Origin of the sequence: Streptomyces sp. NPDC046716, from assembly GCF_040645755.1 — a bacterium.
Classification (GTDB): domain Bacteria; phylum Actinomycetota; class Actinomycetes; order Streptomycetales; family Streptomycetaceae; genus Streptomyces.
This window is the reverse complement of sequence record NZ_JBEYYU010000024.1, coordinates 57,672-113,346: the sequence shown is the minus strand read 5'-3', so window position 1 is coordinate 113,346 and position 55,675 is coordinate 57,672. Positions and strand designations below refer to the sequence as shown.

Sequence of the window (55,675 nt, the reverse complement as noted above, 5' to 3'; positions counted from 1 at the left end):
CCGCAGGACTCGGCGCGGTGCAGCGCGTCGAGGCACATCAGCTCGGCCAGCTCCAGGTAGTCGACGATGCGGTTCGCCTTCTCCAGGGACTGGTTGAACTCCTCGCCGACGCCGGGCACCTTGATGCGGCGCCAGAACTCCTCACGGATCTGCGGGATCCGGTCGAGGGCCTTGCGCAGGCCCTCCTCGGTGCGGGCCATGCCGCAGAACTCCCACATGAGTTCGCCGAGTTCGCGGTGGAAGGAGTCGGGGGTGCGGTCGCCGTCGACGGACAGGAGCAGATGCAGCCGGTCCTCGGTCTCCGCGACGACCTCCTGCACGACAGGGTGGTCGGCGGTCACCTCGTCGTGGTGCGGGTTCTTCGCCAGGTAGTCGTTGATCGTGGCCGGGAGCACGAAGTAGCCGTCGGCCAGGCCCTGCATCAGCGCGGAGGCGCCGAGGCGGTTGGCGCCGTGGTCGGAGAAGTTGGCCTCGCCGATCGCGAACAGGCCGGGGACCGTGGTCGACAGGTCGTAGTCGACCCAGAGCCCGCCCATCGTGTAGTGCACGGCCGGGTAGATCCGCATGGGCACCTGGTACGGATCCTCGTCGGTGATCCGCTGGTACATGTCGAAGAGGTTGCCGTACTTGGCCTCGACGGCCTTGCGGCCCATCCGCTGGATGGCGTCGGCGAAGTCCAGGTAGACGCCCTGCCCGCCGGGCCCGACGCCCCTGCCCTCGTCGCACACGTTCTTCGCGGCGCGCGAGGCGATGTCGCGGGGCACGAGGTTGCCGAACGAGGGGTAGATGCGCTCCAGGTAGTAGTCGCGCTCGTCCTCGGGGATCTGGTTCGCGGGCCGGTCGTCGCCCTTGGCCTTCGGCACCCAGATGCGGCCGTCGTTGCGCAGCGACTCGCTCATCAGGGTCAGCTTCGACTGGTGGTCGCCGGTGCGCGGGATGCAGGTGGGGTGGATCTGGGTGAAGCACGGGTTGGCGAAGTAGGCGCCGCGCCGGTGGGCCCGCCAGATCGCCGTGGCGTTGGAGTTCATGGCGTTCGTCGACAGGTAGAAGACGTTGCCGTAGCCGCCGGAGGCGAGGACGACGGCGTCCGCGAAGTACGTGTCGATCTTCCCGGTGACGAGGTCCCGCGCGACGATGCCGCGCGCCTTCCCGTCGACGATCACGAGGTCGAGCATCTCGGTACGGGGATGCAGCTCGATGTTGCCCGCGGCGACCTGGCGGCTGAGCGCCTGGTAGGCGCCGAGCAGCAGCTGCTGCCCCGTCTGGCCACGGGCGTAGAAGGTCCGCGACACCTGCACGCCGCCGAAGGAGCGGTTGTCGAGCAGCCCGCCGTACTCGCGGGCGAACGGCACGCCCTGCGCCACGCACTGGTCGATGATCTCGACGGAGATCTGCGCGAGGCGGTGCACGTTCGACTCGCGGGCGCGGAAGTCGCCGCCCTTGACCGTGTCGTAGAAGAGGCGGTGCACGGAGTCGCCGTCGTTGCGGTAGTTCTTCGCGGCGTTGATGCCGCCCTGCGCGGCGACCGAGTGGGCGCGGCGCGGCGAGTCCTGGAAGCAGAACTGCACGACGTGGTAGCCCTGCTCGGCGAGCGTCGCGCCGGCCGAGCCGCCCGCGAGGCCGGTGCCGACGACGATGACGGTGTGCTTGCGGCGGTTGGCGGGGTTGACCAGCTTCGCCTCGAAGCGCCGGGTGTCCCAGCGCTCGTGCACGGGCCCGGTGGGCGCCTTGCTGTCGACGACGGGCTCACCGGTCGAGTAGGCGGTGTACTCGCTGGACGTGGTCATGTTCTTCAGCTCACCAATCCGGTCATGACGCCCACGGGCACGGCGATGAAGCCGAGCGTGAGCAGTACGGCGAGGGCATTGCCGACGGTCTTCAGGACCCGGTCACGGGTGCGGCTGCCGACGCCGAGGGTCTGCGCGGCGCTCCAGAAGCCGTGCTGGACGTGCAGTCCGAGGGCGAGCATCGCGACGATGTAGATGACGTTCCCGTACCACGTCGAGAACGTGTCGATGATGTTCTGGTACGGGTGCAGGTGCTGGTATCCGCCGGTGTGCACCGTGCCGGTCGTCAGGTCGAGGATGTGCCAGACGATGAAGAGGCCGAGGATGATGCCGCCCCAGCGCATGGTGCGGGTGGCGTAGCTGGCGCTCGGCTTCTTGTGCACGTACTTGGTGGGGCGCGCCTTGATGTCGCGGCGGCTGAGCTGGTACGCGGAGGTGGCGTGGGCCACGACGGCGACGACGAGCACGACGCGCGCGATCCACAGGCCCCACTCGTAGTGCAGGACCGGGCCGCCCATGGTGCGCAGCCAGCGCGCGTAGTGGTTGATCTCCTCGGGGCCGAAGAAGATCTTGAGGTTTCCGATCATGTGGGCGACCAGGTAGAGCAGCATCACGATGCCGCTGACCGCCATCACGGTCTTCTTCCCGACGGAGCTGTCCCACACCGTGCGTGCCATGGACGGTCGTCGGTCCGTCCGCGTTGCCAGAGCCATGTCAGAGACGGTAGGGCCCGAAGACCCGATCGGTCCAAGACATGGTCCAGCTCATTTCCATAGGCCCTGACTATCGTGGCGGTACAGTGGCCCATATGCAGTTCCAGCAGCTCCAGTACTTCGTCGCGGTCGCGGAGACCCGGCACTTCACCCGCGCCGCCGAGCTGGTCCATGTCGCCCAGCCGTCACTGTCCCAGCAGATCAGGGCCCTGGAGCGGGAGCTGGGGGTCGATCTCTTCCAGCGGGCGCGGGGCAACATCACGCTCACGGACGCCGGTGAGGCGCTGCTGCCGCTGGCCCGGCGGATCCTGGCCGACGCGGACACGGCCCGGCACGAGGTGCAGGAGCTGGCGCAGCTGCGGCGGGGTCGGGTGCGGCTCGGGGCGACGCCGTCCCTGTGCACGGGTCTGCTCCCGGACGTGCTGCGCGCCTTCCACGACCGCTATCCGGGGATCCAGCTGCTGATCGAGGAGGGCGGCTCGCACGATCTCGTACGGGAGCTGGCCCGCGGGGCGCTCGACCTGGCCCTGGTCGTGCTGCCGCTTCCGGCGCCGGCGCCGGCGCTGACCTCCGTGGAGCTGCTGCGTGAGGAGCTGGTCGTGGTGTCGTCGCCGAGCGCGCCGCGGCCGGGGCACGGCCGGTCCGTGCGCATCGCCGATCTGGAGGGTGAGCGGCTCGTCATGTTCCGGCACGGGTACGACCTGCGGGAGCTGACCGTGGCGGCCTGCCGGGCGGAGGGGTTCGAGCCGGACTTCGCGGTCGAGGGCGGGGAGATGGACGCGGTGCTGGGGTTCGTGCGGGCGGGGCTCGGGGTCGCCGTGGTGCCGTCGATGGTGGCGATGCGGGCCGGGTCCGATCTCCGGGTGACCCCGCTGGCCCGTCCCGGGTTGCGCCGGACCATCGCCCTGGCCCACCGCTCGGACGTGGCACCCCCACGGGCCGCGCGGGAGCTTCAGCGGATGCTGGTGGAGCAGGGTGGATGAGGTGTGCCCCGGCGGATGGGTTGTCGTCCGGCTGCGGGCCGGTGGCCGCTTCTCGCGCAGTTCCCCGCGCCCCTGGAAGCGAGCTCCGCTCGCCCAGGGGAAGCGCGCGAAGCACAGCCCCAGCGGAGGCGCGCGAAGCGCAGCCTCAGGGCAGGCGCGCGAAGCGCAGCCTCAGGGGAGGCGGCGCGGAGCGCCTGCCTCAGGGGCGCGGGGAACTGCGCGACCAGCCCCCACCGGCCCGCGGACGAACGACAGCCCCCTACGGCATGCGGTCCGTCAAGCAGTACAGGCCCCCGGAGGGATCCCGCATCACGGACCAGAACCGCCCCACCCGCACCAGCTCGGCCCCCGCCGCGAGATGCCACTCCCGGACCCGGGACGGCTCCGCGCAGGCGAGATCCAGGTGGGCCGACGGCGGGCCCTCGGTGTCGAGGCGTTGCAGGAGGAGCTGAACAGGGGACGCCTTCAGGAGCCGGAACTCCGGGCTGACGCACGGCTCTTCGGGCCACCCGGTCAGCGCCGCCCAGAAGTCGACCTCCGCCGCGTACACCCCCGGCGCCGTGTCCAGGCACACCTGGTCGAGCCGCCCGGCCCGCTCGGTCCCGGCGGGTACCACCCGCTCCCCCAGCCACGACACCAGGCAGAACAGATGGCCGCCGGGCGAGCGGAGCACCGCCAGCCCGTCCTCGGAGAAGACCGGTCGGGCACCCAGCGCGCACGCGCGCGCCGACTCCCCCGGCACGTCGTCCACCGCGAGATCGAGGTGCGCGCCACCCGGCCCGTCCGCGACGCCCTGCACCTTGACGCACGGATCGCCCTCACCCGCGTACGGCACCAGCGTCGCGAACTGCCCGCGGTCGCCGCGCAGTTCGGAGCGGCGCGTCCCGGTCACCCGCGCCCAGAAGTCGCACGCGGCGCCGAATCTCCCGTACGGCCGGTCGATGAACGCGTATGCCCAGCGGACGGTCACCGGGTCACCCCGTGGCGTCGGCGAGCGCCAGCTCGTGCAGGCGGTCCGGCGGGCCCGGACGGGCGTAGTACCAGCCCTGGGCGGTGTCGCAGCCCAGCTCCCTGAGCTGCTCCGCCTGGGCGCCGGTCTCCACGCCTTCGACCGTGACCGCGAGGTCCAGGCTGTGGGCGAGCGAGACGATGCCCTCGACTATCTTCAGGTCGACCGGGTCCGCGGGGAACTGCTGCATTCCCTGGGTGAAGGAACGGTCCAGTTTGAGCACGTTGACGGGCAGCCGGCGCAGGTTGGCGAGGTTCGAGTAGCCGGTGCCGAAGTCGTCCAGCGCTATGTCGACGCCCATCTCGGAGAGTCTGCGCAGCGGCTTGAGCAGGTCGTCGTCGGCGCCGATCAGGGCCGACTCGGTCACTTCCAGGCAGAGGGCGCCGGGTTCGAGGCCGGAGCGCTCCAGGATGTCGACCGTGTCGGAGACGAGCCCGGGGTGCGTGAGCTGCTTCGGGGAGAGGTTGACGTTGATGCGCAGCGGGCCCGCGTCCTCGTGCCGGTCCTGCCAGACGCAGGCCTGGCGGACCGATTCCTCCAGGACCCAGCGGCCGAGCGGCACGATGAGCCCGGTGTGCTCGGCGAGCGGGATGAAGCGGTCGGGGCCGAGGACGCCGTGCTGCGGGTGCAGCCAGCGGACCAGGGCCTCGGCGCCGCGCACACTGCCGTCGCCGAGGTGGACCAGCGGCTGGTACTCGATGAAGAACTCACCGCGGTCCAGGGCGGCGGGCAGCGCCGTCGTCAGCCCGTGCCGGGTGATGGCGCGGGCGTCGGCCTCCGGGTCGGCCAGCTCGTAGCGGTTGCCGCCGGCGGACTTGGCCCGGTACATCGTGATGTCGGCGCTGCGCAGCACCTCGGCGGGGCTGCGGTCGGCGGCCGGGCCCTCGACGATGCCGATCGAGCCGCGCACCGTGAGTTCGCGGCCGTCTATGCGGATGGGCGTGGCCAGCGCGTTCATGATGCGGCCCGCGAGCTCGTCGACCTCGGTCTGGGTGTCGGGGCCCGTGGTCAGCGCCACGAACTCGTCGCCGCCGAGCCGGGCGACCATCTCGCCGCGGGCGGTGGCGCAGGCCTGGAGCCGGTCGGCGACCTCGACGAGGAGCCGATCGCCGACGGCGTGGCCGAGGCTGTCGTTGATGGTCTTGAAGCCGTCGAGGTCGAGGTAGCACAGGCCGAAGCGGCGGCCCTCGCCCGCGCCGAGGACCTTCTCCAGGCGCTCGAAGAACAGGGTGCGGTTGGGCAGGCCGGTCAGTGCGTCGTGCGTGGCCTCGTAGCGCAGCCGCAGATTGAGCAGCCGGCGCTCCGTCGTGTCCTCCATCAGCGCCAGCTGGTACTGCGGTTCGCCGTCCTTGTCGCGCAGCAGCGACATCGTCAGGTTGGTCCACAGCGCGGTGCCGTCGGGGCGGTAGAACGCCTTCTCCACCCGGTAGTGCTCACGGTCGCCGCGCACCAGCTCCTGGTAGAGGTGCCAGACCTGCGGGGCGTCGTCGGGGTGTGTCCAGTCGCGGAGGTTGCGGCCGCGCAGCGTGCCCTCGCTGCCGCCGAACATGCGTACCAGCGCGTCGTTCACCTCGAGGACCGTGCCGTCGAGGGAGGCGATGGCGATCCCGATCGCGGCGCCGTGGAACACCGCGCGGAACCGGGCCTCGCTCGCGTGCAGGGCTTCGGCGACGGCGCTGCGCGCGTTCAGCGCGGCCCGCGAGATGGCCTCCTGCTCGGCGAGGGTGCGCTCGCGCAGCGCGGCGGCGAAGCCTGCGGCCATGGCGTGCTGGATGCGGGCGCAGCGGGCCCGCAGATCGTCCTCGCGCTCGGGCGTGTCCGCCTCCTCGCCGCAGTACAGGACGAGATAGGAGTCGATCACGCCGAGGGTGCGGCTGAGCGCCTCGGGGTCGGTGCAGTGCGCGTCGACGAGCGCGGCCCCGACGGCCTGTCCCTGCGCCGCGTTCAGCGTCCGCGCCGCCAGCGCCGCCCGCAGCGAGCGCGCCAGCGGGACGAGTTCCTCCTCGAACTCCGGCCTGGTCAGGGAGGTCGCCGTCACCGGGAAGATGGCCCGGCTCCAGATCGTGGCGAACCTGCGCAGTCTGTCTTCCGGTCCGCCCGGCTCTTCGCTCACGCCTTGCGCCCCACTCCCACATAGCCCGCGAATGTGTACGGATCCGCGTCCTCGATGTCCTGCGGCGCGTTCTCCGGCCGCCATTCCGGTATCGGGACGATGCCGGGGTCGACCACCTCGTACCCCTTGAAGAACCGTGCGATCTCCTCACGGTTCCGCATGATCAGCGGATTGCGGACATCGTTCCGGTAGACGTCGACCGCGCCGCCGGCCTCTTCCGTCGATATGGGCATTCCCTCATAGGAGGCATGCGTCACGATCAACAGGCTGCCGGGCGCGAGCGCCTCGCTGAGTTCGGCCACCGCGCCGTACGGGTCGTCGGCGTCCTCGATGAAGTGCAGTACGGCGACCAGCAGCAGCGCCACCGGCCGCTCCAGGTCCAGGAGTTCACCGACCTCGGGGCTGTGCAGGATCTCGCGCGGGCCGCGCAGATCGGCCGCGAGGACGGCCGTGTCGGGGTTGTCCTCCAGGACGGCCTTGCTGTGCGCGACGGCGACGGGGTCGTGGTCGACGTAGACGACCCGGGCGCCCGGCCGGGCCCGCTGGGCCACCTCGTGCACATTGCCGAAGGTGGGGATGCCCGAGCCGATGTCGAGGAACTGGCTCACGCCCTGGTCCGCGGCGTAGCGCACCGCCCGCCGCATGAACGCCCGGTTCGCCTGCATGATCTTGGGCAGGCCCGGCAGGAACTCCATGGCCTTGCGGGCGGCTTCCCGGTCGACCTCGAAGTTGTGCGAACCGCCCAGGTAGTAGTCGTAGATCCGGGACACACTGGGCACCGTGATGTCAATGCCCTGCGGGGCCCAGGCAGGACGCTCCATCAAACTCTCCAAGGCGTAGGCGATCCGGTGTTCGAGGCGAGGCTACTGATCAACCGACAAAGGAGCGAGCCAAAACGGAAATTGACCGTCCGTTCTCGGTCACTACCTGCGGCACGTGCCAATTGGCGGCGATCCGAAACCACCCCGAAACCATCTCTTTCCCAACCGAAAAGAACCGGTCCGTTCCCCCCGCATGACCATCACTTGGCCGCGTGGGAACGGACCGGCGATTCGCCAAATCCTTGACGACTCTACTGTGAGCCGCGCGCCGGACGCACCGGCCCCTCCTGGGTTGTTACTCGCTTCACTGCCCGCCGGTCCGGCGGTGCGTCACTTGGGCGCGCCCACCGGCTTGCCCTCCGGAGAGGCCGCGTACCACGTGCCGCCGACCCCCTGGCCGTTGGTGTCCCCCGGCTTCTTGTCGCCCGAGAACGTATAGACCGGCCAGCAGTTCAGAGTCTGCTGCTTGCTGCCGTCGGGCCTGGTGAAGGTCATGAATCCCTTCAGCGGAATGTTCTTCGTGTCGTTCTTGGCGACCGGTTCGACGGCGGGCCACTTCGTCGCGCACGCGCCCACGCAGTTGGACTTGATGGGCCACGCGGAGTCCTTGAGGAAGCGGTAGACGGTCATGCCGTTCTTGTCGACGACGATCTCGCCCAGCTTCGGATCGTTGCGGGTGGACAGGCCCTTCGGGTCCGCCGGGGCGGCGGCCGCGGCCGGGCTCGCCTTCTTGCCGTCGGGGGCGGCCGCGTACCAGACGCCGCCGACGCCCTGGCCCTTGGCGTCGCCGGGACTCGTGTCCATCGCGTAGCGGTAGACCGGCCAGCCGGCGACGGTGAGCTGCTTCGTGCCGTCGGCCGCGGTCACCGAGCCGAGCAGCGAGGAGTCGACCCCGGTGGCGGCCTTGGCGCCGCTCGCGGGCACCGCGGGCCAGGTCTTCAGGCAGGCCTCGTCACAGTTCGACTTGGGCGGCTTCGCGGTGTCCTTGTCGAAGCGGTAGAGCGTCATCCCGGCGCTGTCGGTGAGGACCTTGCCGAGCTTCTTGCTGTCCCACGCGGCGAGTTGGCCGGCCGACTCGGCCTTCGCGGCGGGGCTCGCGGAGCCGTCGCCCGACGAGCCGTACGCGTCGGAGCCGCTGGATCCGTAACCGCCCTGCGCCTGGGACGCGTTGCCCACGTTCTGCCCGGTCGCGCTCTGGTCGCCCTTGTCCTGACCGCACGCCGTCGTCAGCGCCAGCAAGGCCGCACCTGTCGCTACGAGCGAGGCGCTCCGCCAGGAGGTCTTCATCATCAACTCCCGCTGATTGCTTGGGTGTTGTGCGATCCCGGTCGGGTTCGCACATGGCCCTAGTTACGCGCGGCGGTGCCCCGCGCGTTCAACGCGCCTCAAGATTTCTCCCGAACACCCTCGCGGGGCGCGCAAACCAGAAGTGCTCCCACACCCCTCCTTCGGGGCAATCCGCGCCGATCACGGCGTGCCGGAGCGCGCCGGTGCTCATGCTCTCGGTCGTGCATCGAACCCAGCGGGCCGGACGCCCCTCCTCCGGCCTGGTCCCACGCGTCCTCGCGGTGCTGTTCACGGCCTGGCTGTGCGGCGTGCCCGCCGCGGCGGCGTCCGCCCTCGCCCCGTCCGACAGCTGCGCCTACGCGTCCGTCGACGGCGGCGCGACGGGCGGCGCCGTGGCGGTCGCAGGCGACGGCGGCTTCTGCAGCGCGGGCCCCAGCACGCCCCCGCCGAAGAAGCCCACACCCACGCCCACACCCAAGCCGCCACCGCCGAAGCCCGCGCCGCCACCGCCCCCGCCCCCGCCGACCCCGGCGCCGGAACCGCCGCGCGCGGCCCCGCCGCCTCCGGCCCCCACGCCCACACCGACCCCCACGCCCACTCCCACCCCCACCCCCACGCCGACCGAGAGCCCCCGGCCGAAGCCGACCCCGACACCGACCCCCACGCCCGTGCACTACCCGGCCTACCGCCCCGCGGTCCACCGCGCGCCGCCCCAGAGCGGCCCGTCCCTGGTCACGCTCACCCTGCTCATCACCGCCCCCGCGGTGCTCGCGGTCGCCGCGCTGCGCCCCCGCTGATCTTTTTTTGAGGTAAACGATGTCGGAATGGCTTGTTCTCGCCCTCGCGATGGTCGCCGTGTGCGCCATCGTGCTCGCCGTCCAGGTGCTGCAACAGCGCAGAATCGGCGACGACGACGATCCGTCCGAGACCCCGGACGTGATCGAGTACATGACGATGATGATCGGCGTGGTCTACGCGATCGTCCTGGGTCTGGCCATCGCGGGCGTCTGGGAGGCCCGCAGCGCCGCCCAGGACCACGTCCGCAACGAGGCGCAGGCACTGCACGAGATCCATGAGCGCGTGCGGGTCTATCCGGCCGGGGTCAGGGACCGGATCCGCGCGGATGTCGACGCATATGTCAGCCATGTCGTGACCACGGAGTGGCACACCATGCGCACCAAGGGCGAGCTGACGGACAAGGGCACCCAGCTGCTCGACAAGGTCCGGCACGACGTCACCGACTACGTGCCGAAGGACGACTTCGAGGCCCAGGCGTACCAGCCGCTGCTCGACCAGGTGACGGCCGCCGACGACGCCCGCAACGCCCGCGCCGACTCCACCGGCGCCACGATGCCGGGCGTGGTCTGGTTCGGCCTCGTCGCCGGCGCCCTGGTCACCATCGGCATGATCTTCGCCCTGCAGATCCGCCGCACGCCCCGCGAGCTGATCCTCGCCGGGCTGTTCTCCGCGCTGATCGCCTTCCTGCTCTTCCTCATCTGGGACTTCGACGCGCCCTACAGCCGCGGGGTGGCGGCGACGGCCCAGCCGTTCCTGATGCTGTTCCCCGGCGCCGGGTGACGCCGACGGGCCGTCGTGTCCCCTGTCCGGCCCACACCTGTGCCCCGTTCGTACGACACCGATCGCGCCCATAAGGGGGTGTCCCTAGCGTTTCGGGCATCGAGGTGCTTGTCCCAAGCGCGCGGAACCGGTCCGCAGCTGCTCCTCGTGGACCCGGAGGAACTCCATCATGACCGCGATACGCACCGCTTCGGCAGCCGCGCTCGGCCTCACCGCCCTCATGCTCTCCGCCCCCGCGGCGACGGCGGGTGACAACGACTCGTTCCAGGTCAGCGTCGCGCCCACGACCATCGCGGCGGGCGGCCAGGTCGCGCTGTACGCGAGCGGGTGCAGCAAGATCACCACCGTCTCGGCCGGTATCTTCGACACGGTCACCATCGACAGCGGCAGCGGGCAGAAGACCGCGACCGTCGACTGGGACGCCAAGCAGGCCGCTCTGTACACCGTGAAGTTCAAGTGCGACGGCGGGCCGACCCGCAGCGTCGACCTGACCATCGCGTCGGGCAGACAGGACAACCCGCAGCCGCCGCCCGTGCCGCACGGTGTGAAGGCCGGCGTCGGCGGCAGTCTCGCCGGGTTCGATCTGCACGAGATCGGTCTCGGCGCGGCCCTGATCGTGGGCGCGATGGGCGGCGCGTACTACTTCTCGCGTCGGCGCGCCGGCGAGGGCGACGCCTGACGGACCCCACGAGGGCCGGTGCTCCGCAGACCGCCGGGTCTGCGGAGCACCGGCCCTCGCACGTGCACGGGCCCCGCGAAGGGGGGTCGGGGCCCGCCGTCATGGGGGTGCCCCTACGCCTTGCCCTCCGCGCGTCGGCGCATCCAGAACACGCCGCCGCCGATCAGCGCCGAGGCGACGAGCGCGCCGCCGATCGCCATGTCGGTCGGGGTCGCGCCGGTCTGGGCCGAGCCGCCGAGGCCGCCGCGGACACCGCCGTGGATGACGGTGAAGGCCGCGGGTCTCATCAGCGGGGCGCCCTGGCAGCTGACGCTCACGTCGTGCGCGCCGACGGTGGCGTCGTGCTTGATGGTGGCCGTCCCGCTGGCCTGGCTGCCGCCGGGGACCTGGCTGAGGTTGATCGTGCCGAAGGCGTCCGACGACGCCGTGCTGTTCGACTGGCACTTGGTCCCGTCGACCGACACGGTCACCTCGCCACCGCGCGGGACGACGCTGGGCGAGACGGAGAGGTTGGTCGGGTCCTCCCAGGCCGACGCGGCGGGGGCGGCGAGTCCGACGGCGAGGACCGCGGCGGCGGACACCGCCAGGGCACGGGTGGTACGCATGGAAATCCTCCGCGGAAGGCGCCCCCGGGGAACGTTCCCCGGGACTTTCGGCGAGAACGCCTCCCAGACGAACCCTCAGATGCCGTGTGCGGAGCCGCATTTCGGGAATCGGCCGTCCTGGTGAGTCGACACACCGTCAGAATTCCGTAAAGACGGTTATCACCGCAGGTCACGGACCGTCAGAAAATTCCTGAGAACAGCGACTCGGATGGCTCACCGGGCCTCTGAGCTGCGATGTCGGGGCCACCCGTTCGCCTTTGCCCCGTCGCTGGGCACGCTCCGCCGACTTAGCGTGCTGATACGCGCAACGGATGCGGTCTCGCCGCCGTTTCCAGAGGGGATGAGCGAATGTCCGACGCAATCCTTGAAGAGGAGGAGCAGCCGAGAAAGCGCGCCCCATGGGGCGTGATGGCGCTGGTCCTGCTCACCGGTCTCGCCCTGATCCGCAATGGGTCGGGGGAATTCGACATCGGTCCGCCGCAGCCCGCCTCGGCCGCCGCCGCGGACAGCCGTACGCCGGTCTGGGCCACCTCCAAGGCTCCCGATCCGCTGCCGTTCTCCGCGGTCGACCGGGTGCGCATCCCGGCGATCCAGGTGGACGCACCGGTGATGCCGGTCGGCCTCGACGCGGAGGGCTGGGTGGACGCGCCCCCGCCGCAGGACCCGAACCTGGCGGGCTGGTTCTCGGGCGCGGTCTCCCCCGGTGAGAAGGGCACGGCCGTGGTCGTCGGGCACGTCGACAACATGCAGGGCCCGGCGGTCTTCTACGGTCTCGGCTCCCTCAAGAAGGGAAATCACGTCGAGGTGAAGCGGAAGGACGGGAAGACGGCCGTGTTCAAGATCTACGGAATCGAGGTCTTCGAGAAGTCCGCCTTCCCCGGCAAGAAGGTCTACGGCTCGACCGGCGCCCCGGAGCTGCGGGTCATCACCTGCGGCGGCGGTTTCTCCAAGCAGCACGGCTACGACGGGAACGTCGTGGTCTTCGCCCGCCTGGTGTCCGTGCGCTGAGCGCACGGACCCGGCGGGCGCCCGGCCGCGGCCCGGTCAGACGGAGCGGCGCGGCGGCACGGTGAGGCGGTATCCGTCGTCGAGCAGCGCGGGCAGGTACTCGCGCAGCGCGGCGACGCTCTGCGACCGGTTGCCGCCGGCGTCGTGGTTGAGGACGACGACGCCGGGGGCCGCGCCGGACAGCACCCGGGAGACGATGGTGCCGGTACCGGGCGTGTTCCAGTCCAGGGTGTCGACGGTCCAGGCGAGGGGTTCCATGCCGAGTTCGGCGCCGAGCCGGAAGGCGGACCGGTTCCAGGCGCCGTAGGGGGCGCGGAACCAGGCGGGCGGCTCGCCGACGGCGTCCTCGACGACCTCGCAGGTGCGCTCGATCTCGGGCCGCATCCCCGAGCGGGTCATCCGGGTCAGCAGCGGATGGGTCCACGTGTGGTTTCCGATGATGTGCCCGTCGTCGGCCATCTCGCGCAGCAGGTCCTTGTTGTCCACGGCCATCTCGCCGCAGACGAAGAACATCGCGCGGACGTCGTGCTTGCGCAGGGTGCGCAGGATGTCCGGGGTGTAGCGGGGGTCGGGCCCGTCGTCGAAGGTGAGCACCATGGCCCGCTCGCCGCGGCCGAAGTCCCATTCCAGGATGGGCTGGTGACGTGCTTTCAGCGGCGCGCGGGCGGGGCGCTGCGGGCCGTATCCGGTGATCGGTCTGAGCCGGTACGCGGACGGCTTCAGGGGGCGGGCCGCGGGAGGGCCGCCGGCCGCGGCCGGTGCGCCCGGGCGCGCCGCCGACGGGGCTCCGGCGGGCTCGGCGGCGGCGCAGCCGGTGAGCGCCGCCAGTCCGACGGCGGTGAATCCGCGCAGCAACGCCCGGCGGCCGGGCGCGATCTGATGGTTGGTCATGTCTCATCCGTCGCACGGTGCCGGGGTCACCGCGCACACCACCACCGGATGGGACGTGCGAAAGCACCCGTCCGGCCCCGCTCCCCCGCCCCGCCGCCGCCCCTACCAGCGCTTTCCGTTAGCCTCTGGCCGTGACCGAACAGCAGCCCCATCAGTTCGAGCGCGGCACGGACGGCCCGAAGGTGATCGTCGTCGGTGTCGACGGCTCCGATTCGTCGTTCCGGGCCGCGGCCTACGCAGGCGGCCTGGCCCGGCGGCAGCACGCCCTGCTCGCCGTGGTGTACGTGCAGCCCGTGATGGCCGCCGGGGCCGCCCTCGGGGTGTCCGTGGCGGAGACGACCGACGAGATCGCGGAGAGTCTCGTCGCGGAGATCCGGGCCGCCTCCGAACGGGTCAAGGACATATACGACGTCCGCTGGGAGTTCCACACCTTCCGGGGCGATCCCTTCAACGGCCTGGTGACCGCGGCGGACGAGCTGAAGGCCGACGCCGTGGTCGTCGGCGCGTCGGAGCAGGCCGGGCACCGCATCGTCGGTTCCGTCGCCGTGCGGCTGGTCAAGGCGGGCCGCTGGCCGGTCACCGTCGTGCCGTAGGCCGGGTCCTGGGGCGCGCGCCTTCTTCCTTCGCTGTCGCCTTGGGTGCATCATGATCGGCCATCAGCCGACGTCGCATATGCGAAGAGGTGCGCTCATGACAGCTCCACCGAAACTGCGGATGGGACAGGGCGTACTGCGCCGCAAGCCCATCGACCAGATCGACGACTCGGCGTCCGGCGGGGACGGCCCCGGCCTGACCCGTTCGCTGGGCCTGTGGCAGCTCACCGCGATCGGTGTGGGCGGCATCATCGGGGCCGGCATCTTCACGCTCGCGGGCACGGTGGCCAACGGCACGGCGGGGCCCGCGGTGCTGATCTCGTTCCTGATCGCGGGTGTGGCGAGCGCGGCGGCCGCGCTGTCCTACGCGGAGTTCGCCGGACTCATCCCGAAGGCCGGCTCCGCGTACACGTACGGGTACGCGGTCCTCGGGGAGCTGGTGGGCTGGTTCATCGGCTGGGACCTGCTCCTGGAGTACACGGCGATCGTCGCGGTCGTGGCGATCGGCATCTCCGGCTACTTCAGCTTCCTGCTGGGCGAGATGGGGCTCGATCTGCCGCAGTGGATGCTGGGCGCGCCGGGTACCGGCAGCGGCCACAAGGTGGATCTCTTCGCGGCGGCCCTGTGTCTGCTGATCGCCTATCTGCTGACCCTCGGCATCAAGAACGCGGCCCGCTTCGAGACGGTCGTCGTCGTGCTCAAGGTGCTCGTGGTGCTGCTGGTGATCGGTGTGGGCTTCTTCCACATCAACACGGGCAACTACTCGCCGTTCTTCCCGTTCGGTGTCAGCGGCGCGTTCACGGGTGCGGCGACGGTGTTCTTCGCGGTCTTCGGGTACGACGCCATGTCGACGGCGGCCGAGGAGTCCAAGGACGCGCAGCGCCACATGCCGAAGGCGATCCTGTACTCCCTCGCGATCTCGATGGTGCTGTACGTGCTCGCGTGCCTGGTCCTCACCGGGATGCAGAACTACAAGGACATCGATCCGGAGAGCGGGTTCTCGACCGCGTTCAAGGCGGTCGGGCTGAGCGGGCTCGCGGACGTGATCGCGGTGGGCGCGATCATCGGCATCCTGACCGTGATGTTCACGTTCATGCTGGGCGTGACCCGGGTCTGGTTCTCCATGTCCCGGGACGGGCTGCTGCCGAAGTGGTTCGCGAAGACGCACCCCACCCGGCACGTGCCGACGCGCGTGACGTGGATCGTCGGGTTCGCGTCGGCCGCCATCGCCGGGTTCCTGCCGATCGGCGAGGCGGCCGAGCTGACCAACATCGGCATCCTGCTGGCGTTCGTCGTGGTGTGCGTCGCGGTGATCGTGCTGCGCTACCGGCAGCCGGAGCTGCCGCGTACCTTCCGGACGCCGGGGATGCCCGTGGTGCCCGCGGTCGGGGTCGTCTTCTCCATCTGGCTGATCACGTTCCTCCAGTGGCAGACCTGGGTGCGGTTCGCCGTGTGGTTCGCGATCGGCCTCGTCATCTACTTCGGGTACTCGTACAAGCGCTCCGCGCTCAACCGCGCACCGGAGGAGCAGGACACCGGGGCGGGGCCTAGCGCGCCATGACGAGGCCGTCCTGGGCGGCGCCGCGGCTGAGGACGACCCGGCGGATCCGGTCGCGGACGGACTCCAGGTCCGCGCCGGAGGCGATCGCGCGGGACACGTCCACGACGCGGCCGGAGCCGAGGTCGAACCACTGCGGGACGAACTCGGCCCTCGTCACCCGCCACCGCTCCCCCGCGCGGGCGGGCGGCGCGAAGGTGAAGCGGCCGAGGGTGCTCATGTTGCCGCGGTCGTCCTGCTCGCCGTCGGGGTTGAACATCTCGCCGGCGATCTGGTCGCCCATGCCGTAGATGATCCACGTCCCGTGGACCTTCTCGTAGGCCTGCGGGACGTGGGCGTGGGTGCCGAGGATCAGGTCGATGTCGGGCCGCCCGTGCGTGCGGGACGCGGTGAGCTGCCGGCCGAGGCGCAGTTGCCGGGCGTCGGGCTCGTCCTGCCACTCGGTGCCCCAGTGGAGCGAGACGACGACCACGTCGGCGCCCGCGCGGCGGGCGGCGCGGGCGTCGGCGACGATGCGGCGGCGGTCGATCAGGTTGACGGACCAGGGTTTGCCGTGGGGCGGGCGGTAGCCGTTCGTGCCGTAGGTGTAGGCGAGTTGGGCGATCTCGGCGCCGCCCGCGCGCAGCCGGGCGGGCGCACGGCTCTCCGCGGCGGTGCGGGCCGAGCCCGCGTGGGCGACGCCCGCGCGGTCGAGGGCGCCGAGGGTGCGGGCGATGCCGGGCGCGCCGTCGTCGAGGGTGTGGTTCGAGGCCGTCGAGCAGGAGTCGTAGCCGGTGGCGCGGAGCCCGGCGGCGACCTGGGGCGGGGACTTGAAGTCGGGGTAGCCGCTGTAGTCGCCGGGCGCGCCGTACACGGTCTCCATGTGGCAGATCGCGAGATCGGCCCGGGACACCACGGGCCGCACGCCCGCCAGCATCGGGCGGAAGTCGTAGCCGTCGCCGCCCGCGTCCTCCTCGGCGCGGGCGATGATCGAGGTGTGCGGGAGCACATCGCCGGACGCGACGAGCGTGAAGGCGTGCGGGGCGGCGTGCGCGCCGGGGGCCGACGACGGTGTCGCGGGCCCGCGCCCGGGTGCGTCGCAGGACACCGCGCCGAGGATGGCGAGCAGGGCGGTGAGGGCCGCCGCTCCTCGCCGGGTACCGCGGCGCGCGCTCCGTGCCGTCGTCGGCAGCATCGTCGACTCTCCCTTTTTCGCGGTGATTTTCGTGATACGTATCCATGTGCGAGGACAGAGGGGAGTCAAGGCCCCATACCGGGGCGGTCCCTGAAATGGCGTCAGGCCGCGCTGCCGGACGGCCCGTTCGCCGCACCGTTCGTCGACCGCTTCGACCGCCTGCCGCAGAGGCGCGCGCGTCCCCTGGGCGGGCGCACGGACGTGCGCTGCCATACGCGCATGACGACGGCGCTCATCACACCCACCACCACGGAGGACGACCTCGCCCAGGTTCAGCGCGAGCACGGCAGGCCGCTGTTCTCGTTCCTGCTGCGGCTGTGCGACGGGGACCGGCAGCGCGCGGAGGATCTGGTCCAGGAGACGTACGTACGGGCCTGGCAGCACCCCGAGGCGCTCGACGCGAAGTACGGGTCGGTGCGGCCCTGGCTGTTCACGGTCGGCCGCAGGCTCGCCATCGACGCCCGGCGGGCCCGGCTCGCCCGCCCGGCGGAGGTCGGTGACGCGGTGCTGGAGAACGCCCGGGTCTGCGCCGACCACGCCGACCGGTCCACCGCCGCGCTCGACGTGCGGGACGCGGTGGCGACGCTGAGCCCCGATCACCGGGCGGTGCTCATGGAGGTCTACTTCAAGGGCGCCAGCGTGGCGGAGGCCGCAGCCGTACTCGGGATCCCCCCGGGTACTGTCAAGTCCCGTGCGTATTACGCGTTGCGGGCGTTGCGGAGGGTCCTTCCGGGTTACGCGCCTGACCTGCGTTGAAACCGGACCGTAAGTCAAGCATCAGTAAAGCGCCTTGCTCGGAGTGCTGTTTTCTCGGTTGAGTAATCCGCTGTCCTCCCCGGTGAGTTGGACGGGTGGGACCCGGGGGCCGGCGAAGCGCACGGACCGGAGGAAGGCAGGAAGGGATGTTGCACGGAAACGAGGGCGGCGCGTCGGGTGCCGCCAAGGGGGAACTCACCGTTCCCATGGCCTGGTTGTACGCCGAGTACATCGCGGACGAGCTGCTGCGGACCGGTGATCTGATGCCGCCCACGTCCTTCGAGTTCCGGGCGGGCCGTGACGCGCTGGCCCTGACGATCTTCCTGTCCGACGCGGGTGACGAGCTGTCCGGGATCCGCGTGGTGTCGCAGCTGGAGACCTGGTCGTCGCTGACGGCGTACGACCAGCCGTGGCAGGCCTGGGTGCGGGCGCGGTTCCGGGAGCGGGAGGCGCGCGGCGCGGGGCACCGGTCGCCGGATCTGCGGCTCGCCGCCGCGGCGTGGAGATGGCTGGAGGAGACCGAGCTGCTCGCACCCGATCTCGACGCCGTGCCGGTGCCCGAGGAGGAGGACGGGCCGCAGGTGTGGACGCCCGCGTGGCAGCTCGGGCTGCCGCTGGGGCACCTGGCGATCCATCTGTTCTGATGCGTGCGAGGACTCGGGGCGCGGTCAGGGTGCGTAGACCCCGGCCCGGTACTTCGGGATCCGGACGGTGATCTTCGTGCCCGCGCCCACGGCCGTCTCGATCACCAGGCCGTAGGCGTCGCCGAACACCTGGCGCAGGCGCTCGTCCACGTTGGACAGGCCGATGCCCGTCGAGCGGTCGCCCTCGCCGCGCAGGATCGCCCGCAGCCGGTCCGGGTCCATGCCGACGCCGTCGTCCTCGATGACGACCTCGGCCTCCGCTCCGGCGTCCGTCGCGCCGATGGAGATGCGGCTGCGGGTGACGGTGCCCTCCAGGCCGTGTTTCACCGCGTTCTCCACGAGTGGCTGGAGGCACAGGAACGGGAGCGTGACCGCGAGGACCTCCGGGGCGATCCGCAGGGTGACGGTGAGACGGTCGCCGAACCGGGCCCGGACGAGGGCCAGGTACTGGTCGATGGAGTGCAGTTCGTCGGCGAGGGTCGTGAACTCTCCGTGGCGGCGGAACGAGTAGCGGGTGAAGTCGGCGAACTCCAGGAGGAGTTCACGGGCGCGCTCGGGGTCGGTGCGGACGAAGGACGCGATCGCCGCCAGGGAGTTGAAGATGAAGTGGGGCGAGATCTGCGCGCGCAGGGCCTTGATCTCCGCCTCGATCAGGCGGGTGCGGGAGCGGTCGAGTTCGGCGAGTTCGAGCTGGACCGAGACCCAGCGGGCCACCTCGTCGGTTGCCCGGGCCAGGACGGCGGACTCGCGGGGCGCGTAGGCGACGACGGCTCCCCGTACCCGGCCGTCGGCCACGACCGGGGCGGCGACGGCCCAGCGCAGCGGGCAGTCGAGCGTGTCGCAGCCGCAGTCGAAGGCGATGGTGCGGCCGCCGGCGAGCAGCGGCTCCAGTTGCGGCATGACGTTCTTGACGTGCGGGTGTTCGGAGGTGCCGTCCCAGGTGAGGACCGTGGAGCGGTTGGTCAGGGCCAGGGCCTCCGTGCCGAGGAGGCTGCGCAGCCGGCGGGCCGATTTGCGGGCCGTGTCCTCGGTGAGGCCCGCGCGCAGCGCCGGAGCGGCGAGCGAGGCCGTGTGGAGGGTCTCGAAGGTGGCGCGCTCCACGGGGGTGCCCACGTCGCTGCGGCCCGCGGGGTGGGCCGTGCGGCGGCCCAGCACGAAGCCCGCGCCCAGGAGGACCGGGCAGAGGGCGAGAAGGATCGCCGTGACCGTGCCGGTGGCTGTCACTGGTCGCCGCCTCTCGCCGGGGAGTCCAGGGACTTCAGGGACTCCGGGAGGTGGAGGCGGGTCATGGTGGCCGTCGTGTGCGGGGGGATCGCGCCGGGGGTGGCCAGGGAGACGAGGATCATGGCGAGGAAGCCGACCGGGACCGACCAGACCGCGGGCCAGGCCAGGAGGGTGTGGAGCCAGCCCGAGGTGGCCGCGCCGGAGACCGTGAGGGTGACGGCCAGCAGGGCCGAGCCGCCGCCCAGGAACAGGCCCGCGAGTGCGCCGGGCGGGGTCAGGCGACGCCACCAGATGCCGAGGACCAGGAGGGGGCAGAAGGAGGACGCCGAGACCGCGAAGGCCATGCCCACGGCGTCCGCGACCGGGACGCCGTCGACGAGGAGGGCGCCGCCCAGGGCCACCGCCATGGCCAGGACCACGCCGAGCCGGAAGTGGCGCACGCCCCGGGTGGGCAGCACGTCCTGGCTGACCACTCCGGCCACCGCCATGGTCAGGCCGGACGCGGTGGACAGGAACGCGGCGAAGGCGCCGCCCGCCACCAGCGCGCCCAGCAGGTCCCCCGCGACCCCGTCGATCATCCGCCCCGGCAGCAGCAGCACGGTGGCGTCCGCGTCCTGGGCCGTGGTGAGTTCGGGGACGTAGAGACGGCCGAGCCAGCCGTAGAGCGGCGGCAGGAGGTAGAAGACGCCGATGAGGGCCAGGACCACCACGGTCGTGCGGCGGGCCGCGCGGCCGTGCGGGCTCGTGTAGAAGCGGACCACGACGTGCGGGAGGCCCATGGTGCCGAGGAACGTCGCGACGATCAGGCCGTACGTGGCGTAGAGCGGGTGGTCGGCGCGGCTGGTGGCGAGGGGCTGCCCGGCGCCCGCACCGGCCGTGGGCAGGTCGGCGGCGGGCAGCGCCCCGGGCTGGCCGCCCTGGCCGCGCCAGGCGAGGAGCAGGAAGAAGGCGGGCACCAGCAGTGCCGTCAGCTTCAGCCAGTACTGGAAGGCCTGCACGAAGGTGATGGAGCGCATCCCGCCGGCGGCGACCGCGAGGACCACGACCGCCGCCACTAGTGCGGCGCCGAACCAGCGGGGTGCCCCGGTGAGGATCTGCAGCGTCAGGCCGGCCCCCTGGAGCTGGGGCACGAGATAGAGCCAGCCGGCACCGACGACGAACATGCTCACCACCCGGCGGACCTCGCGGGACTCCAGGCGGCCCTCGGCGAAGTCCGGGAGGGTGTACGCGCCCGAGCGGCGCAGCGGGGCCGCGACGAAGACCAGCAGCACCAGATGGCCCGCCGTGTAGCCGACCGGGTACCAGAGCATGTCCGGGCCGTGGGCCAGGACGAGACCCGCGACGCCGAGGAACGAGGCCGCCGACAGGTACTCGCCGCTGATCGCGGCGGCGTTGAGCCGGGGTCCCACGGTGCGCGAGGCCACGTAGAAGTCGGACGTGGTGCGGGAGATGCGCAGGCCGAAGCCGCCGATGAGGACGGTGGCGAGGACGACGACGGCCACCGCGGGGATCGCGTACGCCTCGTTCACGGTGCTCCGGGGTCGGGGGTGTCCCGGCCGCGGACCAGGGCCGCGAAGTCGCGTTCGTTGCGTTCGGCCCTGCGCACGTACCACCAGGCGATGAGGACGAGGAAGGGGTAGCAGCCGAAGCCGAGGACGAGCCATTCGACGGCCGCGTTGCGCAGGACGCCGAAGAAGAGCGGGAGGACCGCCACCGGGGCGGCCAGGACGACGAACGCGGTGACGCCCGCGCGCAGTTGGCTGCGCATGAGCGAGCGGACGTACGCGGCGCCGAGCGTCGTCTGTTCGTCGATCTCCCACTGGGTGCGCAGGCCGGGCGGACCGGTCGCGCCGTGCGCGGTGCGCGGCTCGCCGGTCACCACCTGACGTCGTGGTTCGGACACGGGCGGAGTGTAGGCATCCCCCGCGCGGTAGAGGAAGGGGCTGGTCAGCCGGTCAGCCGGTGGAGCGGCGCATCAGCAGCTCCCGCACCCGGCCGGTGTGGCGGCGGCTGACCGCGATCTGCGCGGTGCCGACCCGCACGGTCATTCCGGCACCGTCGAGGCGGAGTTCGTCGATGCGGTGCAGGGCGACGAGATGGCTGCGGTGGACGCGGACGAAGCCGAGGGGCTGCCAGCGTTCCTCCAGGGTGGTCAGCGGGATGCGGACGAGGTGGCTGCCGCCGTCCGCGGTGTGCAGGCGGGCGTAGTCGCCCTGCGCCTCGGCGTAGGTGATGTCGGCGACGTCCAGCATCCGGGTCACGCCGCCGAGTTCGACGGGTATCCGGTCGGCGACGGTGGCCGGGGGCGGGGCGAGCCGGACGCGTTCGGCGACCCTGCCGACGGCTTCGGCGAGACGCTCGCGGCGCACCGGCTTGAGGAGGTAGTCGACGGCCTTGAGCTCGAAGGCCTGCACGGCGAAGTCCTCGTGCGCGGTGACGAAGACGACCAGCGGCGGGCGGGCGAACCCGGCGAGGAGCCGGGCCACGTCGAGGCCCGTCAGGCCCGCCATCTGGATGTCGAGGAAGAGCACGTCGATGGCGCCGTCGGCGCCGGCGCCCTCCTCCAGAGCCCGGCCGATGCGGCGCAGCGCCTCGGTGGCGTCCGTGGCGCCCTCGGCGCTGTGCACGCGGGGGTCCGCGCGCAGGAGGTAGAGGAGTTCGGCGAGGGCGGGTTCCTCGTCGTCGACGGCCAGTACGCGCAGCATGCGGCGGAGTGTAATCGCGCGGTCGCTTGAATGAATCGGCTGCCCCGTGCGTACCGGTGGTCGAGAGCAGGAGGAGCGCATGAGGTCCCTGGAACGGCATCGCGACGCGGGCGCCTACGCCCTGGGGGTTCTCGACCCGGCGGACCGGTTCCGCTTCGAGGACCATCTGACGGGCTGCGCCGCGTGCACGGCGTACATCGGTGAACTGAGGCTCACCACGGGCCTGTTGGCGATGTACGCGCGGGCGACTCCGCCGTGCGTGGAGTGGTGTGCGCGGCCCGCGCCGACGCTCGTCGAGCGGGCCGTGGACCGGCTCGGCGCGCTGCACCGCACCGGGCGCCGCCGGGCGTGGGCGGTGGTCGCCGCGCTGGCGCTGCTGGTGACGGCGGCCGGCGCGGGCGCCGTGCTGCGGCATCCGGCGGCGGGCGGGGGCGAACTCGCGCTGCGCGGGCGGGACACGGCGTCCGGGGTGACGGCCCGGCTCACGGCGGACGGGCGCGGCTGGGGCAGTCAGGTCGACCTGGAGGTGCGGGATCCGGGTGGGCCGCGGGTGTGCCGGCTGGTCGCGGTGGGGCGGGACGGGACGGAGCAGACGGTGGCGAGCTGGGCGGTGCACGGCGGCGGCCCGGACCGGGTGTCGGTGACCGGCGGCGCGGCGGAACGGCCGGACGCCATCGCCCGGTTCGAGGTGCGGGCGGTCGGCGGCGGGCGGCTGCTGTCGCTGCCGGTGGCAGCGGCGTCGTGACGCTCACTTCAGCAGGCGGGACATCCTGCGGTCGGCCAGCGGCTTGCCGCCCGTCTGGCAGGTCGGGCAGTACTGCAACGAGCTGTCGCTGAAGCTGACCTCACGGATGGTGTCGCCGCACACGGGGCACGGCTCGCCGGTGCGGCCGTGCACCCGCAGGCCGCTCTTCTTCTCGGCCTTGAGGCGGCCGGCGGCGACCCCGCGCGAGCGCTCGACGGCCTCCGTGAGGGTGGTGCGCAGCGCCTCGTAGAGGGTGTGCACGTCGTCGGGGGTGAGGGTCGCGGCCAGCTTGAAGGGGGACATGCGGGCCGCGTGCAGGACTTCGTCGCTGTAGGCGTTCCCGACGCCCGCGATCAGCTTCTGGTCTCTCAACGCCCCTTTGATCTGCCGTCGTTCGCCGTCGAGCAGGGCGGCGAAGGCCCCCTCGTCGAAGGTGTCGGCGAGCGGGTCGGGGCCGAGGCGGGCGATGCCCGGGACGTCGCCGGGGTCGTGGACGACGTACACCGCGAGCTTCTTGGTGGTGCCGGCCTCGGTGAGGTCGAAGCCCTCGCCCGTCTCGAGGGCGACGCGCAGGGCGAGCGGGCCCTTGCCGGGTTTCGGCGGGCCGTCGGGGAGCCGGTCCTTCCACTGGAGCCAGCCCGCCCGGGCGAGGTGGGTGACGAGGTGCAGCCCGCCCGCGTCGATGTCGAGGAACTTGCCGTGCCGGGCGACGGCGGTGACCGTGCGGCCCTCGAGGGCCGTGAGCGGGGGGTCGTAGGTCTTCAGGACGCTGATCGCGACGGGGAGCACACGGACGAGCTCGCGCCCCACCAGACGGCCGCCGAGGAAGTCCTTCAGCGCCTCGACCTCGGGCAGTTCCGGCATGGGGTTCCTCCTCCTGTCAGGTGCGGGCGGGGACCACGAACTCGCACCACACGCACTTGCCCCCGCCGCGCGCCTCCACGCCCCATGTGTCGGCGAGCCGGTCGACGAGGAGCAGCCCGCGCCCGGAGACCCCGTCCTCGCCGGCCTCGCGGCGGCGCGGCAGGGCGCTCGATGTGTCCTCGACGTCGACGCGGAGCCGCCGGTCGGCGCCGTTCATGACGCGCAGGGTGACGACGGCGGGCCCCTCGGTGTGCATGAGGGCGTTGGTGACGAGTTCGTCGGCGACGAGTTCGATCTCGTCGGCGCGCTCGGCGGCACCCCAGGCGCGCACGGCGGCGCGGATCATGTGCCGGACCGCGGCGAGGGCGTCGGGGTCGCCGGGCGGCACGTGTTCGGTGAGCCGGCCGCCGCTGCGGGCCGCTCCCGCGCCGCGGCGGCGCAGCAGCAGGAGCGCCACGTCGTCGTCGGCGCCGCGTTCGTCGACGGAGCCGCACAGCCGGTCGGCGAGCCGGTCGATGTCGGCGGGGCCGGTGCCGATGAGCGTGCTGAGGGCCTGCATCCCGTCGTCGAGGTCGGTGCCGGGCTGTTCGACGAGGCCGTCGGTGCACAGCAACAGCGTTTCGCCCGGGTCGAGTTCGACGGTGGTGACCGGGTAGTCGAGCCGCCCGAACTCGGCGGACAGGCCGAGCGGGAGGCCGCCCTCGACGGGCACCTTGCGGCACATGCCGTCGGTGCGGCGCAGCAGCGGATCGAGGTGGCCGGCGCGCACGAACTGCACGACGCCGGTGGACAGGTCGGTCTCGGCGTAGAGGCAGGTCGCGAAGCGTTCGGTGTCGAGTTCGTGGAGGAAGACGGAGGCGCGGGCCATGACGGTCGCGGGGGTGTGGCCCTCGGCGGCGTACGCGCGCAGCACGATGCGCAGCTGTCCCATGACGGCGGCGGCGTGCGTGTCGTGTCCCTGGACGTCGCCGATGACGGCGCCGACCCGGCCGCCGGGCAGGGGTATCACGTCGTACCAGTCGCCTCCGATGTCCCGGCCGACGGACGCGGAGCGGTAGCGGACGGCGATGTCGGCGCCGGGCACGTTCGGGATGGTGCGGGGCAGCATGGCCTGCTGGAGCCCCTGGGCGAGGTCCTTCTCCTGCTCGTAGAACATGGCGCGCTGGAGGCTCTGCGCGATGCTGCTGCCGAGGGCGACGAGGACGTTGCGCTCGGAGTCGGTGAAGCCCTTGCGGTCGTGGTAGAGCAGGCCGACGACGCCGATGGGCCGGGCCTGCGCGATGAGCGGCAGATAGGCGGCGGAGCGGATCCCGAGGTGGTCGATGTGCGGCCACAGCAGCGGGTACGAGTCCGCGAAGTCCCGCGGCGACTCGATGAAGCGGGGCGTGAGCGTGCGCACGACCTCGCTCATCGGGTACGGGTCGTCGACGCGGGTGACGTGGGTGCCCGGCACGAAGCTGCCGCGCGGGCCCTCGGCGACGAGATGGATCCGGCCGGCGCGCACCAGGCCCATCACGAAGCTGGTGGCGCCCAGGTTCTCGATGCCGTGGGTCTCGCGGAGCACGTCGATGACGTCGCGGACGGTGCGGGCGTGCGCGAGGGCCGCGGTGGTGTTCTGCACGACGCTGGTCTCGCGGCGCCGGGCGGCCGCGCGGACGGCGCGCTCGTGCTGCACGGTGGCGTCGTTCAGCTCGTCGGTGGCGTCGCGCACGATGCCGACGATGCGGCGCGGGCGGCCGTCGTCGTCGCGCCGGATGTAGCCGCGGGTGTGGGTCCAGCGCAGGGTGCCGTCGCGGGTGCGGATGCGGAAGTAGGCGCCGTAGTTCTCCTCGCCGCTCTTCAGCGCCTGCGAGACGATCGCGTCCAGACGGCCGGCGTCGGCGGTGGGGACGCGCACCCCGAGGCTCTCGGGGTGGTCGTCGTACTCCTGGGGCATCAGGTCGAACACGTCGTGGGCGTTGCTGTCCATGTGCATCAGGCCGCTGGCCAGGTCCCAGTCGAAGCTGCCCATGCGCAGTCCGCGCCCGTAGGCCTCGAGGAACCCGTGCGGCGAGCCGTCCCCGGGGAGCTCCCCGCCCGGGGGGCTCCAGGGCTCCTCGCCGCCCCCGCTGTCCGCGTCCATGGAGCCACGCTATGCGCAGGTCCGGGGGGCCGCACGTCTGCGCCGGGTCACGGCGAGACGCCGTCCGAGGCGTCCGGGATCAGGCCGCCGCCGTCGGACTGGTCGGGGGTGTCGGGGACGGCGCGGGGGCCGGTGTCCTCGTCCGTCGTGCCGGTGTCCGCCGTGTCCCCGGCGGTGTCGGACGGCTCGTCGACGTCCGGGCTGTCACCGGTGGGTACGTCGCTGGAGTCGTCGGGTGACACGTCCGTGCCGGAGCCGGTGGGCTCCGAGGACTCGGGGGTGGGCGTGGGGCAGCCGGACGGCCAGGGGGACGGCGAGGGGTTGCCGCTGCTGTCGGTCGCGGTGGCCGTGGGGCAGGCGGTGCTGGAGGTGGTCTCGCTCGGCGTGCCGGTGTCGGTGGCGCTCTCGGACTCGGAGGTACTGGCGCTCGGCGACGTGGTGCTCGGCGTGGGGCTGTCGCTGGGACTGTCGCTCGGGCTCGTGCTGGGGGTCAGGGTCGGGGTGCGGGTGGGGGACGGCGGCGGGACGACGTGGTCCTTGTGGCCGTCGTCGCCGATCTTCCGCTCGATCCAGGTGTTGTTGACGACGTTGACGATGGTGATGTTCTGGATGACCGTCGGCGCCGGGGTCACGACGACGACCCGGGTCGGCTCGTAGCCGCTCCACGTCTGGCCCTGGCGGCTCGGGCTGCCCTTCAGGGCGACGGGCGGCCTGACCGGGTTGCCGCAGGCGCAGCGCACCCGCGGCTGGCCGCGTCCGTCGACCATGACGGCGGTGCCGGACTGGAGCACCGACTGGAACGTGGTGGCGCGGCCGTCGCGGTAGCCGTGGTTGGTGACCCGGGTGTCGGCGCGCAGCACGACGGGGGTGAGGCCGCGCAGGAAAGCGGGGACGTCGGCGCGGGAGATCCCGGAGGCCTCGGCGAAGGCGCCGGCCTTGGCCTGGTCGGCGGTGAGGAAGCGGACCTGCTTCTCGACGTCGCAGCTGCCCAGCGCGTGGGTGCCGCCGTAGAGGCCGGGGGTGGCGCCGGAGATCTCGCGGGCGCCCTGCTGGGTGGCCGAGGGCGTGCCGGTCGGCGACGGTTGCGGCGTTCGGGTGACGGGCGGGCTGCTCGCGTCCGCGGTGGCGGTGGAGTCGGTGAAGGGGTCGGGGCCCTGGGCGGCGACGGGCTGCATGAACAGCTCGCTCTTGCCGTCGGCCGAGTTCTTCGCTCCGTCTCCGGAGCATCCGGCGAGCAGCAGGGCCGCCGATATGCCGAGGGCCGTGACGTAGGTTCTGGTCCTGATCCGTGCGCGCACGCAGCTCTCCCACCTGTGCACCAGCGATGTGTCCCCTCCATCTCTGGGCCCGGTGCGCGGGTGCCGCAAGTCGTGGTCCGGACGCGGGGCGGGGCTCACACTGGGGGTGTGGACTGGTTCTCGGCGTCGGATTCCGGCTGGCTGGGCCGCCTGGTGTTCCAGCGCGGTCTGGCGGCGGTGTACCTGGTGGCGTTCGCCGGGGCGGCGCTCCAGTTCCGGGCGCTGATCGGGGAGCGCGGGATGCTGCCGGTGCCGCGGTTCCTGGAGCGCGTGCCGTGGCGGCGGGCGCCGACGCTGTTCCGGCTGCGCTATTCGGACCGGTTCTTCGCCGGGTGCGCGTGGGGCGGCGCGGCCGTCGCGGCGGGCCTGCTGGCGGGGGTGGACGGGCTGCTGCCGCTGTGGGGCGCGACGGTGCTGTGGCTGGTGCCCTGGGCGCTGTACCTGTCGATCGTGAACGTCGGGCAGGTCTGGTACGGCTTCGGCTGGGAGTCGCTGCTCCTGGAGGTCGGTTTCCTGGCGGTCTTCCTCGGCAACGACGAGGTGGCGCCGCCGGTGCTCGTGCTGTTCCTGCTGCGCTGGGTGCTTTTCCGCCTGGAGTTCGGGGCGGGCCTGATCAAGCTGCGCGGGGACGTCTGCTGGCGGCGGCTGACCTGTCTGTACTTCCATCACGAGACGCAGCCGATGCCGGGCCCGCTGAGCCGGTTCTTCCACCGGCTGCCGGGGCCGCTGCACCGGGTGGAGGCGGCGGCGAACCACGTCACCCAGCTCGTCGTGCCGTTCCTGCTGTTCGCGCCGCAGCCGGTGGCGTCCGTCGCGGCCGCCCTGATGATCGTCACCCAGCTGTGGCTGATCCTGTCCGGGAACTTCGCGTGGCTGAACTGGCTGACCGTCGTGCTGGCCGCCTCCGTCGTCGAACTCCCGGCGGGCCTGTCGCCCCCGCGGGTCCCGCCGGAGCCGTCCGGTCCCCCGCTCTGGTACGAGGTTGTCGTCCTGGTGCTGTGCTGCGCGGTCGCCGCCCTGAGCGTCCGGCCGGTGCGCAATCTGCTCTCCCGGCGCCAGTCCATGAACCGTTCGTACGACTCCCTGCACCTGGTGAACACGTACGGGGCGTTCGGCACGGTCGGGCGGGTCCGGCAGGAGATCGTGGTGGAGGGCACGGCGGACCCGGAGCCGGGGCCCGAAGCGGAGTGGCGGGCCTACGAGTTCAAGGGCAAGCCGGGTGATCCGGCCCGGCTTCCGCGGCAGTTCGCCCCGTACCATCTGCGGCTCGACTGGATGATGTGGTTCGCCGCGCTGTCGCCCGCGTACGCCCGCTCCTGGTTCCGGCCGTTCGTGGAGCGGCTCCTCGCGGGCGACCGGGACACGCTGCGGCTGCTGCGGCACTGTCCGTTCCCCGACGCGCCGCCGCTGTTCGTGCGGGCGCGGGTGTTCCGCTACCGGTACACGACCCGGTCCGAGCGGCGGGCGTCGGGCGCCTGGTGGGAGCGGACCTATGTGCGGGAGTTCCTGCCGCCGACCCGGCTGAGGTAGATCCGCTCGGCGGTGCGGGCGAACACGTCCTCGTCGTGACCGCCCACCAACTCAACCGCCGTGTCGACGACTTGCCCGTACGTGGCGGCGAGGGTGCACACCGGCCAGTCGGAACCGAAGAGGACGCGCTCGGGGCCGAAGGCGTCCAGGACCGTGTCGGCGTAGGGGCGCAGGGTCTCGACGGTCCAGGTGGCCGGGTCGGCCTCGGTGACCATGCCGGAGAGCTTGCAGACGGTGTTCGGCAGCGCGGCGAGCGCGCGCACCTCGGCGCGCCACGGGTCGAGCCGGCCCGCGGCGATCTCCGGCTTGCCCAGGTGGTCGAGGACGAAGGTGAGTTCGGGGTGGTCGACGGCGGCCCGGACACAGGCGGGCAGCTGGTGCGCGTGCACGAGAAGGTCGTAGACGAGTCCCGCGTCGGCGACCGCCGTCAGGCCGCGCCGCACGTCGGGCCGGAGCAGCCAGCCGGGGTCCGGTTCCCCCTGCACCGGGTGGCGGATCCCCACCAGGTGCTCTCCGCCGTGGAGTCGGCGCAGCCGGGCGAGCTCGTCGGCGACGTCGGGCCGGGTGAGGTCGGTCCAGCCGACGACGGCGGCGACGAGATCGCTGTCCGCGGCGAGCGCCAGGAACTCGGGGGTCTCCTCGGCGACCGGAACCGTCTGCACGAGGACGGTGGCCCCCACCCCGGCCGCGTGCGCCTGCGGCAGCAGCTCGTCGAGTGCGAAGTCGCGTCGTATGGGCGCGAGTTCGGGGCCGGTGATCCAGTCCTGGTCCCGTGCGGAGAGGTCCCAGACGTGGTGGTGGGCGTCGACGACGTCGGTCACGGCAGCTCCCAGACCACCGGCAGACCGGCGTCGGCGCCCTCGGCGGAGTAGTCGTGGACGACGTCGAGGAGTTCGCCCATGCGGGCCTGCCAGGCGATGTTCACCGGCAGCCGGTCGAGTTCGGCGAGCAGCCGGGAGTAGTCCGCGCAGTCCAGGACGTGGAAGAGGTCGGTGCCGCTGCGCCAGATCGTCCACCGCTCGGCGCCCGCCGCGCGGATCGCGGCGACGAGCTCGGCGGGGACCTCGCGGTGGGCGGCCTCGTACTCCTCGACGCGGTCGGCGCGGACCTTGGTGTGCAGGGCGACTCTCACGCGGGCTGTTCCTCTCCGGGGGCGGTGGGGGTCGGGACGTCGGCGGGCAGCAGCTTCTCCGCGCGGGCCTCCTGCCAGAGACCGGCGGGCACCGTGGAGGTGAACTGCCGTACGGTGTCGTCGACTTCGGCGGCGGAGCGGGTGCCGACGAGGACGCCGGTGACGGCTTCGTGTCCGTACGGGAAGGCGAGGGCGGCGGCCCGCAGGGTGGTGCCGTGGCGCCGGGCGAGGGCCTGCCAGGCCAGGGCGCGCTCGACCACGTCGGCCGGGGCGAGGTCGTAGTCGAAGGTGGCGCCGGGTCCCGGGTCGGCGAGCAGGCCCGAGTTGAAGACGCCGCCGACGACCACGGACACACCGCGCTCGGCGGCCGCGGGCAGCAGTGCGTGCAGGGCCCGCTGGTCGAGGAGGCTGTAGCGGCCCGCGCAGAGCACCACGTCGACGTCGGTGTCGCGCACGAACCGGGTGAGCATTCCGGCCTGGTTCATGCCCGCGCCGATGGCGCCGACCAGGCCCTCGCCGCGCAGCCGTTCCAGCTCCGGGTAGGCCTCGCCGAAGGCCTGCTCGGCGTGGTCGTCCGGGTCGTGCAGATAGGCCACGTCGATCCGGTCGAGGCCGAACCGCTCCAGGCTGTCCTCGAGGGAGCGGCGTACTCCGGCCGCGCTGAAGTCCCAGACGCGCCGGTGGGCGGCGGGGGTCGCGAAGCCGGAGGCGCTGTCGTCTCCCCCGGCGCCCGCGTCGTCGGCGGGCTCCAGGAGCCGGCCGACCTTGGTGGACAGGGTGAACTCGGTGGCGGGCCGGGTGCGCAGGAACGCGCCGACGCGGCGTTCCGACACACCGACGCCGTAGTGCGGGGCGGTGTCGAAGTAGCGGATGCCGGCGTCCCAGGCGGCGGTGAGGGCGGCGTGCGCCTCCTCGTCGTCGACCGGGGTGTAGAGGTTGCCGATCGCCGCGGCGCCGAAGCCGAGTGCGGTGACGGGGACGCCGGTGCGGCCCAGGGTGCGGGTGCGCATCGGGGTCACTGTCCCGCGGGGCGCAGCCGCAGCCCCTGCATGCCGCCGTCGACGGCGAGGGCGGTGCCGGTGGTGGCGCCGGAGAGCGGGCTCGCCAGGTAGGCGACGGCACCCGCGACCTCGTCGGCGGAGACGAGGCGGCCGGTGGGCTGGCGGGCTTCGAGGGCGGCGCGCTCGGCGGCCGGGTCGTCGGCCTTGTCGAGGAGGCGGCCGATCCACGGGGTGTCGGCGGTGCCCGGGTTGACGCAGTTGACGCGGATGCCCTCGCGTATGTGGTCGGCGGCCATGGCGAGGGTGAGGGACTGGACGGCGCCCTTGGAGGCGGAGTACAGGGCGCGCTGCGGAAGTCCCGCGGTGGCCGCGATGGAGCAGGTGTTCACGACGGCCGCGTGGTCCGAGGCGCGCAGCGCGGGCAGGGCGGCACGGGTGACGCGGACGATGCCGATGACGTTGACGTCCAGGACACGGTGCCATTCGGCGTCGTCGTTGTCGGCGACGGTGCCCTGGGCGCCGATGCCCGCGTTGTTGACGACGATGTCGAGCCCGCCGAGCTCGGCGACGGCGGCGGCCACGGCGGCCCGTACGGTCTCGTCGTCGGTGACGTCGGCGGCGTACCCGTGCAGCGGCTTGCCGACGGCGGTGATGTCCCGGTCGAGGACGGCGACGGCGGCGCCGCGCGCGGCGAGGAGTTCGGCGGTGGCGCGGCCGAGTCCGGAGGCGCCGCCGGTGACGAGGGCCCTGAGGCCGGCGAAGTCGTTGACGTCCTTGGGGGTGGCGCTCATGCTGCGGCTCCGTTCGTGTGGGGGTCGTGCTGCCCGGCGCGGTCGCGGACCCAGAATCCGCCGTCGGGGAAGGTGTATTCGGCGATGGACTCGGCCCGCATGGTCGCGGAGAAGCCGGGTGCGGCGGGCGCCGTGTAGTGGCCGCCCGCCATGACGACCGGGTCGACGAAGTGGTCGTGGAGATGGTCGACGTACTCGATGACGCGGTCCTCGGTGGTGCCGGACAGGGCGACGTAGTCGAACATCGACAGGTGCTGGACGAGTTCGCACAGGCCGACGCCGCCCGCGTGCGGGCAGACGGGGACGCCGAACTCGGCGGCGAGCAGCAGGATCGCCAGGTTCTCGTTGACGCCGCCGACGCGGGCGGCGTCGATCTGCAGGATGTCGAGGGCGCCGGCCTGGAGGAGCTGCTTGAAGACGATGCGGTTCTGGACGTGTTCGCCGGTGGCGACCTTGACGGGGCCGACGGCCCGGCGGATGGCGGCGTGGCCGAGGACGTCGTCGGGGCTGGTGGGCTCCTCCACCCAGTACGGGTCGAACTCGGCGAGGGCGCGGGTCCATTCGATGGCCTCGCCGACGTTCCAGCGCTGGTTGGCGTCGATGGCCATCCGGATGTCGGGGCCGATGACCTGGCGTGCGGTGCGGCAGCGGCGGATGTCGTCGTCGAGGTCGGCGCCGACCTTCAGCTTGATCTGGGTGAAGCCCTCGGCGACGGCCTCCCGGGCGAGCCGGCCGAGCTTGTCGTCGCTGTAGCCGAGCCAGCCGGGGGACGTGGTGTAGCCGGGGTATCCGCGGGCCAGCAGGTCCGCCGTGCGCTCGGCGGCGCCCGCGCGGCCCGCCCTGAGCAGTTCCAGGGCCCGTTCGGGGGTGAGGGCGTCGGCGATGTAGCGGAAGTCGATCTGGGAGACGAGCCACTCGGGTTCGGCGTCGGCGAGCAGCCGCCACAGCGGCTTCTCGGCGCGCTTGGCCGCGAGGTCCCACACCGCGTTGACGACGGCGCCGATCGCCATGTGCATCACGCCCTTCTCGGGGCCGAGCCAGCGCAGTTGGCTGTCGCCGATCAGGTCGCGGTTGAGGCTGCCCGGGTCGGCGCACAGCTCGTCGACGGGCCGGCCGACGACGTGGTGGCGCAGGCTGCGGATCGCGGCGACCTGGACGTCGTTGCCGCGGCCGATGGTGAACGTGAAGCCGTGCCCCTCGTGTCCGTCGGCGGCGTCGGTGCGGAGCACGACGTAGGCGGCGGAGTAGTCGGGGTCGGGGTTCATGGCGTCGGAGCCGTCCAGTTCCCGTGAGGTCGGGAAGCGGATGTCGTAGGTGTCGACCGCGGTGACTCTGGTGACACTGCCGGTGGTGGGAGACAACGGGTGGCCTTTCGGGGCGGGGGCGGAGATCAGTCCTGGGCTCGGCCGGACGTGAGACGGGCGATGATCAGCGCGAGCAGGATGATTCCGCCGTAGATGGCGTCGATCCAGAAGGACTGCACCTGCGCCATGGTCAGCATGTTCTTGACGACGCCGAGCAGCAGGATGCCGGTGAGCGCGCCGAGCAGGGAGCCCTTGCCGCCGTCGAGGCTGATGCCGCCGATGACGGCCGCGGCGAAGACGGTGAAGATCCAGTTGTTGCCCTGGTTGGCTCCGATGGCTCCCACGTAGCCGGTCTGCATGATGCCGCCGACGGACGCCAGCACTCCGGCCAGCACGAAGACGCCGAGCATCACTCGGTCGACGCGGATGCCGGCGGCGCGGGCCGCCTCCCGGTTGCCGCCGATGGCGTACAGGGAGCGGCCCCAGCGGTGGTACTTGAGCAGCAGGCCGGCCACGAGGTAGCAGGCTCCGGCGACCCAGACCGACAGGGGGATCTTCAGGAACGTGGTGGTGGCCAGGGCGAAGAACGCGTCGGGCAGGCCGAAGAGGGTCTTGCCCTTCGTGGCTCCGACCAGCAGCCCGCGCATGATGATGAGCATGGCGAGGGTGACGATGAAGGCGTTGAGCTTGAGCTTCACCACCAGCACCCCGTTGAAGGCGCCGATGGCCGCGCCGACGACGAGGATCGCGAGGATCGCCAGCCAGGCGGGGAACTCGGTGCCGAAGCCCGACTGCGCCACGGGCAGGAGCAGCAGCGCGCCCACCGCGGGCGCGATGCCGACCACGGATTCCAGGGACAGGTCGAACTTTCCGCTGATCAGGACGAGGGATTCGGCGAGCACCACCATCGACATGGCGGCCGACGCGCTCAGGATCGAGATGAGGTTGGCCTCGGTGAAGAACGCGTCGTTCAGCACCGCGCCCAGGACGAGCATCAGGATCAGGGCGGGGACGAGGGCGAGTTCGCGGGCCCGGCGGAGCAGGACGGTTCGGGTGGTGGAGGCTCCGGGGCGGGGCGCGGCGCCGGCCGTCGGGGCCGACGGGGCCTTGGTGCCGGCCATGGTGGGTTCCCTTTCTTCGAGCCCCTCCGGCGATTGAGGAGCGGGGTCCGGGGAGGAGCCCCGTGGCTTGAGGTCAGTCACGGTCCACCCCCTCGATGGAGGCGATGAGTTCGTGGTCGGACCAGCCCGCCGGGTGCTCGGCGACGACGCGTCCGTGGAACAGCACGAGCACCCGGTCGCAGCGGCGCAGATCGTCGAGTTCGTCGGAGACCACGAGCACGGCGGTGCCGTCGTCGCGGGCGCTGTCGACGCGGCGCAGCAGGGACTCCTTGGACTTCACGTCGACGCCGGCGGTGGGGTTGATGAGGACGAGGAGGTGCGGGTCGGAGGCGAGGGCGCGTGCCATGACGACCTTCTGGGCGTTGCCGCCGGACAGGTCGGAGACGGGCTGGTCGGGGCCCTCGGTGTGGATGTCGAGCCGGTCGATCAGGTCCCGGGCGACGGACCGCCGGCGGTCCGTGCCCACGAATCCGTACCGGCCGAGGCGGCCGAGGACCGACATCGTGGCGTTGTCGCCGATGGTCATCCCGGTGACCAGGCCCTGGTCGTGCCGGTCGCGGGGGACGCAGCCCACTCCGGCGGCGAGTGCGGCCGATACGTTGCCGAACGGCAGCTCGGCGCCGTCGATCCGGGCCGTGCCGGAGGCCGGGGTGTGCAGTCCGGCCAGCGACTCGGCGAGGGCGATCTTGCCGCTGCCGCTGGATCCGGCGAGGCCGACGACCTCGCCGCGGCGCACGGTCAGGTCGATGTCGGCGTAGGTGTCGGAGGTGAGCCCTTCGACGGAGAGGACCACCGGGGCGTCGACCCCGTCCTGTTCGACGACCGCCTCCGCGGCGGCGGCCGCCTGTTCGGCGACGGCCTCCCCTGCCATGGCCTCCACCAGCGCGGGGCGCGGGAGTTCGGCGACGGGTGCGGTGGTGATCCAGCGGGCGTCGCGCAGCACGGTGACCGTCTGGCAGACCTCGTAGACCTCTTGCAGGTGGTGGGAGATGAACAGGAAGGTGACGCCGGAGTCCTGGAGTGCGCGCATCCGGGCGAAGAGGCGCTCGATCTCCTTGTTGTCGAGCTGTGCGGTCGGCTCGTCGAGGACGATGAACCGGGCGCCGCCGCTCAACGCTCTGGCGATCTCGACCATTTGGCGGTCCTCGACCTTGAGGTCGGCGGTGCGCGCGTCGGGGTCGACGTGGATGTCCCAGGTCCGCAGCAGCCGGTCGGCCTCCGCGCGCAGCTTCTTCCAGCTGAAGAAGCCGCCGCGGGCCTCGGGCTGCCGGTTGATGAAGAGGTTCTCGGCGACGGTCAGTTCGGGGACGACGGTGGGCTTCTGGTAGACGCACGCCACCTTGGCCCGCCAGGCGGCCCGGTCGCCGAGCGGCGGCGCGGGCTCGCCGTCGAACAACAGGGTTCCCGCGTCAGGCGCCTGAAGACCTGTCAGGACGGTGACGAGAGTGGACTTGCCGGCGCCGTTGCGGCCGACCAGTGCGTGGGACTCGCCCGCGCGCACGGTCAGCCGGCCGTCGGCGAGGGCGACCGTGGGCCCGTACCGTTTGGCGATGCCGCTGGCTTCGACCAACGGCGCTGTGGGAGCCGTCATTTGACCGTGTTTCCCCACAGCTCGGGGTCGTCGACGTTCTTCTTCGTGACCAGCGGGGCGGGCAGCTGGTCCTCCAGGACGCCGCTGGGCAGCTTGACGATCGTGGAACCGTGATCGGTCGGCCCGGGCTTGAACGTCTTCCCCTTCATCGCCGCCTTGATGTAGTACATGCCGTACTTGGCGTACGAGTCGGCGGGCTGGGAGACGGTCGCGTCGATCTGGCCCTTGCGGATGGCGTCGAACTCCTGCGGGATGCCGTCGTTGGAGACGATCGCGATGTGCCCGGCCGTGCCCGCCTTCTTCAGCATTCCCTTGGACTTGAGGGTCTGCAGCGTGGGTGCCAGGTAGACGCCGCCCGCCTGCAGGTAGATGCCCTTGATGTCGGGGTTGGCGTTGAGGAGGGTGTCCAGCTTGGAGGCGGCGGTGTCCGACTCCCACTTGGCGGGGATCTCCAGGACCTTCAGCTTCGGGTACTTCTTCTTCACGCAGTCGCGGAACGCCTTGGACCGGTCGCGGCCGTTGACCGACGCGAGGTCGCCCATGATCTGCACGACCTTGCCGGACGTCACCTGCCCGCCGAGGTAGTCGCAGGCCTTCTCGCCGTACGCGACGTTGTCGGCGCGCACCACCATGGCGACCTTGCCCTTCTCGGGCGCGACGTCCACGGCGACGACGGGGACGCCCTTGCGCTCGGCCTGGTCGAGTCCGGCGGCGACGGCGGCGCTGTCGAGCGGGGCGACGACGAGGCCCTTGACGCCCTGGTTGAGCTGGTTGTTGATGTCGGTGATCTGCTGCGAGGGGTCGCTGTTGGAGTTGACGGTCTTCAGCGCGTCGACGCCCTCGGACTTCGCCATCTTCGGCACGTAGTCGTTGTACGACTGCCAGAACGGCGAGGTCAGCAGCGGCAGGACGACACCGACCTTGCCGGTGCCGTCACCGCCCGACCCGCCGGAGCCCGCCGCGTCGTCCTTCGTGCTGCCGCAGGCGCTCAGGGCGAGGGCGACACAACCCGCGACGGCCGCCGCGCGCAACGTCCGCGCGCTCGGGCCGTGTACGGCTCTCGAACTCTTCGTGCCTTTCGTGGTGCCAGTCATCGGACCGCTCCTCGGCTCCGGAGGTGAGGGGGGGGACCGGCCGGTTCCTGCCCGTCCAGGCACCGGCCGCGCCCAGAGATTTATCAGACCACTTCGCTTCACCAACACCCTCCGGCGGCAATTTTCTCGCTATTTACGCGCCCGAGACCTCAGAAAGGTCGGACCACCTCGCTAGTGGTCGGACCACTTGGCTGGTTAGACTGCGCGGCATCCGGCAGCGGACCCTGTGTGGGAGGACGTCATCGTGGAGCAGACCGCACCCCAGCGGGGCACTGTCACGGAGCGGGCGATCGAGCAGATCAAGGCGATGATCGCGGGCGGCCGTCTGGAGCCGGGCCAACGGCTGCCCACGGAGCGCGATCTGGCGGTGCAGCTGGGCATCTCCCGCTCGTCGATGCGGGAGGCGATCCGGGCGCTGACCGTGCTCGGCGTCCTGGAGGCGCGGCACGGCTCCGGCATCTACGTCACGCAGTTGGAGGCCGGCGACCTGCTGGAGACCTTCGGGGTCGTCGCCGACCTGTCGCGCGGGCCGCAGCTCGTGGAGCTTCTCGAGGTGCGCCGCATCCTGGAGTCGACGGCGACGGCGCTCGCCGCGGCGCGCATCACCCGGGCTCAACTCGCCGAGGTGGAGGAGCACTTGGCGGCGATGGAGGCCACCGACGATCCGGAGGAGATCCTGTCGCACGATCTGGCCTTCCACCGGGCGATCGTGGCGGCGGCCGGGAACGAGACGATGGCGGCGATCCTGGAGGGTCTCTCGTCGCGGACGTTCCGGGCGCGGGTGTGGCGGGGGTACCAGGAGGAGGGCGCGTTCGAGCGGACCCGGCGGGAGCACTCCCGTATTCACCGGGCGCTCGTGGCGCACGATCCCGAGGCCGCGCGGGCCGCTGCCGCGGCGCATGTGGGTGAGGTGGAGGTCTGGTTGCGGGGTCAGCTGGGTTGACCCGGTCGCATCCCGGCCGCGGCACTCGTCGTGGCTGGTCGCGCAGTTCCCCGCGCCCCTGAAGGCATGCGCTGCGCGCAGCCTTCCCCTGAGCGAGCGGAGCTCGCTTCAGGGGCGCGGGGAACCGCGCGGCCGGCCCCCACGCGCCCGCACCCGGCGACGCACCCCTAACCTCCCTCCCCCGGCGCCGCCACGGCCAACGCCGACAGCACCAGCTCCAGCGCCGTCTCGAACGAACTCCCCGCCATCAGCGGCAGCGCCCCCCGTGCGGCCGCAAGATGCGGATGCTCCACATCGGACAGCTCGGCATACACCCCGGCCCAGGCCCGGTCGTCCGCCTCCCGCCGCTCCACCGGCAACGCCAGATGCGCGGCGTCCAGCGCGGCATGCCCGAGGACCGTGTCCACGAACGCCGAATAGTGCCGGACGGCGTCGGCGTCGTCGAACCCGGCCCGCCGCAGCAGCCCGATCCCGGCGTCCACGGCCCGGAACTCATGGACCCGCCGCGTCACCCGGTACGCGGCGAGCGCGGCGACCCGCGGCTGCTCCCGGTACCCCCGGTGGATCCGCAGCGCCATCTCCCGCAGCGCGTCCAGCCAGGGCATGCTGTCGGGCTCGAACCCGGCCATCACGTCGCCGATGATCCGGTCGGCGACGGCGAGCAGCAGATCGTCGGTGTTGTGGAAGTACCGGTACAGCGCGCTCGGGTCGCAGCCCAGAGCCGCGCCGAGCCGCCGCACGCTCAGCGCGTCGGGCCCGTGCTGCCCGACGAGCCGGAGCGCGCAGTCGACGATCACGTCCTCGGACAGCAGCACCCCCGATCTGGTCGGCTTGCGCCGTCGCCGCTCCGCCGGAATCCGTCCGTCGGCCACCGTGTGCACCCCTTTCTCCCAGCTCCCGTTCTCCTTATGTCAACACCATTGACGCAATGTTGACAAGGCCGGTTTGATCGCAGCCTCCTCCCACACCTCCCGTTCTCCGGTCCCAGGAGTCTGTCCATGAGAAGTGAAGCGCCAGGCCTGCGCCGTTCCCTCGGCGTCGTCGACGGCATCGCCATCGCCGCCTCCAGCACGGCCGCCACCACGAGCATCGGCATCGGCATGGGCTCGCTCGCCGCGACCGTGGGTCTCCAGGCGCCGGCGATCCTGCTCGTCGCGTTCGTGCCGATCCTCGGCATCGCGACGGCGTACGCCCGGCTGAACCGGGTCGAGCGGAACATGGGCAGCGGCTATGTGTGGGTCGGCCGCTCGCTCGGCCCCTGGCTGGGCTTCCTCACCGGCTGGGTCACCCTCGTCGGCACGCTGATCTTCATGGCGTACACGAGCGCGGTGACCGGCTCGGTGTTCCTGCAGTTCGCGAACAAGGCCCACCTGGACTCCGTCGGGGGTCTGCGCCTCGACCCGAACTCGACGGCTCTGTCCACCGTCGTCGGTCTGCTCGTGCTCGCCGCGGTCACGGTCACGGCCGTCACCGGGGTGCGCAAGGCGACCCGGCTCCAGGCGTGGCTGCTGGTCTTCGAGTACACGGTGCTGCTCGGATTCTGCGGCTGGGCGCTGGTGCACGGCTCGCACGACTTCACGTGGTCGTGGCTGAACCCGTTCGCCGTGCACGACGGCACCGGCTTCGCGCAGGGACTGGTCCTCGCGGTGTTCTTCTTCTGGGGCTGGGACGCGGCGTTCAGCGTCACCGAGGAGACCAACGACGTACGGGACGCGGGGCGCGGCGGATTCATCGCCCTGTTCACGATGCTCGCGCTGTTCCTGTACGGGTCCGTGGCCTTCCAGCGCGAGATGTCGCTGTCCGAGCTGATGGAGCAGGGCCCGCAGGCGCTCACCTACCTCGGCGCGAAACTCGCCGACGAGCCGTGGGCGAGCCTGCCGCTGCTCGCGCTGCTGTTCTCCGCGGTGGCCTCGCTGCAGTCCAGCGTCATCCCGACGGCCCGCGGCCTGCTCGCGATGGGCCGGGACCGCACGATGGGCCGGGTGTGGACGAAGGTCAGCCCGCGCTACGGCTCCCCCGCCATCGGCACCGTCCTCGTCACGTCGATCTCGGCGGCCGTGGCCCTGCTGGCGCTGGCCATCCCGAAGCTGAACGAGATGATCCTGGCGGCCGTGAACTCCATCGGTCTCGTCGTCGCCCTGTACTACGGCCTCACGGCGCTCGCGTGTGCGGTGCGCTTCCGCGGGATGCTGCGCACCGCACCGCGCGAGGCACTGCGCGCGGTCGTCGCACCGGGCCTGAGCGGCATCGCCCTGCTGGGCATCGGCGTCTACCTCGGCCGCGACTACGCGACGATGAGCGACCACTTCGAACTCAGCCCGGACAACGGCTGGTTCATGCTGTCGGTGCCCGCGGCGATCCTGCTGTCCGGGCTCGTGATGGCGGCCGTCGCCAAGTACCGCCGCGGCTCGCCCTACTTCGTCACCGGGCACGGCACCGACGCCGACGCCGTCCCGCTGGCCGCCACCGAGGCCCCGTAGACCCGTCCGGTCCGCAGGCCCTGCCCCACCCGCACCGAAGCAAGGAGTTGCCGCACATGCCCGACACCACCCCCGCCGATCTCGTCCTCACCGGCGGCCCGGTCCACACCGGCTCGCCCGCCCGGTCCCGGGCGACCACCGTGGCCGTGCGCGGCGAGCGCGTCGTGGCCGTCGGTCACGACGAGGTGCGCGAGCTGATCGGCCCGCGCACCGAAGTCGTCGATCTGGCGGGCCGGCTGCTGATACCGGGCTTCCAGGACGCGCACGCGCATCCGGTCGGCGGCGGCCTGGAGATGGGCCAGTGCGATCTGAGCGGGGCGACGACGCTCGCCGAGTACCGGGAGACGATCACCGCGTACGCCCGGTCGCGGTCCGACGCCGAGTGGATCACCGGGGGCGGCTGGGCGATGGAGGCGTTCCCCGGTGGCCTGCCGACCGCCGCCGAACTGGACGCCCTCGTCCCCGACCGGCCGGTCTATCTGGTGAACCGGGACCATCACGGCGCCTGGGTCAACTCGCTCGCCCTGGAGCGCGCCGGGCTCGACGCCCGTACGCCCGACCCGTCCGACGGCCGGATCGAGCGGCACCCGGACGGCTCCCCGACGGGCATGCTCCAGGAGGGCGCCGCGAATCTGGTCGGCCGGCTGGTGCCCACCGTCACCCGTGAGGAGCGCGTCGCGGGGCTGCTGCGCGCCCAGGAGCTGATGCACTCCCTCGGCGTGACCGCCTGGCAGGACGCCCTGCTCGGCGACCACGCCAACCTGACCGACCCGACCGACGCGTATCTGGCGTGCGCCGACGACGGCACCCTGACCGCACGCGTGGTCGGTGCGCTGTGGTGGGACCGGGCGCGCGGCACAGAGCAGATCGAGGAGCTGCTGGCCCGGCGCTCGGCGGGCACCCGGGGCCGGCTCCGCTCGACGACGGTGAAGATCATGCAGGACGGGGTCGCCGAGAACGGCACGGCGGCGCTGCTCGGCCCGTACCTGGACGGCTGCGGCTGCGTCTCCGACAACAGCGGGATCAGTTTCGTGCCGCCCGAGGACCTGAAGAAGTACGTCACCGAGCTGGACGCCCACGGCTTCCAGGTGCACTTCCACGCGCTCGGCGACCGGGCCGTGCGCGAGGCACTCGACGCGGTGGAGGTGGCCCGCCGGGCCAACGGCCGTACGGACACGCGGCCGCATCTCGCCCATCTCCAGGTGGTGCACCCGGACGACGTCGGCCGGTTCCGGGCGCTGGGCGCGACGGCGAACCTCCAGCCGCTGTGGGCGGCGCACGAGCCGCAGATGGACGAGCTGACCATCCCGTTCCTGGGGACCGAGCGGGCGTCGTGGCAGTACCCGTTCGGGGCGCTGCTGCGCTCGGGGGCGACGCTCGCGGCGGGCAGCGACTGGCCGGTGAGCAGCCCGGATCCGCTCCAGGGCATCCATGTGGCGGTGAACCGGGTGGCGCCGGACGCGCCCGCCGGGACGCCGGTCTTCCTTCCCGGCGAGCGCATCGGCCTGCTCGACGCGCTCACCGCCTACACGGCGGGCAGCGCGTACGTGAACCACCTCGACCACGAGACGGGCACGATCGCCGAGGGGTTCCTGGCGGATCTGGTGGTGCTCGACCGTGATCCGTTCGCGGGGCCGCCCGAGGAGATCGGCGCGACGCGGGTGGAGCAGACCTTCGTGGGGGGCCGGCGGGTGTTCGGCTGAGGCGGAATCCCGGCCGGCTCGGCTCAGACGTCGGCGGCGCAGCGGAAGCCGCAGTTTCCGCTGCTGGAGTCCGGGGTGTTGCTGGTGCGGGCGGCGACGCGGTAGCGGTTGCAGTACGAGTCGTGGCACAGGTAGGAGCCGCCGCGCATCACCCGGTTCTCGCCGTCCTCGGGGCCTCGGGGGTCAATCGCCGGGGCCGCCGGGTGGGTGGCCGTGAACCGGTCGGCGACCCACTCCCACACATTGCCCACCGTGTTGTGCAGGCCGTAGGCGTTGGGCCGGTAGGCGTCGACGGGGGCGGTGCCGAGGTGCCCGTCGTCGCCGGTGTTCACCCGGGGGAAGTCGCCCTGCCAGATGTTGCAGCGCCACCGGCCGCGCGGGGTCAGCTCGTCGCCCCAGGGGTAGCGGGCCTGGTCGAGGCCGCCGCGGGCCGCGTACTCCCACTCGGCCTCGGTGGGCAGCCGCTTGCCCGCCCACCGTGCGTACGCGGCCGCGTCGTCCCAGCTGATGTGGACGACCGGGTGCCGGGCCCGGTCGCCGACGCCGGTGCCCGGGCCCTCCGGGGCGCGCCAGGTCGCGCCCTCGACGCCGCGCCACCACGGCGTCGCGGCCGGGGCCGGGGTGGCTCGGGCCTGCCGCGGGGTGAGGAAGCCGACGAACACGTACGACCAGCCGAACCGCTCGGCGGCCGTGACAAAGCCCGTGTCCTTGACGAAGGTGGCGAACTGGGCGTTGGTGACGGCGTGTTCATCGATGCGGAACGCGGAGACGGTGACCTCGCGGACCGGTCCCTCGCCGTCGCCGGGGTTGGCGTGCGCGTCCTCGTTGCCCATCCGGAAGGTGCCGCCGGGGAGCGTGACCATGCCCTTGCCCGAGGTCGTCCTGGCCCGTGCCGGGACGGTCAGGGTGAGGGGTGCCCGCGCGGGACCCGCCGCTCCTCGCGGTGCGGCGCAGCACGCGGGGACCGCGGTCTCGGCGGGACGGGTCGAAGGGTCGTGCGCGCTCAAGGCTCTCTCCCGGTACAGGCACAGTTGTTCGTGTTCGCCTGCCGCCGATCCTCGCACGCGGGCCGGCCGACGGGACAGGGCGGCCGGGGCGGGGCCCTGTGCGGGCCCCGCCCCTCTCTCACACCCGCGATTTGTACAGCCCGAACTCCTTGAGGTGCACCGTCGCCCGCGCCCGGGTGACGCGCAGCCGCCAGCGCCGGGCGGTGACCGGGGCGGGCAGCGCGATGATGCGGGCCGCGCCGACGGTGCCGAGTTCGGCGGCGGTGGTCCAGGCGCCGTCGATCAGCGCCTCGACCACGAAGTGCTCGATCTGCTGGCCGTGCCGGATGTCCTCGGCGATCCGGATCCGGTCGACCGCGCGCGGCGCGCCGAGATCGACGGTGCGGCCGCCGTCGTGCCCGGCCCGTACCCGCGCGCCGCGCGCCATGTCCTCGGGCAGTTCCCGGTCGGTGCGCTCCCGGAACTCCTTGAGGCGGGCGACGTCGGCGGCGGGCAGCAGTCCGTCGGTGTCCGGCGGGACGTTGAGCAGCAGCACGGCGCCGCGCCCCACGGACCGGTACCAGATGTCGGTCAACTCGTCGACGGACTTGGGCTGTTGGTCGGCGTGGTAGAACCAGCCGGGCCGGATCGACACATCGCACTCGGCCGGCCACCACTGGAGCGCGGCGGCGTCCGGCTGCGCCGTCAGCAGGGCCTCGCGGCTGCCCTCGTCGGCGGCGTCGTAGGGCAGCACCCGGTCGTACTTGCCGTTGCCGCTGTCCTTGACGGCGATGACGCTCCACTCGTTCTCGCGCGCCATGCCGTCCTCGTTGCCGACCCAGCGCACGTCGGGTCCCGACACGGCGATGGCGGCGTCCGGGGCGAGAGCGCGCACGAGGGCGTACCAGCTGTCCCAGTCGTACGCCTCGACCTTGTCCGGCGGGATGCGGCCCTGCGCGCCGTCGAACCAGACCTCGTCGACCGGTCCGTACTCGGTGAGCACTTCGTACAGCTGGTTGAGCATGTGCGCGCCGTAGTCGGTGGCGGCGAGGTCGTACGCGGGCAGGTCGCGGCCCGTGCGGTCGTCGCCGTCGACGAGGGTGGGGATCGTGCGGGTGGTGCGGGCGCTGCCGTTGGCGTAGACGCCGTCGAGGTACTGGTTCTCGTCGGCGGGCGAGATGTAGACGCCGACCTTGATGCCGTACGTGCGCATCGAGTCGGCGAACGAGCGCAGCACGTCGCCCCGGCCGCCGCGCCAACTGCTGCTCACCACACCGTGCTCGGTGTAGCGCGACCGGTAGAGGACGAAGCCGTCGTGGTGCTTGGCGGTGAGGATGGCGAGCTTGAATCCGCCGTCGCGCAGGGCGCGTGCCCACTGGTCGGTGTCGAGGCCGGTGGGCTGGAAGACGTCGGGGTCCTCGTCGCCGGTGCCCCATTCGAGACCGGTGAAGGTGTTCACGCCGAAGTGCAGGAAGGCGGTCTTCTCCAGCCCCTGCCAGGCGAGCTGACGTTCCGTCGGACGGACGCGGGAGGCTTTGGCGATGAGTTCGTCGGGGGTGTCGTCGGGGCCGACGGGGATCCGGAAGGCGGGTTCGGCGGCCGGTGCGGCGAACGCGGGCGGGCCGGTGGTGGCGACGACCGCCGTGGCGGTGGCGGCGAGGAGGAAGTGCCGTCTGCTGAGAGCCATGGGACGTGGGGGTCCTTTCCGTCAGGAGCGGGTCAACTTCCATACGGCCGGGGCCTGCTGGTCGGCCGGGTACTGGACGAGCGAGCCGTCGGCGGTGACGTGGACGGCCATCTGGGTGAGGGCGTTCGTGAGCCGGTAGCCGCCGGCCGCCCGGGTGAGCGTCCAGCGCTGGAGGGTGTTCTCGGCGTCGCAGGTCTCCCGGGTGACGGCGGAGCCCGGCTCGAGCGGCAGATTGTGGGTGAGCTTTCCGCTGCGGGTCTCCAGGCAGGCGCCGGTCGCGTCGGTCAGGGTGACGTAGCCGTCGGCGGTGCGGGTGACCTCGATGCCCCGTTCCGTGGTGCGGTGCCGGGTGTCGGTGAGCGTGTAGGTGCCGTCGGCCACCGGTACGCGCGTGAGGTCGCGCCATCCCGGTGCGTGGGCCACGGCTCGGGCCCGTGCGGTGAAGTCGGCGTAGGTGGCGTCGGGGTGCGGGGTTCCCCAGGTCGCCTGGGCGATGTGGGCGAGGGGCAGTTCGGCGGTGGCCGCGACCTGGTTCTCGGTCTCGGCGGCCGCGTAGTCCGGCCACAGGCTGATCTTGGCGCCGGTGATGCCCTTGGCGGAGGTGAGCTTCTCGCCCTCGAAGCTGCGCGGGTCCCACTGCTCGTCGTACAGCTTCTCGGTGTCGCTGTGGAAGCCGCCGCGCACGAGGTAGAGGGAGTAGGCGGCGTTCATCACGGGGTAGCCCCGCGCGATGAGCTCGCTGGGCTTCACCTTCACGCCCAGCCAGTGCTCGACCGTCGTGCCGGGGGCGACGGGGACGGTGTTGTCGCCGGTCAGTCCGTCGTTCCAGATGCGCAGCCGCTTGCCCTTGCGCGCCGCGTACGCCTCGACCCGGTTGACGAAGTCGATGAAGGCGTCCTGGGGCGTCGCGTTCTCGCCGTACTTGGCCTTCGCGTACTCCAGGATGTGCGGGTACTTGGCGAAGTCGGAGCCCAGCATGTATTCGTCGGCTCCCATGTGCCACCACTTGGCGGGGAACACGTCGCCGTACTCGTCGATGAGGCTCGTGTAGTAGTCGAAGGCCTCGGGTGCGGTGATGTCGAGCCGTGAGGGCTGCGCCTGGCCGTCGGCGTCGACGAGTTGCAGGTCGGGGCGGTTCTCGATCCAGGGGTCGATGTGGCCGGGCGAGTTGATCTCCGGGACGATCGTGACGTGGTACTTCTCGCCGAGCGCGACGAGCCGCCGGATCTCGCTCCTGGTGTAGTAGCCCCAGGAGTTGGCCTCCGGGTGGGCGTCGCTCTTCACCTTGAGTTCGAGGAGGAGCTGGTTGAGCTTGTGGTATGCCATGTCGCGGACCAGGTTCTCCAGCCAGTCCGTGGAGATGTGCACGTAGCAGGCGCAGACACCGACGCCGCGCTCCTGGTAGCGGGGCACGTCGACGGTGCGTCCCGCGGGGACGCTGTCGCCGCGGGCGAGGAGCTGGAGGAGGGTGCGGGTGCCGTAGAAGGCGCCGGTCTCGGCGGCGCCGGTGATCCGCAGCCGCTTCCCGGCGGTCAGCTCGTAGCCCTCGCCGCCCAGCCGGCCCCGCTCGCCGGACGCGACGTCGACAACGATGTCTCCGGTGCGGGAGGGGCCGCCGACCACCGGCACGACGCCGTTGCCCGCGGCCCGCAGATCGTCCGCCAGGGTGCGGGCGACGCGCCGGGACGCGGCATCGGTGGCGACGAGGCGGGTGTCGTCGCCGTAGGTGTAACTCCCCTCCCCCGGCGTCCAGTCGGTGAGGGCCGGCACGGTGGCGGGGGCGGCGGCCGCCTCGTCGGCGGCCCGGGCCAGCGGGGCCGGCGCGGCGAGGAGCAGCAGGGCCGCGGCGGCGCCGACGATCCGGTGTCCGCGCCGCCGCGACGGGTTGAGCGCACTCGATTCGGTCATGACATCGGATGCTTCAACCTAGACATGGACGTGTCAATGGAGCAGCGTCCATGACTACTTGGACATCTGTGAGAACTTCATGACGACCGACCCGGAATCCCTCCGATGAATGGCTTCCGGCCGGGACGCAGAAAACCCGTTCGCCCGCACCCCTCGTCATCGAGGGGTGCGGGCGACGGGCTCAGGGCGGCGCTACCCCGAAGTTCAGTCGACGCTGGGCAGGATGTGCGGCTCCGCGAGGTCGTCCTCGTAGCCGGCCAGCCGGATGGGCGCCGAGCGGGCCCAGACGTCCAGGCTGCCGAGCTTCTCCGGCCTGCGGCCGACGCGCTCCGTGCGGTCCTTCGGGCGTTGCTCTCGATCGGTCTTCTCTGGTGTCACCGCGCACTCCTTGTGTGTCGGGTAACCCGCTCCGGCGTGACCGGCCGACGTCTCGCGGACACCGGACGCCCGATCGGGTGTGAGTAGAGGGCCAGTTCGGGCGCGGTGGCGCCGGTTGCGCTGGTGGGATCGGCCGTGGTGACCGGCCTCTCCCCGGACGGAACCATGGGTACGGGTGGGACCCACGTGCGGTAACCGTCCGGCTACAGACTAACCAAATGAGCGGGGGTCCGCTCGATGGGGCTGGATTCTGTCGTCCCCTCGGGGGTCGACAGGTGTTCATTCAGCCACGCCGGTCCGTTTCCGCGCGACCGGATTTGGCTCCGGCCGCCCTCCGGCCCGGGGCGCACGGGTCAGGAGGTGGGGGCGGGGCGGTCGGTGTTGATCGTGCGGCCCTCGTCCTCCGTCGGCTCGGCCGACGGGCGCGAGGTCGCGTCCGGCGAGCCGGTGGGGAGAGCGGGGTCCGGGGTGTCCGGGGCCCGGCCGTTCGGCGGGGGCGGACCGGTCGGACTGGCGGTCGCGCCGTTCGCCGCTTCATTGGCGATCGCGTCGAAGTCCACGTCACCGGTGTTCTCCAGCATCGTGATGTGGTCGAGCACGGTCTGGTTGGCGTCCGTGGCCAGTTCCCGCACCAGTGAGTTGCGGGTGGTGTGGCGGATCTGGGCCAGCAGCGCGAAGACCTTCCCGTGCGCGTCCCGCAGCAGATTGGCGAACTTCCGCTCATAGTCCTTGCCGCTCGCCGCCGTCAGCTCGTCCAGCCAGCCCTGCTGCTGCGCGTTGGGCTGGCTCGGCAGTTCCACGCCCAGCTTCGCGGCGACGGAGCGCACCCGCTGGTCGAGGTCGGTGTGTCCGACGACGAGGTGGTCGCCCGCGTCCCTGATCGCCTTCGTCGGCGCCCGCTCCATGGCCTGCTGACCGGCCGGGATCTCCCACAGCCCGGCGAGTCTGACGCGCACGACGAAGTCCCGGTCGCTCGCCGACAGCGGACCCCACTGGGTGGCCACGGTGGCGGCGTTCAGGTTCGCCTGCCCGGTTCCCGACCGGCTCGCGTACGACCAGATCGGGAACGCCAGGGCACCGACGGTGGCGACCAGGGCGGCGAGGATGAGAGCGGTGCCGTTGACGCGGCGCAAGCGGGCCTCCCGGGGACCGAGCCCGGCTCGCCCGGACGGCGAGCCGGTTGGTGACACGGGAAGATACGCGCGCGACGGACCCAGTGTTCAGTTCCCCGCGGGATTTACCGGGTTCGCGGGGTGCGCGGGGTCGTCCTCGCCCACCGTGCTCGGTCGGCCCCGGCCCCAGGCCCGTACGACGAGGACGATCCCCACCAGGGCGACGACGGCCGCGAGCAGCACGCCGTCGGGGACGTGGGAGCCGACGTCGCGCGCCCACTGCTCGGCGGCGAACGAGCCGTCCACGTCGAGCAGTCCGGGCAGCGCGGTCGTCCCGTCGAAGACGAGGAAGAGCGTGCCGAGGACGATGAAGAACAGCCCCGAGGCGAGGGTGGTGCTGTGCGTCTCGAAGCGGCCGACACGGACCGGCCGCCCGCGCAGCAGGCGCCGCCGCCCCAGGTCCCAGCGCTGCCACAGCAGCGCGAGCAGGAACAGCGGTACCGCCATGCCCAGCGCGTAGACGGCGAGCAGCAGTCCGCCGTACACCGGGTGTCCGCCGAGCGCGGCCACGGTCAGGACGCTGCCGAGGATCGGGCCCGCGCAGAATCCGGCGAGGCCGTAGACGGCGCCGAGCGCGTACGTGGACAGGATCCCGGTCGGGCGGATGCGGCCGGACAGTTCGCTCATCCGGCGCGAGGCGAAGCCGCGTCCGGCGATCTGGAGCACCCCGAGCGCGATGATCAGCCAGCCGCCTGCGGAGACGAGCAGGTCCCGGTTGCCGTAGAAGAACCGTCCCGCGTACGAGCCCGCAGCCCCCAGCGGGACGAGCGTGGTGGCGAGCCCGAGATAGAAGATGCCGGTGCGGGCGACGAGGCGGGTGGGGCTGTCGATGGAGTAGGCGAAGAAGGCGGGCAGCAGCAGCGCGCTGCACGGGCTGAGCAGGGCGAGCAGTCCGCCGAGGAACGCCGCGAGGTAGCCGATGTCGCTCATCGCGCGGCCTGGGCCTTCGCCGTCTCGATGGCCTGCTCGAACACGGCGTCGGGCTGGGCCCCGGCGATGGGCTGCCCGTTGACGAGGAAGGACGGGGTCGAGGTGGCGCCGAGACCGTACGCCTCGGCCTGGTCCTCCTTCACCGCGGCGCGGGCCGCCGCGCCGTCGCGGTCGGTGCGGAACCGGCCGAGATCCTTCACCCCTGCCTCGCGGGCGAGCGCGTCGAGCCGGTCGGCGCCGAACCCCTTCTCCTTGGCGCCGTCGGCGTAGGCGGCGCGGTGGAACTGCCAGAAGCGGCCCTGCTGGCCGGCCGCCCAGGCGGCCCGCGCGGCGGCCTCGGACTCGGTGCCGAAAATGGGGAAGTTGCGCCATTCGATGCGCAGGACGCCCGCGTCGACGTACTTCTTCACGAGGGCGGGTTCGGTGTCGCGGGCGAACTTGCCGCAGTAGCCGCACTTGAAGTCGGCGTACTCGATGAGGACGACGGGCGCGTCGGCCCTGCCCTGCGCGAGACGGTCGTCGGCGTCGCGCCGGGCGAGCTTCACCGATCGCGCCGTGGCCTCGTCGGGCTGCTGACCCGCGGCGGCCTCCTGCCGGGAGGTGTCCGTGCGGGGTTCCGGGCGGGTCGCGGTGTACGACACCGTGCCGAGCAGCGCCGCGGCCACCGCGACGGCGGCGACGAGAGCGAGGGGGCGGGCCTTGGAGGAGGAGGTGTTCGGGGTTTTCGGCATGCCGAAGTCGTCCTTGCGTGAAAGGGGATCGGAAGCTGACACGGGGCGGAACCGGGTCTGCTACACGCGCAGGACGGAGAGTTCGACCGGAGACGGCGGGTCGTGCGGGGGCGGACCGCGGCCCGCCGGGACGGTGGGCGCGATGCCTTCGAGGACGGCCGCCTCGCCGCACCCGTGGGCGTACGCGAGCGGGGCGAGCAGTTCGTGCGCGGACGTGCCGCGCGAGGGCACGCCCTGGCGGCTGTCGGGAGCGTGCGGCTGTTCGGGGGCGCAGCCCGGCCCGACGGGAACGGCCCGCTCGACCGCCGTCGTCACCGGCGCGTACGCCGCCGCCGCGCTGCCGGTGCCCTGCGCGCAGCCCAGCAGAGCGACCAGGAGGGTCACCAGGAGGGCGGGGACGGCGAGTCGGGGCACGCGCCAATTCTGCCTCACGACACCCGCCGTCCCTGACCGGGTACGAGCGTTAACGTCCCGTTGACCGCTCGGTCAGCTCCGCATGGTCTGCTTCCGGACAAGCCTCGGAAGGTGTTCGGGAGGAGAGTCGTCCATGGACCGGGTCATTCTGCGCACCGTCGACGAGCTGATGGCGGCGCTGCACGCCTGCCGGGGTGCGTGGGACACCCCCGACCGCAGCGGCGATCCCGTCGATCTGCACGACCACGCCCTGCAGACGGCGGCGCTGCTGCGCCGCTCCCACCCCAGCGACAAGGAGTTGCAGGTGGCGGGCCTGGTCCACGACCTGGGTCATCTGCTGCGCCCCGGTGACGACGCGGGCCACGCGGAGACCGCGGCGGACGCGGTGCGCGAGCTGCTGGGCGCCAGGGTCGCGCACCTGATACGGCTCCATGTCCCGGCCAAGCGGTACCTGGCCGCGATCGAGCCGTCCCGTGCCCTGTCGGCCCAGAGCGCGCTGACGCTGGACGCGCAGGGCGGCCCGATGACACCGGCCGAGGTCGCGGCGTTCGAGGCGGATCCGCACGGGTCGGACGCGGTGGACCTGCGTCAGGCGGACGACGCGGGCAAGGTGGTCGGCCTGGACGCGGGCGTGCTGGAGGACTGGCGCCCGCTGCTGACCCTGGTGGCGGAGCAGCACCGGAGGGAGCCCGCGCAACTGCGCGCCCGCTGACCCGACGGCCCACGGAAACGCCACCAACCATCCACGACCACCGCACGCCTGACGGATCGTCACGCAGGCTGCGGCCATGAGACCGTACGCGCATGACGTCGCAGCGCTCCCTGACAGGCCGGGCCGCCGTCGTGACCGGCGCCTCGCGCGGCATCGGCCGGGCGGTCGCCGAGGAACTCGCCCGCGCGGGCGCCCTGTTGTGCGTCACCGCGCGGGATGCCGACGGCGTCCGGGAGACGGTCGCGGCGCTGCGCGCGCAGGGCACGGACGCGATCGGCGCGGCGGGCACGGTCGCCGACCCCGCGCATCTGTGGGAGGTGACGGAGCTGACCATGGCGGCGTTCGGCCGCGTCGACGTCGTGGTGAACAACGCGGCGACGAACCAGCCCTACGGCCCGCTCATGGACGCCGACCCCGACGCCTGGCGGGCCGCCTTCACGGTCAACGTCGAGGCACCTCTGCGGCTGGTGCAGTGCGCCTGGCGGGCCTGGATGAGCGAGCACGGCGGCGCCGTGGTCAACGTGTGCACCGAGGGCGCCACGCACGTCGGCCCGAACGTGGGCGCGTACAACACGAGCAAGGCGGCGCTGCGTCATCTGACCGCTCAACTGGCGGGCGAACTGGGCCCGTCGGTGCGCGTCAACTCCGTCTCCCCCGGCCTGGTCCGCACCGAACTGGCCCGCTTCGTGTGGGAGGGGGCCGAGGAGTCGATCGCCGCGGGGCTGCCCGCCGGCCGGATCGGGGAACCGGCCGACGTGGCCCGCGCGGTGCGCTGGCTGGTCTCCGACGAGGCGGAGTGGATCACGGGCGCCGATCTGCTGGTGGACGGCGGCACGCGCGTCCGGGCGGCCTCAGCGGCCGGGGACGCGCATGCCGTGCAGCGGCGGCTGCGTCACCACTTCCCGGGCGCGTAGTCCTTCAGGAAGACGCCGTACACGTCGTCGCCGGCCTCGCCGCGCACCACCGGGTCGTAGACGCGGGCGGCGCCGTCGACCAGGTCGAGCGGGGCGTGGAAGCCCTCCTCGGCGAGGCGCAGCTTGTCGTAGTGCGGGCGCTCGTCGGTGATCCAGCCGGTGTCGACGGACGTCATGAGGATGCCGTCGGTCTGGAACATCTCCTGGGCGCTGGTGCGCGTCACCATGTTCATCGCGGCCTTGGCCGCGTTGGTGTTCGGGTGGCCGGCGCCCTTGTAGCCGCGGCCGAAGACGCCCTCCATCGCCGAGACGTTGACGACGTAGGCGCGGCCGCTCTTCGCGTTCTTCGCGGCCTCGGCCATGGAGGCGCGGAGCTTGCTGATGAGGATGAACGGCGCGGTGTAGTTGCACAGCTGGGTCTCGAGGAGCTCCACCGGGGAGATCTGCTCGATGCTCTGCACCCAGGTGTTGCTGTCGACGACGTCGGGCACCAGGCCGCCCGCGTCGATGGCGGTGCCGTCGAGGTGCCGCTCCACGCTGGCGTTGCCCGCGACGAGCGCCAGGTCGGCGACCTTCTGCGCGTCCATGCCGCCCGTGCCGATGGGCAGCGCGGCGATGCCGTCGACCGCGCCCGAGTTGAACGCGCCGATGACGGAGTACGGGGGCAGTTCGCCGGCGGGCAGCGGCGCGCTCTCGCCGTCGACCAGGGCGGCGTACGCGGACGGGAGGCGGCGCACGGTCTGCGTCGCGTTGTTGATCAGGATGTCGAGCGGGCCCGCCTCGGCGACCCGGTCGGCCAGCGAGACGGCCTGCGCCGGGTCGCGCAGGTCGATGCCGACGACCTCCAGGCGGTGGATCCAGTCGGCGGAGTCCTCCATCGCCGTGAAGCGGCGGATGGCGTCCTTCGGGAAGCGGGTCGTGACCGTGGTGTGGGCGCCGTCGCGCAGCAGCCGCAGCGCGATGTACATGCCGATCTTGGCGCGGCCGCCGGTGAGCAGGGCGCGCTTGCCGGTCAGGTCGGCGCGGACGTCGCGCTTGTCCCGGTTCAGCCGGGCGCAGTCGGCGCAGAGCTGGTGGTAGAAGTAGTCGACCTCCACGTACCGGGTCTTGCAGGTGTAGCAGGAGCGCGGGCGCTGCAGTATCCCCGCGATCCGGCCCGCCTCGGTGACCGACGACGGGAGCAGGCCCTCGGTCTCGTCGTCGATGCGCTGCGCGGAGCCGGTCGCGGTCGACTCGGTGACGGCCTTGTCGTGGGCGGTCTTGGCGGCGCGGCGCTCCTGGCGGCGGCGCTGCTTCACCGTCCGGTAGATGCCGGCGGTGGCGCGCCGGACCTCGATCGCGTGGGGGTGGTCCACGTCGATCTTGTCGAGCTCCGCCAGGACCGCGAGGCAGACGGCGAGACGCTCGGGGTCGATGCCGGGACCGTACGCGATCTCGTCGTCGGCCTCCGGGGCCTCATGGTTCTCTGTCACCGTCATCGCCGCTGCCGTTCCTTGGGTCGTCCGCGTCGCGCCCGAACCGCGCTCGCTCACAAAGGCCGAATTTTACGGAGCGGCGGGGCCTGTCTCCAAACCCGATACGTTCGCCGTCCCCGGCGAGTGGCCGTTGTCACTCCTCGAGGACCCGTGGACGTCACCAGGAGAGAACTCTCTGTGGAACGGATAGGCATCATCGGTGTGGGCGAACTCGGCCGGGCCCTCGTGACCGGCTTGTGCGAGGACGTCGCTGCTCCCCCGGACGTGTTCCTGTCCCCACGCGGCGCCGGGGCGGCCGCCGAGCTGTCGTCGCGCTTCGCGACCGTCCGGGTCTGCGCCGACAACCAGGAGGTCGCGGACCGGTCCTCGACGCTGATCATCGCGGTCCGCCCGCAGGACCGCGCCGAGGCACTCGCCGGGCTCCGGTTCGGCGGGGACGGCGGGGACGGCGGGGGCAGCGGGGACAAGGTCGTGGTCAGCGCCATGGCGGGCGTCGCCGTCGACGAGGTACGCGGGCTCCTGCGCACGGCGGCGCCCGTGGTGCGCGCGATCCCGCTGCCCGCCGTGCGCGAGCGCGGCGCCGTCACCGTGACCTGCCCGGGACACCCCGCCGTCGACGGCCTCTTCGACCGGCTCGGCGGGGCGCTGCCCGTCCCGGACGAGGCGACGCTCGACGTGTTCCAGACGCTGACGTCCACGCTGACCACGCACTACTGGTACCTGGCGACGCTGACCTCCTGGGCCGCCCGGCAGGGGGTCGCGCCCGAGGACGCCGACCGCTACGTCCGGGGCCTGTTCGGGGCCGTCGGACGTTCGCTGGGTGACGGCGCGCGCTCGGTGCAGCAGCTCGCGGGCGACCACGAGACCCCGAGGGGGACGAACGAACGCATCCGCACCACCTGGTTCACCCCGGACAACGCCGAGGCCCTGACGCGGGCGCTCGACGGCCTGCTGAAGGATCTCGGGCGACCGGGCGTCGACCCCGGCTAGAGCCCGGCTAGAGCCCGGCCGGGGCCTGGCTCCGGGGCGCGCAGGCGGCGAGCAGTTCCGTCAGCTCGTCGCCCGTCGCGCGGGCCAGCGTCTCCAGGTCGGGCACCGCCTCGGCGTCGGCGACCAGGCCGAAATGGACCTGTCCGCGGTACGTCGACACGGCGACGGCGAGCGACTGGCCCTGCGCGAGCGGGGCGAGCGGGAAGACCTCGGTGAGCGGGCAGCCGCCGAGGGTCAGGCCGAGGCTGGGCAGCGGGACGCTGGTGACCATGAGGTCGAAGAGCAGGCGGGCGTTGCGGCCGACGAGCGCGCCGCCGAGCCGGTGGCCGAGCGGCGGCACGTGGTCGGCGAGCAGGGCCACGGCTCCGGCGCCGCGGTGCGGGCCGCGGTCCTTGTGCCGGTCCATCGCCGCGCGCACCGTCCGCAGGCGCTCCATCGGGTCGTGCTCGGCGACGGGCAGGCGCACGAGGTAGCCGGAGAGCCGGTTGCCCTGGGGGTGGGCGGTGCGCGGGCGGCGGCGCGAGACGGGGATCAGGGCGCGCGGTTCGACGCCCTCGCTGCCGTCGCCGCGCTCGTCGAGCCAGCGCCGGACGGCTCCGGCGACGACCGCGATCAGGACGTCGTTGACGGTGCCGCCGGCGGTCTTGCGGATCCGGTGGACGTCGTCGAGGTCGAGGACGACGCCCGCGGTGCGGCGGGTGCCGGTGGCCTCGGCGGCGAGCGCGGGCGAGGTCCGCACGCCCCAGGTGGCCCGCGCCACGGAGGCGCCGATCGAGACGGCCTGCGTGGTGGCGCCGGCCACGGCGCGGACGTGCCCCGGGTAGCGGCGCGGGTCGAGATCGCCGAGGGTGATGTCGCGCAGGCCGGGGAACGGCAGGCGCAGGCCGCGGCGCGGCGCGGGCTCCGGCCTCGCGGTGCGGGAGACGGGCAGGTCGACGGGGTCCATGACGGCGGCGGCGAGCGTGAGGGCGCGCAGCCCGTCGGCCAGGGCGTGGTGGAACTTGAACAGCACGGCGAAGGAGCGGCCGTCCGCCGCCGGCAGCACGTGCGCCTCCCAGGGCGGCCTGCCGCGGTCGAGCGGACGCTCCATGAGGGCGCCCGCGGCGGCGTGGAAGTCGGTGACCGGCTCGGCGATCCGCACATGGTCCAGCGGGTCGAAGTCGGCGACGGGCACCCGGGCCGCGCCGCCCACCGGGACGAGCACCCCGGCGATCCGCATGCGCAGGCCGGGCACGGCGGGTGCGCGGGTGGCCAGCAGTTCCCGGGCGTGCTGGGCGGCGCCCGGCGCGTCGGCCTCGAACACCCCCAGGGCGCCCAGGTGCATGGGGTGCTCGGCGGTTTCGATGTTCCAGAAGGCAAGGTCGAGGGGGGCGAGCAGGTCCGGGCTCTTCGCAGTCATGGAGTGCTCTCGCGTCGACGACGGGGGAACGGGCAACGAGGAGACGCAGTCAACAACCCACAGTCGATTACGGTCAAGTACGATCTAGGCACGCACAGTTAACAGCAGATTAAGACCCGCCACGCGCGCATA

52 protein-coding genes (1 of these 52 running past the window's edge) are annotated in these 55,675 nt (G+C 72.4%); 17 read left to right on the top strand and 35 right to left on the bottom strand.

From position 1 onward, the window contains the following. Together ABZ930_RS19800 and ABZ930_RS19795 are read right to left on the bottom strand one after the other, a co-directional pair. Positions 1-1,787, bottom strand: partial view of a fumarate reductase/succinate dehydrogenase flavoprotein subunit gene (locus ABZ930_RS19800; protein WP_361549386.1) — the 5' portion only. 172 nt of this gene lie to the left of the window's left edge; 1,787 of the gene's 1,959 nt are visible here — the first part of the coding sequence; it begins with the start codon at positions 1,785-1,787; its stop codon lies off the left edge, out of view. A 5-nt stretch (positions 1,788-1,792) separates the two neighbouring features. Beyond that, positions 1,793-2,464: a succinate dehydrogenase gene (locus ABZ930_RS19795; protein ID WP_361549409.1), complete on the bottom strand. Its 672-nt coding sequence runs from the start codon at positions 2,462-2,464 to the stop codon at positions 1,793-1,795. A gap of 131 nt (positions 2,465-2,595) precedes the next feature. Here ABZ930_RS19795 and ABZ930_RS19790 point away from each other — a divergent pair, with 131 nt between their 5' ends. Continuing rightward, the gene (locus tag ABZ930_RS19790) at positions 2,596-3,483 is read left to right on the top strand and encodes a LysR substrate-binding domain-containing protein (RefSeq protein ID WP_361549384.1); all 888 of its coding nucleotides are present in this window, start codon (positions 2,596-2,598) and stop codon (positions 3,481-3,483) included. A 259-nt stretch (positions 3,484-3,742) separates the two neighbouring features. Here ABZ930_RS19790 and ABZ930_RS19785 read toward each other — a convergent pair whose 3' ends face one another. From ABZ930_RS19785 to ABZ930_RS19770, 4 genes are all read right to left on the bottom strand, one after another. Continuing rightward, entirely contained in the window at positions 3,743-4,453 is a 711-nt protein-coding gene (locus tag ABZ930_RS19785; RefSeq protein WP_361549382.1) for a VOC family protein, read from the bottom strand. Positions 4,454-4,457: 4 nt separating this feature from the next. After that, positions 4,458-6,605 (bottom strand): EAL domain-containing protein, encoded by a 2,148-nt coding sequence (locus ABZ930_RS19780; RefSeq protein ID WP_361549380.1) that lies wholly within the window; start codon positions 6,603-6,605, stop codon positions 4,458-4,460. Then, positions 6,602-7,426 (bottom strand): SAM-dependent methyltransferase, encoded by an 825-nt coding sequence (locus ABZ930_RS19775; RefSeq protein WP_361549378.1) that lies wholly within the window; start codon positions 7,424-7,426, stop codon positions 6,602-6,604. Before ABZ930_RS19775 ends, ABZ930_RS19780 begins: the two co-directional genes overlap by 4 nt. Positions 7,427-7,756: 330 nt before the next feature. Beyond that, positions 7,757-8,713: an SCO0930 family lipoprotein gene (locus ABZ930_RS19770; protein WP_361549376.1), complete on the bottom strand. Its 957-nt coding sequence runs from the start codon at positions 8,711-8,713 to the stop codon at positions 7,757-7,759. A gap of 221 nt (positions 8,714-8,934) precedes the next feature. Between ABZ930_RS19770 and ABZ930_RS19765 the strand changes: the two genes are divergently transcribed. The 3 genes from ABZ930_RS19765 (at position 8,935) to ABZ930_RS19755 (ending at position 10,970) form a co-directional block, all read left to right on the top strand. Beyond that, a complete protein-coding gene (locus ABZ930_RS19765; RefSeq protein ID WP_361549374.1) occupies positions 8,935-9,510 on the top strand; it encodes a hypothetical protein in 576 nt (191 codons plus the stop codon). 19 nt (positions 9,511-9,529) lie between these two features. After that, the gene (locus tag ABZ930_RS19760) at positions 9,530-10,291 is read left to right on the top strand and encodes a hypothetical protein (protein ID WP_361549373.1); all 762 of its coding nucleotides are present in this window, start codon (positions 9,530-9,532) and stop codon (positions 10,289-10,291) included. Between the two features lie 169 nt (positions 10,292-10,460). Further along, positions 10,461-10,970 carry a hypothetical protein gene (locus tag ABZ930_RS19755; RefSeq protein ID WP_361549371.1) on the top strand — a complete coding sequence of 170 codons (510 nt, stop codon included), beginning with the start codon at positions 10,461-10,463 and terminating at the stop codon, positions 10,968-10,970. 113 nt (positions 10,971-11,083) lie between these two features. On the opposite strand, the gene ABZ930_RS19750 is transcribed toward ABZ930_RS19755, so the two are convergent. Beyond that, positions 11,084-11,575 carry a hypothetical protein gene (locus ABZ930_RS19750; protein ID WP_361549369.1) on the bottom strand — a complete coding sequence of 164 codons (492 nt, stop codon included), beginning with the start codon at positions 11,573-11,575 and terminating at the stop codon, positions 11,084-11,086. Positions 11,576-11,923: 348 nt separating this feature from the next. On the opposite strand from ABZ930_RS19750, the gene ABZ930_RS19745 reads away from it, so the two are divergent. After that, complete coding sequence (locus ABZ930_RS19745; protein ID WP_351446532.1) at positions 11,924-12,583, top strand: class F sortase; 660 nt, start codon at positions 11,924-11,926, stop codon at positions 12,581-12,583. Positions 12,584-12,619: 36 nt separating this feature from the next. Here ABZ930_RS19745 and ABZ930_RS19740 read toward each other — a convergent pair whose 3' ends face one another. Further along, positions 12,620-13,474 carry a polysaccharide deacetylase family protein gene (locus ABZ930_RS19740; RefSeq protein WP_361549367.1) on the bottom strand — a complete coding sequence of 285 codons (855 nt, stop codon included), beginning with the start codon at positions 13,472-13,474 and terminating at the stop codon, positions 12,620-12,622. 131 nt (positions 13,475-13,605) lie between these two features. On the opposite strand from ABZ930_RS19740, the gene ABZ930_RS19735 reads away from it, so the two are divergent. Next, positions 13,606-14,067, top strand: coding sequence for a universal stress protein (locus ABZ930_RS19735; protein ID WP_361549365.1), 462 nt, complete (start codon positions 13,606-13,608; stop codon positions 14,065-14,067). Between the two features lie 97 nt (positions 14,068-14,164). After that, entirely contained in the window at positions 14,165-15,628 is a 1,464-nt protein-coding gene (locus ABZ930_RS19730) for an amino acid permease (protein ID WP_361549363.1), read from the top strand. Here ABZ930_RS19730 and ABZ930_RS19725 read toward each other — a convergent pair. Beyond that, entirely contained in the window at positions 15,615-16,799 is a 1,185-nt protein-coding gene (locus tag ABZ930_RS19725) for a CapA family protein (protein WP_361549361.1), read from the bottom strand. The two genes, ABZ930_RS19730 and ABZ930_RS19725, sit on opposite strands and share 14 nt — an antisense overlap. 219 nt (positions 16,800-17,018) lie before the next feature. On the opposite strand from ABZ930_RS19725, the gene ABZ930_RS19720 reads away from it, so the two are divergent. Both ABZ930_RS19720 and ABZ930_RS19715 read left to right on the top strand, forming a co-directional pair. Beyond that, on the top strand, positions 17,019-17,555 hold the full coding sequence (locus ABZ930_RS19720) for a sigma-70 family RNA polymerase sigma factor (RefSeq protein ID WP_361549359.1): 537 nt from the start codon (positions 17,019-17,021) through the stop codon (positions 17,553-17,555). 146 nt (positions 17,556-17,701) lie between these two features. Next, positions 17,702-18,199, top strand: coding sequence for a hypothetical protein (locus ABZ930_RS19715; RefSeq protein WP_361549357.1), 498 nt, complete (start codon positions 17,702-17,704; stop codon positions 18,197-18,199). 24 nt (positions 18,200-18,223) lie between these two features. On the opposite strand, the gene ABZ930_RS19710 is transcribed toward ABZ930_RS19715, so the two are convergent. From ABZ930_RS19710 to ABZ930_RS19695, 4 genes are all read right to left on the bottom strand, one after another. Beyond that, the gene (locus ABZ930_RS19710; RefSeq protein WP_361549355.1) at positions 18,224-19,423 is read right to left on the bottom strand and encodes a histidine kinase; all 1,200 of its coding nucleotides are present in this window, start codon (positions 19,421-19,423) and stop codon (positions 18,224-18,226) included. Further along, complete coding sequence (locus tag ABZ930_RS19705) at positions 19,420-20,952, bottom strand: cation acetate symporter (protein WP_361549353.1); 1,533 nt, start codon at positions 20,950-20,952, stop codon at positions 19,420-19,422. The genes ABZ930_RS19710 and ABZ930_RS19705 overlap by 4 nt, the downstream gene beginning before the upstream one ends. Next, on the bottom strand, positions 20,949-21,302 hold the full coding sequence (locus ABZ930_RS19700) for a hypothetical protein (RefSeq protein ID WP_361549407.1): 354 nt from the start codon (positions 21,300-21,302) through the stop codon (positions 20,949-20,951). Before ABZ930_RS19700 ends, ABZ930_RS19705 begins: the two co-directional genes overlap by 4 nt. Positions 21,303-21,378: 76 nt before the next feature. Continuing rightward, on the bottom strand, positions 21,379-22,128 hold the full coding sequence (locus ABZ930_RS19695) for a LytTR family DNA-binding domain-containing protein (protein WP_361549352.1): 750 nt from the start codon (positions 22,126-22,128) through the stop codon (positions 21,379-21,381). Between the two features lie 79 nt (positions 22,129-22,207). Between ABZ930_RS19695 and ABZ930_RS19690 the strand changes: the two genes are divergently transcribed. Next, complete coding sequence (locus tag ABZ930_RS19690; protein ID WP_361549350.1) at positions 22,208-22,873, top strand: zf-HC2 domain-containing protein; 666 nt, start codon at positions 22,208-22,210, stop codon at positions 22,871-22,873. A gap of 3 nt (positions 22,874-22,876) precedes the next feature. Here the strand turns inward: ABZ930_RS19690 and ABZ930_RS19685 are convergent, their stop codons facing one another. Genes ABZ930_RS19685 through ABZ930_RS19675 form a run of 3 tightly spaced genes read right to left on the bottom strand, consistent with a single transcriptional unit; the run spans position 22,877 to position 27,157 of the window. Next, a complete protein-coding gene (locus ABZ930_RS19685; RefSeq protein WP_361549348.1) occupies positions 22,877-23,737 on the bottom strand; it encodes a DNA-formamidopyrimidine glycosylase family protein in 861 nt (286 codons plus the stop codon). Between the two features lie 16 nt (positions 23,738-23,753). Next, positions 23,754-25,859, bottom strand: coding sequence for a SpoIIE family protein phosphatase (locus tag ABZ930_RS19680; protein WP_361549346.1), 2,106 nt, complete (start codon positions 25,857-25,859; stop codon positions 23,754-23,756). Positions 25,860-25,906: 47 nt separating this feature from the next. Further along, complete coding sequence (locus tag ABZ930_RS19675) at positions 25,907-27,157, bottom strand: DUF6777 domain-containing protein (protein ID WP_361549344.1); 1,251 nt, start codon at positions 27,155-27,157, stop codon at positions 25,907-25,909. 108 nt (positions 27,158-27,265) lie between these two features. On the opposite strand from ABZ930_RS19675, the gene ABZ930_RS19670 reads away from it, so the two are divergent. Beyond that, positions 27,266-28,687 carry a lipase maturation factor family protein gene (locus tag ABZ930_RS19670; RefSeq protein ID WP_361549342.1) on the top strand — a complete coding sequence of 474 codons (1,422 nt, stop codon included), beginning with the start codon at positions 27,266-27,268 and terminating at the stop codon, positions 28,685-28,687. Here the strand turns inward: ABZ930_RS19670 and ABZ930_RS19665 are convergent. The 8 genes from ABZ930_RS19665 to ABZ930_RS19630 all read right to left on the bottom strand — a co-directional run bounded on the left by ABZ930_RS19665 (position 28,648) and on the right by ABZ930_RS19630 (position 36,721). Further along, positions 28,648-29,508 (bottom strand): amidohydrolase family protein, encoded by an 861-nt coding sequence (locus ABZ930_RS19665; RefSeq protein ID WP_361549340.1) that lies wholly within the window; start codon positions 29,506-29,508, stop codon positions 28,648-28,650. The two genes, ABZ930_RS19670 and ABZ930_RS19665, sit on opposite strands and share 40 nt — an antisense overlap. Continuing rightward, positions 29,505-29,819, bottom strand: coding sequence for an L-rhamnose mutarotase (locus ABZ930_RS19660; RefSeq protein WP_361549338.1), 315 nt, complete (start codon positions 29,817-29,819; stop codon positions 29,505-29,507). Before ABZ930_RS19660 ends, ABZ930_RS19665 begins: the two co-directional genes overlap by 4 nt. After that, complete coding sequence (locus ABZ930_RS19655; RefSeq protein WP_361549336.1) at positions 29,816-30,829, bottom strand: aldo/keto reductase; 1,014 nt, start codon at positions 30,827-30,829, stop codon at positions 29,816-29,818. Before ABZ930_RS19655 ends, ABZ930_RS19660 begins: the two co-directional genes overlap by 4 nt. Before the next feature lie 5 nt (positions 30,830-30,834). Beyond that, positions 30,835-31,611, bottom strand: coding sequence for an SDR family oxidoreductase (locus ABZ930_RS19650; protein ID WP_361549334.1), 777 nt, complete (start codon positions 31,609-31,611; stop codon positions 30,835-30,837). Beyond that, positions 31,608-32,972 (bottom strand): L-fuconate dehydratase, encoded by a 1,365-nt coding sequence (locus tag ABZ930_RS19645; protein WP_361549332.1) that lies wholly within the window; start codon positions 32,970-32,972, stop codon positions 31,608-31,610. The genes ABZ930_RS19650 and ABZ930_RS19645 overlap by 4 nt, the downstream gene beginning before the upstream one ends. A gap of 29 nt (positions 32,973-33,001) precedes the next feature. After that, the gene (locus tag ABZ930_RS19640) at positions 33,002-34,036 is read right to left on the bottom strand and encodes an ABC transporter permease (RefSeq protein ID WP_361549330.1); all 1,035 of its coding nucleotides are present in this window, start codon (positions 34,034-34,036) and stop codon (positions 33,002-33,004) included. Between the two features lie 73 nt (positions 34,037-34,109). Beyond that, complete coding sequence (locus ABZ930_RS19635) at positions 34,110-35,627, bottom strand: sugar ABC transporter ATP-binding protein (RefSeq protein ID WP_361549328.1); 1,518 nt, start codon at positions 35,625-35,627, stop codon at positions 34,110-34,112. Then, a complete protein-coding gene (locus ABZ930_RS19630) occupies positions 35,624-36,721 on the bottom strand; it encodes a sugar ABC transporter substrate-binding protein (RefSeq protein ID WP_361549326.1) in 1,098 nt (365 codons plus the stop codon). The genes ABZ930_RS19635 and ABZ930_RS19630 overlap by 4 nt, the downstream gene beginning before the upstream one ends. Before the next feature lie 244 nt (positions 36,722-36,965). On the opposite strand from ABZ930_RS19630, the gene ABZ930_RS19625 reads away from it, so the two are divergent. Continuing rightward, positions 36,966-37,664, top strand: coding sequence for a FadR/GntR family transcriptional regulator (locus tag ABZ930_RS19625; protein ID WP_361549324.1), 699 nt, complete (start codon positions 36,966-36,968; stop codon positions 37,662-37,664). Between the two features lie 167 nt (positions 37,665-37,831). On the opposite strand, the gene ABZ930_RS19620 is transcribed toward ABZ930_RS19625, so the two are convergent. Next, a complete protein-coding gene (locus tag ABZ930_RS19620) occupies positions 37,832-38,536 on the bottom strand; it encodes a TetR/AcrR family transcriptional regulator (RefSeq protein ID WP_361549322.1) in 705 nt (234 codons plus the stop codon). A gap of 126 nt (positions 38,537-38,662) precedes the next feature. Here ABZ930_RS19620 and ABZ930_RS19615 point away from each other — a divergent pair, with 126 nt between their 5' ends. Both ABZ930_RS19615 and ABZ930_RS19610 read left to right on the top strand, forming a co-directional pair. After that, a complete protein-coding gene (locus tag ABZ930_RS19615; RefSeq protein ID WP_361549320.1) occupies positions 38,663-40,144 on the top strand; it encodes an APC family permease in 1,482 nt (493 codons plus the stop codon). A 56-nt stretch (positions 40,145-40,200) separates the two neighbouring features. Then, the gene (locus ABZ930_RS19610) at positions 40,201-41,847 is read left to right on the top strand and encodes an amidohydrolase (protein WP_361549318.1); all 1,647 of its coding nucleotides are present in this window, start codon (positions 40,201-40,203) and stop codon (positions 41,845-41,847) included. A gap of 23 nt (positions 41,848-41,870) precedes the next feature. On the opposite strand, the gene ABZ930_RS19605 is transcribed toward ABZ930_RS19610, so the two are convergent. The 8 genes from ABZ930_RS19605 to ABZ930_RS19570 all read right to left on the bottom strand — a co-directional run bounded on the left by ABZ930_RS19605 (position 41,871) and on the right by ABZ930_RS19570 (position 50,053). After that, positions 41,871-42,710 carry a formylglycine-generating enzyme family protein gene (locus tag ABZ930_RS19605; RefSeq protein ID WP_361549406.1) on the bottom strand — a complete coding sequence of 280 codons (840 nt, stop codon included), beginning with the start codon at positions 42,708-42,710 and terminating at the stop codon, positions 41,871-41,873. Between the two features lie 262 nt (positions 42,711-42,972). Then, complete coding sequence (locus ABZ930_RS19600; RefSeq protein WP_361549316.1) at positions 42,973-44,520, bottom strand: alpha-L-fucosidase; 1,548 nt, start codon at positions 44,518-44,520, stop codon at positions 42,973-42,975. Between the two features lie 21 nt (positions 44,521-44,541). Next, positions 44,542-46,428 (bottom strand): family 20 glycosylhydrolase, encoded by a 1,887-nt coding sequence (locus tag ABZ930_RS19595; protein WP_361549314.1) that lies wholly within the window; start codon positions 46,426-46,428, stop codon positions 44,542-44,544. Between the two features lie 204 nt (positions 46,429-46,632). After that, on the bottom strand, positions 46,633-46,806 hold the full coding sequence (locus tag ABZ930_RS19590) for a hypothetical protein (RefSeq protein ID WP_361549312.1): 174 nt from the start codon (positions 46,804-46,806) through the stop codon (positions 46,633-46,635). Between the two features lie 353 nt (positions 46,807-47,159). Beyond that, positions 47,160-47,939, bottom strand: a complete 780-nt coding sequence (locus ABZ930_RS19585; RefSeq protein WP_361549310.1) for a DUF4142 domain-containing protein — start codon at positions 47,937-47,939, stop codon at positions 47,160-47,162. Between the two features lie 87 nt (positions 47,940-48,026). Next, positions 48,027-48,908 carry a cytochrome c biogenesis CcdA family protein gene (locus ABZ930_RS19580; RefSeq protein WP_361549308.1) on the bottom strand — a complete coding sequence of 294 codons (882 nt, stop codon included), beginning with the start codon at positions 48,906-48,908 and terminating at the stop codon, positions 48,027-48,029. Then, positions 48,905-49,639: a DsbA family protein gene (locus ABZ930_RS19575; RefSeq protein WP_361549306.1), complete on the bottom strand. Its 735-nt coding sequence runs from the start codon at positions 49,637-49,639 to the stop codon at positions 48,905-48,907. Before ABZ930_RS19575 ends, ABZ930_RS19580 begins: the two co-directional genes overlap by 4 nt. 60 nt (positions 49,640-49,699) lie before the next feature. Continuing rightward, on the bottom strand, positions 49,700-50,053 hold the full coding sequence (locus tag ABZ930_RS19570) for a hypothetical protein (RefSeq protein WP_361549304.1): 354 nt from the start codon (positions 50,051-50,053) through the stop codon (positions 49,700-49,702). A gap of 133 nt (positions 50,054-50,186) precedes the next feature. Between ABZ930_RS19570 and ABZ930_RS19565 the strand changes: the two genes are divergently transcribed. Together ABZ930_RS19565 and ABZ930_RS19560 are read left to right on the top strand one after the other, a co-directional pair. Then, a complete protein-coding gene (locus ABZ930_RS19565) occupies positions 50,187-50,765 on the top strand; it encodes an HD domain-containing protein (RefSeq protein ID WP_361549302.1) in 579 nt (192 codons plus the stop codon). A gap of 92 nt (positions 50,766-50,857) precedes the next feature. Then, positions 50,858-51,679, top strand: coding sequence for an SDR family oxidoreductase (locus tag ABZ930_RS19560; RefSeq protein WP_361549300.1), 822 nt, complete (start codon positions 50,858-50,860; stop codon positions 51,677-51,679). On the opposite strand, the gene ABZ930_RS19555 is transcribed toward ABZ930_RS19560, so the two are convergent. Beyond that, on the bottom strand, positions 51,658-53,157 hold the full coding sequence (locus ABZ930_RS19555; protein ID WP_361549298.1) for an SDR family NAD(P)-dependent oxidoreductase: 1,500 nt from the start codon (positions 53,155-53,157) through the stop codon (positions 51,658-51,660). The genes ABZ930_RS19560 and ABZ930_RS19555 overlap by 22 nt on opposite strands. A 174-nt stretch (positions 53,158-53,331) precedes the next feature. On the opposite strand from ABZ930_RS19555, the gene ABZ930_RS19550 reads away from it, so the two are divergent. Then, a complete protein-coding gene (locus tag ABZ930_RS19550) occupies positions 53,332-54,144 on the top strand; it encodes an NAD(P)-binding domain-containing protein (RefSeq protein WP_361549296.1) in 813 nt (270 codons plus the stop codon). 7 nt (positions 54,145-54,151) lie between these two features. Here the strand turns inward: ABZ930_RS19550 and ABZ930_RS19545 are convergent, their stop codons facing one another. Then, a complete protein-coding gene (locus ABZ930_RS19545) occupies positions 54,152-55,543 on the bottom strand; it encodes a wax ester/triacylglycerol synthase family O-acyltransferase (protein ID WP_361549294.1) in 1,392 nt (463 codons plus the stop codon). Positions 55,544-55,675 lie beyond the last annotated feature (132 nt).

Bases quoted from the DNA above. Each gene is read 5' to 3' on its own strand.
- ABZ930_RS19580 (WP_361549308.1), bottom strand. From the start codon at position 48,908: ATGAGCGACATCGGCTACCTCGCGGCGTTCCTCGGCGGACTGCTCGCC.
- ABZ930_RS19555 (WP_361549298.1), bottom strand. From the start codon at position 53,157: ATGACGGTGACAGAGAACCATGAGGCCCCGGAGGCCGACGACGAGATC.
- ABZ930_RS19650 (WP_361549334.1), bottom strand. From the start codon at position 31,611: ATGAGCGCCACCCCCAAGGACGTCAACGACTTCGCCGGCCTCAGGGCC.
- ABZ930_RS19760 (WP_361549373.1), top strand. From the start codon at position 9,530: ATGTCGGAATGGCTTGTTCTCGCCCTCGCGATGGTCGCCGTGTGCGCC.
- ABZ930_RS19545 (WP_361549294.1), bottom strand. From the start codon at position 55,543: ATGACTGCGAAGAGCCCGGACCTGCTCGCCCCCCTCGACCTTGCCTTC.
- ABZ930_RS19695 (WP_361549352.1), bottom strand. From the start codon at position 22,128: ATGCTGCGCGTACTGGCCGTCGACGACGAGGAACCCGCCCTCGCCGAA.
- ABZ930_RS19790 (WP_361549384.1), top strand. From the start codon at position 2,596: ATGCAGTTCCAGCAGCTCCAGTACTTCGTCGCGGTCGCGGAGACCCGG.
- ABZ930_RS19635 (WP_361549328.1), bottom strand. From the start codon at position 35,627: ATGACGGCTCCCACAGCGCCGTTGGTCGAAGCCAGCGGCATCGCCAAA.
- ABZ930_RS19575 (WP_361549306.1), bottom strand. From the start codon at position 49,639: ATGCCGAAAACCCCGAACACCTCCTCCTCCAAGGCCCGCCCCCTCGCT.
- ABZ930_RS19770 (WP_361549376.1), bottom strand. From the start codon at position 8,713: ATGAAGACCTCCTGGCGGAGCGCCTCGCTCGTAGCGACAGGTGCGGCC.
- ABZ930_RS19615 (WP_361549320.1), top strand. From the start codon at position 38,663: ATGAGAAGTGAAGCGCCAGGCCTGCGCCGTTCCCTCGGCGTCGTCGAC.
- ABZ930_RS19640 (WP_361549330.1), bottom strand. From the start codon at position 34,036: ATGGCCGGCACCAAGGCCCCGTCGGCCCCGACGGCCGGCGCCGCGCCC.
- ABZ930_RS19795 (WP_361549409.1), bottom strand. From the start codon at position 2,464: ATGGCACGCACGGTGTGGGACAGCTCCGTCGGGAAGAAGACCGTGATG.
- ABZ930_RS19730 (WP_361549363.1), top strand. From the start codon at position 14,165: ATGACAGCTCCACCGAAACTGCGGATGGGACAGGGCGTACTGCGCCGC.
- ABZ930_RS19715 (WP_361549357.1), top strand. From the start codon at position 17,702: ATGTTGCACGGAAACGAGGGCGGCGCGTCGGGTGCCGCCAAGGGGGAA.
- ABZ930_RS19680 (WP_361549346.1), bottom strand. From the start codon at position 25,859: ATGGACGCGGACAGCGGGGGCGGCGAGGAGCCCTGGAGCCCCCCGGGC.
- ABZ930_RS19600 (WP_361549316.1), bottom strand. From the start codon at position 44,520: ATGGCTCTCAGCAGACGGCACTTCCTCCTCGCCGCCACCGCCACGGCG.
- ABZ930_RS19750 (WP_361549369.1), bottom strand. From the start codon at position 11,575: ATGCGTACCACCCGTGCCCTGGCGGTGTCCGCCGCCGCGGTCCTCGCC.
- ABZ930_RS19755 (WP_361549371.1), top strand. From the start codon at position 10,461: ATGACCGCGATACGCACCGCTTCGGCAGCCGCGCTCGGCCTCACCGCC.
- ABZ930_RS19690 (WP_361549350.1), top strand. From the start codon at position 22,208: ATGAGGTCCCTGGAACGGCATCGCGACGCGGGCGCCTACGCCCTGGGG.
- ABZ930_RS19725 (WP_361549361.1), bottom strand. From the start codon at position 16,799: ATGCTGCCGACGACGGCACGGAGCGCGCGCCGCGGTACCCGGCGAGGA.
- ABZ930_RS19685 (WP_361549348.1), bottom strand. From the start codon at position 23,737: ATGCCGGAACTGCCCGAGGTCGAGGCGCTGAAGGACTTCCTCGGCGGC.
- ABZ930_RS19655 (WP_361549336.1), bottom strand. From the start codon at position 30,829: ATGCGCACCCGCACCCTGGGCCGCACCGGCGTCCCCGTCACCGCACTC.
- ABZ930_RS19565 (WP_361549302.1), top strand. From the start codon at position 50,187: ATGGACCGGGTCATTCTGCGCACCGTCGACGAGCTGATGGCGGCGCTG.
- ABZ930_RS19595 (WP_361549314.1), bottom strand. From the start codon at position 46,428: ATGACCGAATCGAGTGCGCTCAACCCGTCGCGGCGGCGCGGACACCGG.
- ABZ930_RS19605 (WP_361549406.1), bottom strand. From the start codon at position 42,710: ATGGTCACGCTCCCCGGCGGCACCTTCCGGATGGGCAACGAGGACGCG.
- ABZ930_RS19630 (WP_361549326.1), bottom strand. From the start codon at position 36,721: ATGACTGGCACCACGAAAGGCACGAAGAGTTCGAGAGCCGTACACGGC.
- ABZ930_RS19745 (WP_351446532.1), top strand. From the start codon at position 11,924: ATGTCCGACGCAATCCTTGAAGAGGAGGAGCAGCCGAGAAAGCGCGCC.
- ABZ930_RS19775 (WP_361549378.1), bottom strand. From the start codon at position 7,426: ATGGAGCGTCCTGCCTGGGCCCCGCAGGGCATTGACATCACGGTGCCC.
- ABZ930_RS19560 (WP_361549300.1), top strand. From the start codon at position 50,858: ATGACGTCGCAGCGCTCCCTGACAGGCCGGGCCGCCGTCGTGACCGGC.
- ABZ930_RS19610 (WP_361549318.1), top strand. From the start codon at position 40,201: ATGCCCGACACCACCCCCGCCGATCTCGTCCTCACCGGCGGCCCGGTC.
- ABZ930_RS19740 (WP_361549367.1), bottom strand. From the start codon at position 13,474: ATGACCAACCATCAGATCGCGCCCGGCCGCCGGGCGTTGCTGCGCGGA.
- ABZ930_RS19720 (WP_361549359.1), top strand. From the start codon at position 17,019: ATGACGACGGCGCTCATCACACCCACCACCACGGAGGACGACCTCGCC.